37 protein-coding genes and 1 tRNA gene (1 of these 38 running past the window's edge) are annotated in these 48,646 nt (G+C 63.9%); 14 read left to right on the top strand and 24 right to left on the bottom strand.

Translation table 11 applies throughout. The annotated features are described in order from the left end of the window. Together QB898_RS04515 and QB898_RS04520 are read right to left on the bottom strand one after the other, a co-directional pair. Positions 1-607, bottom strand: the 5' portion of a protein-coding gene (locus QB898_RS04515) for a uracil-DNA glycosylase (protein WP_279523974.1). The gene continues 137 nt to the left of window position 1, outside the view; the window shows 607 of its 744 coding nt (coding positions 1-607); it begins with the start codon at positions 605-607; its stop codon lies off the left edge, out of view. 289 nt (positions 608-896) lie between these two features. Further along, positions 897-3,827 (bottom strand): DNA topoisomerase III, encoded by a 2,931-nt coding sequence (locus tag QB898_RS04520; RefSeq protein ID WP_279523975.1) that lies wholly within the window; start codon positions 3,825-3,827, stop codon positions 897-899. 149 nt (positions 3,828-3,976) lie between these two features. Between QB898_RS04520 and QB898_RS04525 the strand changes: the two genes are divergently transcribed. From QB898_RS04525 to QB898_RS04540, 4 genes are all read left to right on the top strand, one after another. Further along, complete coding sequence (locus QB898_RS04525; RefSeq protein WP_279523976.1) at positions 3,977-4,816, top strand: biotin--[acetyl-CoA-carboxylase] ligase; 840 nt, start codon at positions 3,977-3,979, stop codon at positions 4,814-4,816. Positions 4,817-4,820: 4 nt separating this feature from the next. Continuing rightward, positions 4,821-5,699 (top strand): SPOR domain-containing protein, encoded by an 879-nt coding sequence (locus tag QB898_RS04530; protein WP_279523977.1) that lies wholly within the window; start codon positions 4,821-4,823, stop codon positions 5,697-5,699. A 477-nt stretch (positions 5,700-6,176) separates the two neighbouring features. Continuing rightward, positions 6,177-8,672, top strand: coding sequence for a UvrD-helicase domain-containing protein (locus QB898_RS04535; protein WP_279523978.1), 2,496 nt, complete (start codon positions 6,177-6,179; stop codon positions 8,670-8,672). Positions 8,673-8,968: 296 nt separating this feature from the next. Beyond that, entirely contained in the window at positions 8,969-9,238 is a 270-nt protein-coding gene (locus QB898_RS04540; RefSeq protein WP_279523980.1) for a hypothetical protein, read from the top strand. Positions 9,239-9,456: 218 nt separating this feature from the next. Here the strand turns inward: QB898_RS04540 and QB898_RS04545 are convergent, their stop codons facing one another. Both QB898_RS04545 and QB898_RS04550 read right to left on the bottom strand, forming a co-directional pair. Continuing rightward, complete coding sequence (locus QB898_RS04545; protein WP_279523981.1) at positions 9,457-10,428, bottom strand: hypothetical protein; 972 nt, start codon at positions 10,426-10,428, stop codon at positions 9,457-9,459. Between the two features lie 99 nt (positions 10,429-10,527). After that, positions 10,528-11,052 (bottom strand): phenylacetic acid degradation protein, encoded by a 525-nt coding sequence (locus QB898_RS04550; protein WP_279523982.1) that lies wholly within the window; start codon positions 11,050-11,052, stop codon positions 10,528-10,530. A 34-nt stretch (positions 11,053-11,086) separates the two neighbouring features. Between QB898_RS04550 and QB898_RS04555 the strand changes: the two genes are divergently transcribed. From QB898_RS04555 to QB898_RS04575, 5 genes are all read left to right on the top strand, one after another. Beyond that, complete coding sequence (locus tag QB898_RS04555) at positions 11,087-11,599, top strand: NUDIX hydrolase (protein ID WP_279523983.1); 513 nt, start codon at positions 11,087-11,089, stop codon at positions 11,597-11,599. 32 nt (positions 11,600-11,631) lie between these two features. Next, positions 11,632-12,741 carry a tRNA 2-thiouridine(34) synthase MnmA gene (gene mnmA, locus QB898_RS04560; RefSeq protein ID WP_279523984.1) on the top strand — a complete coding sequence of 370 codons (1,110 nt, stop codon included), beginning with the start codon at positions 11,632-11,634 and terminating at the stop codon, positions 12,739-12,741. Positions 12,742-13,019: 278 nt separating this feature from the next. Next, complete coding sequence (locus QB898_RS04565; RefSeq protein WP_102283663.1) at positions 13,020-13,577, top strand: nitroreductase family protein; 558 nt, start codon at positions 13,020-13,022, stop codon at positions 13,575-13,577. Between the two features lie 124 nt (positions 13,578-13,701). After that, positions 13,702-14,895: a phosphoglycerate kinase gene (locus QB898_RS04570; RefSeq protein ID WP_279523985.1), complete on the top strand. Its 1,194-nt coding sequence runs from the start codon at positions 13,702-13,704 to the stop codon at positions 14,893-14,895. Between the two features lie 428 nt (positions 14,896-15,323). After that, entirely contained in the window at positions 15,324-15,551 is a 228-nt protein-coding gene (locus tag QB898_RS04575) for a hypothetical protein (protein ID WP_279523986.1), read from the top strand. 388 nt (positions 15,552-15,939) lie between these two features. On the opposite strand, the gene aroB is transcribed toward QB898_RS04575, so the two are convergent. From aroB to QB898_RS04615, 8 genes are all read right to left on the bottom strand, one after another. Beyond that, positions 15,940-17,055 (bottom strand): 3-dehydroquinate synthase, encoded by a 1,116-nt coding sequence (gene aroB / locus QB898_RS04580; RefSeq protein ID WP_279523987.1) that lies wholly within the window; start codon positions 17,053-17,055, stop codon positions 15,940-15,942. Between the two features lie 191 nt (positions 17,056-17,246). Next, positions 17,247-17,789 carry a shikimate kinase gene (locus QB898_RS04585; protein WP_428982729.1) on the bottom strand — a complete coding sequence of 181 codons (543 nt, stop codon included), beginning with the start codon at positions 17,787-17,789 and terminating at the stop codon, positions 17,247-17,249. Beyond that, complete coding sequence (locus QB898_RS04590; RefSeq protein WP_279523988.1) at positions 17,786-19,888, bottom strand: Ig-like domain-containing protein; 2,103 nt, start codon at positions 19,886-19,888, stop codon at positions 17,786-17,788. The genes QB898_RS04585 and QB898_RS04590 overlap by 4 nt, the downstream gene beginning before the upstream one ends. A 20-nt stretch (positions 19,889-19,908) precedes the next feature. Next, positions 19,909-22,053, bottom strand: coding sequence for a type IV pilus secretin PilQ (locus tag QB898_RS04595; protein WP_428982730.1), 2,145 nt, complete (start codon positions 22,051-22,053; stop codon positions 19,909-19,911). After that, positions 22,050-22,598: a pilus assembly protein PilP gene (locus QB898_RS04600; protein ID WP_050715048.1), complete on the bottom strand. Its 549-nt coding sequence runs from the start codon at positions 22,596-22,598 to the stop codon at positions 22,050-22,052. Before QB898_RS04600 ends, QB898_RS04595 begins: the two co-directional genes overlap by 4 nt. After that, positions 22,595-23,275, bottom strand: coding sequence for a type IV pilus inner membrane component PilO (locus tag QB898_RS04605; RefSeq protein WP_050715049.1), 681 nt, complete (start codon positions 23,273-23,275; stop codon positions 22,595-22,597). The genes QB898_RS04600 and QB898_RS04605 overlap by 4 nt, the downstream gene beginning before the upstream one ends. A 13-nt stretch (positions 23,276-23,288) precedes the next feature. Continuing rightward, on the bottom strand, positions 23,289-23,876 hold the full coding sequence (locus tag QB898_RS04610; RefSeq protein WP_050715050.1) for a PilN domain-containing protein: 588 nt from the start codon (positions 23,874-23,876) through the stop codon (positions 23,289-23,291). Further along, complete coding sequence (locus QB898_RS04615) at positions 23,873-24,952, bottom strand: type IV pilus assembly protein PilM (protein WP_279524005.1); 1,080 nt, start codon at positions 24,950-24,952, stop codon at positions 23,873-23,875. Before QB898_RS04615 ends, QB898_RS04610 begins: the two co-directional genes overlap by 4 nt. A gap of 362 nt (positions 24,953-25,314) precedes the next feature. Here QB898_RS04615 and QB898_RS04620 point away from each other — a divergent pair, with 362 nt between their 5' ends. Beyond that, positions 25,315-27,663 (top strand): penicillin-binding protein 1A, encoded by a 2,349-nt coding sequence (locus tag QB898_RS04620; RefSeq protein ID WP_428982733.1) that lies wholly within the window; start codon positions 25,315-25,317, stop codon positions 27,661-27,663. Positions 27,664-28,187: 524 nt separating this feature from the next. Here the strand turns inward: QB898_RS04620 and htpG are convergent. The 6 genes from htpG to fabD all read right to left on the bottom strand — a co-directional run bounded on the left by htpG (position 28,188) and on the right by fabD (position 34,616). After that, positions 28,188-30,185, bottom strand: a complete 1,998-nt coding sequence (gene htpG, locus QB898_RS04625; RefSeq protein ID WP_279523989.1) for a molecular chaperone HtpG — start codon at positions 30,183-30,185, stop codon at positions 28,188-28,190. 415 nt (positions 30,186-30,600) lie between these two features. Continuing rightward, the gene (pspE, locus tag QB898_RS04630) at positions 30,601-30,984 is read right to left on the bottom strand and encodes a thiosulfate sulfurtransferase PspE (RefSeq protein ID WP_279523990.1); all 384 of its coding nucleotides are present in this window, start codon (positions 30,982-30,984) and stop codon (positions 30,601-30,603) included. Positions 30,985-31,129: 145 nt separating this feature from the next. Beyond that, complete coding sequence (gene fabF, locus QB898_RS04635; protein WP_279523991.1) at positions 31,130-32,380, bottom strand: beta-ketoacyl-ACP synthase II; 1,251 nt, start codon at positions 32,378-32,380, stop codon at positions 31,130-31,132. 154 nt (positions 32,381-32,534) lie between these two features. Beyond that, positions 32,535-32,774: an acyl carrier protein gene (acpP, locus tag QB898_RS04640; RefSeq protein WP_279523992.1), complete on the bottom strand. Its 240-nt coding sequence runs from the start codon at positions 32,772-32,774 to the stop codon at positions 32,535-32,537. A gap of 88 nt (positions 32,775-32,862) precedes the next feature. Next, positions 32,863-33,606 carry a 3-oxoacyl-ACP reductase FabG gene (gene fabG, locus QB898_RS04645; protein ID WP_279523993.1) on the bottom strand — a complete coding sequence of 248 codons (744 nt, stop codon included), beginning with the start codon at positions 33,604-33,606 and terminating at the stop codon, positions 32,863-32,865. A 68-nt stretch (positions 33,607-33,674) separates the two neighbouring features. Then, positions 33,675-34,616 (bottom strand): ACP S-malonyltransferase, encoded by a 942-nt coding sequence (gene fabD, locus QB898_RS04650; protein WP_279523994.1) that lies wholly within the window; start codon positions 34,614-34,616, stop codon positions 33,675-33,677. A 279-nt stretch (positions 34,617-34,895) separates the two neighbouring features. Here fabD and QB898_RS04655 point away from each other — a divergent pair, with 279 nt between their 5' ends. Beyond that, complete coding sequence (locus QB898_RS04655) at positions 34,896-36,104, top strand: MFS transporter (RefSeq protein ID WP_050715057.1); 1,209 nt, start codon at positions 34,896-34,898, stop codon at positions 36,102-36,104. Positions 36,105-36,318: 214 nt separating this feature from the next. Here the strand turns inward: QB898_RS04655 and QB898_RS04660 are convergent, their stop codons facing one another. The 4 genes from QB898_RS04660 to QB898_RS04675 all read right to left on the bottom strand — a co-directional run bounded on the left by QB898_RS04660 (position 36,319) and on the right by QB898_RS04675 (position 43,145). Next, positions 36,319-37,956, bottom strand: a complete 1,638-nt coding sequence (locus tag QB898_RS04660; RefSeq protein WP_279523995.1) for a PepSY domain-containing protein — start codon at positions 37,954-37,956, stop codon at positions 36,319-36,321. Between the two features lie 21 nt (positions 37,957-37,977). Beyond that, complete coding sequence (locus tag QB898_RS04665; RefSeq protein ID WP_279523996.1) at positions 37,978-40,188, bottom strand: TonB-dependent receptor; 2,211 nt, start codon at positions 40,186-40,188, stop codon at positions 37,978-37,980. A 184-nt stretch (positions 40,189-40,372) separates the two neighbouring features. Beyond that, on the bottom strand, positions 40,373-42,595 hold the full coding sequence (locus tag QB898_RS04670; protein WP_279523997.1) for a TonB-dependent receptor: 2,223 nt from the start codon (positions 42,593-42,595) through the stop codon (positions 40,373-40,375). Positions 42,596-42,764: 169 nt separating this feature from the next. Beyond that, positions 42,765-43,145 carry a DUF2946 domain-containing protein gene (locus tag QB898_RS04675; RefSeq protein WP_279523998.1) on the bottom strand — a complete coding sequence of 127 codons (381 nt, stop codon included), beginning with the start codon at positions 43,143-43,145 and terminating at the stop codon, positions 42,765-42,767. A gap of 105 nt (positions 43,146-43,250) precedes the next feature. Between QB898_RS04675 and cobA the strand changes: the two genes are divergently transcribed. Next, entirely contained in the window at positions 43,251-44,093 is an 843-nt protein-coding gene (gene cobA, locus QB898_RS04680; RefSeq protein ID WP_279523999.1) for a uroporphyrinogen-III C-methyltransferase, read from the top strand. A gap of 171 nt (positions 44,094-44,264) precedes the next feature. Here cobA and QB898_RS04685 read toward each other — a convergent pair. Together QB898_RS04685 and hrcA are read right to left on the bottom strand one after the other, a co-directional pair. Beyond that, positions 44,265-44,341: transfer RNA gene (locus tag QB898_RS04685), tRNA-Ile, on the bottom strand. 42 nt (positions 44,342-44,383) lie between these two features. Next, the gene (gene hrcA / locus QB898_RS04690) at positions 44,384-45,565 is read right to left on the bottom strand and encodes a heat-inducible transcriptional repressor HrcA (protein WP_428982731.1); all 1,182 of its coding nucleotides are present in this window, start codon (positions 45,563-45,565) and stop codon (positions 44,384-44,386) included. A 55-nt stretch (positions 45,566-45,620) separates the two neighbouring features. Between hrcA and QB898_RS04695 the strand changes: the two genes are divergently transcribed. Next, complete coding sequence (locus QB898_RS04695) at positions 45,621-46,913, top strand: Y-family DNA polymerase (RefSeq protein WP_428982732.1); 1,293 nt, start codon at positions 45,621-45,623, stop codon at positions 46,911-46,913. Positions 46,914-47,479: 566 nt separating this feature from the next. Continuing rightward, positions 47,480-48,466 (top strand): hypothetical protein, encoded by a 987-nt coding sequence (locus QB898_RS04700; RefSeq protein ID WP_279524001.1) that lies wholly within the window; start codon positions 47,480-47,482, stop codon positions 48,464-48,466. Positions 48,467-48,646: the final 180 nt, after the last annotated feature.

Here is a 48,646-nt window from a genome sequence, read left to right on the forward strand (position 1 = left end):
GACTGTGATCGGGGCCACGATTCAGGCCGCTGTTGGCCGCAATCAGAGCCTGCTTGGACTGCGCGTGCGCGCCCCAGAGCATGAACACGATGGGGCGGCTGCCCCGGGCCACCTGGGCGATCAGCGCGTCGGTCAGCGGCTCCCAGCCTTGCCCGGCGTGGCTGCCCGCGCGGCCTTCTTCCACCGTCAGGCAGGTGTTGAGCAGCAGCACGCCTTGCCGCGCCCAGCCGGCCAGGCTGCCGCCGGGGCGCGGAAAGGCGGGCGCGGGCACGCCCAGGTCGCGCTCCAGTTCTTTGAAGATGTTGCGCAGCGAAGGCGGCAGGGGCACACCCGGGGGCACCGAAAAGGCCAGCCCTTCGGCCTGCCCGCGCCCGTGGTAGGGGTCTTGCCCAAGGATGACGACGCGCACGCGCTCGGGCGGCGTGAGTTCCAGCGCGCGCAGCGGCTGGGGCGGAAAGATGCTTGCGCCCGCGTCCAGGCGCGCCTGCAAAAAGCGCAAGAGCTTGTGCCCGGCGGCGCTGGCGAAAAACGCCTGTGTCGCGGCCCGCCAGCCCTCGGCCACGGGCCAGCAGGCGGGGTCTGCGCTGCAAAGCTGGTCAGGCTGCATGGCAAAACTCCTTGAAGTGGCGAAGAAGGCAGCGAGTCTAGGCTTCAGCCCCCCTTCAGACTGCGCCTGCGCGCGCAGGCAAGGCCCAAGCCATGCCACAGAGGCGCGCCAGTCCGGGGCAGCACGCTGGCCGCTTTATTTTTGAGAGCGGATTCAAGCCCTCAAAAACCGCCGCCATCGCACATTCCAGTAAGACCTGACGCTATTAGATAAATAGCAAAAAAACCAAGGGCTTTCGGAGCAGTGCAGCGGCTGGGGGCCTGCCCACGGCCAGATTGCGGGCAGGCGCTCAGGACAAGTGCTTGCCCGCGATGCCCGCGAGCTTGAACATGCCGATGCGGTCGGCTTCAAACAGGGGGCGCAGCTTTTCGTCGGCGATGAGGGTGCGCTTGTCTTGGGGGTCTTGCAGGTTGTGGGCCTTGATGTAGTCCCAGAGTTTTTGCATGACTTCGCCGCGCCCGAAGGGGCCGGGGCCGATGACGGCGGCCAGCGCCGCGCTGGGCTGGAGGCTGCCGGCGCGCGGGGTTTTTTTCTTTTCGGCGGCGGCTTTCGTGGTGGTTTTGGCAGCTGTTTTTGCAGCGGGTTTTGCCGCGCTGGCGGCGGGCGCGGCGCGGCTGTAGGCCGGGCGCGCGCGCGCGCCTTCGCGCGGCTCGAATTCAAAAATCACCTTGCCATCGCCGGCGCTCCAGGCCAGGCGGGCGGCAAAGGGGCGGCGGGTGCGGTTGCTGATGAATTTGTCGAGCAGGTCGGTTTTGCCCGTTTGCAGCAGCTTGCCCATTTGCTCGGCGCTGATGGGCTGCTGAAGGATGGTTTGGCCGCTTTTGAAGTCGCAACTGGCGGGGGCGGCGCTGGTGGCCACGGATTTTTCGCACACGTAGTTTTTGCCCAGCAGCTTGACGGCGCTGCCGCAGCGCGGACAGGGGCCCAGGCTGGGCTGGGCGGCCAGCTCTTGCGCGGCCTGGGGGGTTTCTTCGGCAGGGGCGCTGTCGCCAAAGTCGAATTCCAGCTTGTAGCGGCCGGGCGCTTCGGCGTCTTCGGCCAGCGTGAGTTCGGCGGTGAAGGGCCAGCCGGCCTTGCTGCGAAAGCCTTCGAGCGGGCCGATGCGCCTTTGGGCCAGCAGCGCCTCGGCTTCGGGCACGCTCAGGGTGCGGCCTGCGGGCGTTTTGGTGATGGAAAAGCCGCAGCCCTGGCCCGCTTGGCCGCCTGCGGCCTGGCCCGTGCAGGCGTAGCGGCGGTAGTTTTCCTTGATCTGGCCGCCGCAGTTGGGGCAGGCGGCGGTGAGCGTGGCGTAGTCGCCGGGCACGCTGTCGCGGTTGAATTCCTTGGCTTTGGCGACGATGCGGGCGGTCATGTCCGCGATTTCGCGCATGAAGTCGGCGCGGGCGAGCTGGCCGCGCTCCATGCGGGCGAGCTTGGCTTCCCATTCGCCGGTGAGCTGCGGGCGGCTGAGTTCTTCCACTTGCAGGCCGCGCAGCAGGGTCATGAGCTGGGTGGCCTTGGCGGTGGGCACGAGTTCGCGGCCTTCGCGCAGCATGTATTTTTCGGTGAGCAGGCCCTCGATGATGGCCGCGCGCGTGGCGGGCGTGCCCAGGCCTTTTTCCTGCATGGCGGCGCGCAGCTCTTCGTCGTCGATGAGCTTGCCCGCGCCTTCCATGGCGCCCAGCAGCGTGGCTTCGCTGTAGCGCGCGGGCGGGCGGGTTTGCAGCGCGCGGATGTCCACGGCTTCATTGCGCACCATCTCGCCAGCGGCCACGGGCACGAGCGATTTGGCGGCGGCTTCGCCTTTTTGGCCCGCTGCCTGGCTTTCGGCTTCGGCCTCTTTGCCGTAGATGGCCAGCCAGCCGGGCTTGACGAGCACTTTGCCGTCGCTGCGGAAGTGGTGATGCGCGCCCGCGTGCGTGGCGGTGGTGATGCGCGTGGTGATGAGGTATTCGGCGCTGGGGAAGAACACCGCCATGAAGCGGCGCGCCACCAGGTCGTAGAGCTTTTGCTCCGCTTCCGAGAGCGCGCCGGGCGCTTGCAGCGTGGGGATGATGGCGAAGTGGTCGCTCACCTTCGCGTTGTCAAAAATGCGCTTGCTGGCGCGCACCCAGCCTTGCGCCAGCGCCGTTTGCGCGTGCCCGGCCAGGTGAGGCATGGCGCTGGCGGCGAGCATCTCGAAAGTCTGGCGGGCCACGGGCAGATAGTCTTCGGGCAGCCAGCGCGAGTCGGTGCGGGGGTAGGTGAGCGCCTTGTGCTTTTCATAAAGCGACTGCGCCAGCGCCAGCGTGGTTTTGGCTGAAAAGCCGAAGCGCCCGTTGGCCTCGCGCTGAAGCGAAGTCAGGTCAAACAGCAGCGGGCTGGCTTGCGTGCTGGGCTTGCTTTCTTCGCGCACGCTGCACGCCTGCCCGCGCACGGCGGCGGCAATGCGGGCGGCTTCGTCGGCGCTCCAGAGGCGCTCGGGGCGCTTTTCGGCATCTTGCGGGTCTTTTTTCCAGTCGGGGTCAAACCAGCGGCCCTGGTAGCTGCCCGCCTGCGCCAGAAAAGTGGCGTGCACTTCCCAGTAGTCGCGCGGCACGTGCTTGCGGATTTGCTCCTCGCGATCGACCACGATGGCCAGCGTGGGCGTTTGCACGCGGCCCACGGTGGTGAGGAAAAAGCCGCCGCCTTGCGAGTTGAAGGCCGTCATGGCGCGCGTGCCGTTGATGCCCACCAGCCAGTCGGCCTCGCTGCGGCTGCGGGCGGCATCGGCCAGGCCCTGCATCTGCGCGTCGCTGCGCAGGCGGCCAAAGCCCTCGCGTATGGCCTGCGGCGTCATGCTTTGCAGCCACAGCCGCTCCACGGGCTTGGGCGCGTGCTTGCCGTCAAACGCATATTGCGCAATCAGGCGGAAGATGAGTTCGCCCTCGCGCCCCGCGTCGCAGGCGTTCACCAGGCGGCCCACGTCCTTGCGGCGCGCCTGTTTCACCACGGCGGCCAGGCGCGATTTGGTCTTTTCCACGGGCTTGAGGTCAAAGTGCGGCGGAATCACCGGCAGGTGCGCGAAGCTCCATTTGCCGCGCTTGACATCAAATGCTTCCGGCGCCTGGATTTCCAGCAAGTGGCCCACGGCGCTCGTGACCACGTACTGCTCGTTTTCAAAATGGTCTTCGTGCTTGTCGAAGCGGCCCGCCACGGGCGCAAGCGCCCGCACGATGTCTTGCGCCACAGAGGGCTTTTCGGCAATGACCAGGGTTTTCATGCTTTTACAATCCGTTGCTTCGCGTGCGCACGCCCTCGCGCGCACATGAGTTCAAGATAGCAAAAAACGCCCCGCCGCCCGCGCGGGCTGTGACGGGCGCCCTTCCTGCCCCGCTCTCTTTTTTCTCCATCCCGTTTTCCTCTGCGCGCATGACTGCCATCAGCCCCTTGCGCTGGCCTGCCGAAGCCTTGTGGCAGGCCATCGACCCCATCCTGCCCGGCTTCACGGTTGAAGTGCTGCCGCAAATCGACTCCACCAGCAGTGAACTCATGCGCCGCGCGCGCGCCGGGCTGGCCGCGCCCACGCTGCTGGTGGCCGAAGAGCAAACGGCGGGCCACGGCCGCATGGGGCGCGGCTGGCGCAGCAGCGGCCAGGCCTCGCTCACCTTCTCGCTGGGGCTGGCGCTCAATCCGGCCGACTGGCAGGGCCTGTCGCTGGCTGCCGGGCTGGCCGTGGCCGAAAGCCTGCACGAAGGCATTGCGCTGAAGTGGCCCAATGACTTGTGGCAGCAAGGCCGCAAGCTGGGCGGCATCCTCATCGAAACCACCGCGCTGCCGGGCGGAGCCGACGCGGGCGGGGCCGGGCGCTATGTGGTCATCGGCATCGGCCTGAACATCGCGCCTGCGCAGCAAGTCTTGCAGGCCCTGACTCACGAGCCGGATGCGCCAGACGCGCCCGCCGTCAGCGGCGTGCCGCCCGCCTGGCTGCAATCGCTTCTGCCCGGCATCACCGCCCCGGCTGCGCTGGAGCGCGTGGCGCTGCCGCTGGTGCGCGCCGTGCAAGCCTTTGCCCACGTGGGCTTTGCGCCCTTTGAGGCGCGCTTTGCGGCGCGCGACGCGCTGGCAGGCCAGACCGTGCGCCTGTCTGACGGCACGCAAGGCCAGGCCGAAGGCGTGGACGCCACGGGCGCCCTGCGCGTGCGCACGGCAGCGGGCGTGCAGCGCATCACCAGCGGCGAAATCAGCGTGCGGCTGGCCACGGGGGCCTGAAGCCATGCTGCGCTGGATCGTCGCCCTGCTGCTGGCTGCCAACCTGGCCTGGCTGGCCTGGGCGCAAGGCTGGCTGCGCCCCATTGGCTTTGGCCCCCAGCGCCAGGGCGAGCCGGAGCGCGTGGCCGGGCAATGGAAACCGGAAGCCCTGCGTGTGGATGGCGCTTCCCCCACGAATGCCAGCGCCGCGCCCGCTGCGCCTGCCGCCCCAGCCGCGCCAGAAGGCGGCGGCCAAACGGCCCCCGCGCCCGAAACCAGCAGCGGCCCTGACGCGCAAGCCTCGCATGCGCCCGCCGCGCCGGATGAAGCGGATGAAGCGCCGCCCGGGCATGCGCCCGCTGATGCCGCACCCGCAGATGCCGCGCCCGCTGCGGAGCCGCCCGGCGCGCCAGCGCCAGAAACGCCGCCCGCTCCCGCCGCCAAGGCCCCGCCGTCCGTTTGCCTGCAAGCGGGCGCTTTCACCGAAGCCCAGGCCGACGCCTTGCGCCGCGCCGCCGCTGCCTTGCCCGCCGGTTCATGGCAGCTGCACGCCGTGCAATTGCCCAGCCGCTGGATGGTCTATACCGGCAAGCTCGCCAGCGCCGAAGCCGCCGCCGCGCGCCGCCGCGAACTGAACGCCCGGGGCATCGACACCGACCGCCCCGGCGCGGCGCTGGAGCCGGGCCTGTCGCTGGGCCGCTTTTCCAGCGAAGACAGCGCCAACCGCGCCGTTGCCGATTTCGCCCGCCGGGGCATCAGCGGCCTGCGCGTGGTGCGCGAGCGGCGCGACACCCCGGCCTACCTGCTGCGCCTGCCGGCAGCCGATGCCGCCCTGCGCGAAAAACTGGCCCGGCCATCGCTGCGCCAGGCCCTGGCAGGCAAGCCGCTGCGTCCTTGCGACTGAGCCTGCCAGGCTCCGGCGGCCAGACGGCTTGGGCGCCCGCTCGAGAACCGCCCGGCAGAGGCCGCGCGCCGCGATGAACCAGGCGCAGGCCGCCCATGAACCCGTTTGAGCATGGAGAACGTGGTGCTTGCAGGGCGTTATTTAGCTCCTTTATCAATAGCGTTATGTCCTAGTGCAATCAGCGCAAGGCGGCTTTTTTGACCCTTGAATTAGCTCCTTTTTTTGATTTAAAAGAAGCTCCTGCCGCATCCGCCTTGGGCGGGGCTTGAGGCGCAGACGCGCCCGAATCCAGCGCCCGGGCCGCCTTCCCTGTCTCATGGGCTGGCTCCGTGAACAGCCCTTGGGAGCGGCATCCGGCAAGCCTGGCTTCATGTCCCAACCGGCGTTCGGGCCTGGCAGGGGCCGAACCAGTAGTCATGCCCGCTTGCCGTGTCTCTTCCCCCGCCTGCCAGAAGGCGATTTCTACAATTCGCGCCCATGCCTGCCGCCCCGGATTCCGAAGCCCCCGCCGCCCTTGCCGTTCTCACGCCCGCCGCCTTTGCCGCCGCGCGCGGGCAGGCGGCCCACGCGTTGCTGGAGGGGCTGAATGCCGAGCAGCGCGCCGCTGTCACTCTGCCGGCAGAACACGCGCTCATTCTGGCCGGGGCCGGTTCGGGCAAGACGCGGGTGCTGACCACGCGCATTGCCTGGCTGTTGCAGACGGGGCAGGTGTCGCCCGGCGGCGTGCTGGCCGTGACGTTTACCAACAAGGCTGCGCGCGAGATGCAGGCGCGTCTGGCGGCCATGCTGCCGCTGAATGCGCGGGGCATGTGGATGGGCACGTTTCACGGGCTGGCCAACCGGCTTTTGCGCACGCACTGGAAGGCGGCGGGGCTGCCGCAGTCGTTTCAGGTGCTGGATGTGCAGGATCAGCTTGCCGCCATCAAGCGCCTGTGCAAGCAGTTCAACGTGGATGAGGAGCGCTGGCCTGCCAGGCAGCTGCAATGGTTCATCAACGGCTGCAAGGAAGAGGGCTTGCGCCCGCCCGATGTGCCGGTGAAAGACGCCGACAGCCGCCGCAAGGTGGAGCTGTACGAGCTGTATGAGCAGCAGTGCCAGCGCGAGGGCGTGGCCGACTTTGGCGAGCTGATGCTGCGCAGCTACGAGCTGCTGCGCGACCATGCCGATTTGCGCGGGCATTACCGCCAGCGCTTTGCGCACATCCTGATTGACGAGTTTCAGGACACCAACCGGCTGCAATACGCGTGGATCAAGATGCTGGCGGGCCTGCCGCAAGCCGGCGCGCATCCGGGCGAGCCTTCGCCAGAGCGCACGGGCGGGACCATCATGGCCGTGGGCGATGACGACCAGAGCATCTACGCCTTTCGCGGCGCGCGCGTGGGCAACATGGCCGATTTCGTGCGCGAGTTCGGCGTGCGTCACCAAATCAAGCTGGAGCAGAACTACCGCAGCCACGGCCACATCCTGCACGCGGCCAATTTGCTCATCAGCCACAACCAGCGCCGCCTGGGCAAAAACCTGCGCACTGCGCTGGGCGCGGGCGAGCCGGTGCGCGTGCTGCAAGCGCCCAGCGACTTTGCCGAGGCCGAATGGGTGGTGGACGAAATCCGCCATCTCGTGCGCGAAGGCGGCCTGCCGCGCCAGCAAATCGCCGTGCTCTACCGCAGCAACGCGCAAAGCCGCGCCATCGAGTCGCAGCTGTTCAACGCGGGCGTGCCCTACCGCGTGTATGGCGGCCTGCGCTTTTTCGAGCGCGCCGAAATCAAGCACGCGCTGGCCTGGCTGCGCCTGCTGCTCAACCCGGCAGACGACACGAGCTTTTTGCGCGTGGTCAATTTCCCGCCGCGCGGCATTGGCGCGCGCACGCTGGAGCAGCTGCAAGACGCCGCGCGCGCCGCGCATGCCCCGCTGCATCAGGCTGTGCCCGCGCTGACGGGCCGCGCCCGGGCGAACCTGGCCGCCTTCACCGGCCTGATTGCCACGCTGCGCCAGCAGGCCCAGGGCCAAACGCTCGATCAAGTGGTGGAGCTGGTGGTGGAAGGCAGCGGCCTGGCCGATCACTACCGCGCCGAAAAAGACGGCCAGGAGCGCCTGGAAAACCTGCAAGAGCTGGCCAGCGCCGCCCAGGCCTTCGCCCAGCAGGAGGGCTTTGGCCGCGACGCCGTGGCGCTGCCCCCTGCCGCGCCGCAGATGGATGCAGGCATGGAAGCGGGACTGCCAGCGGAAATGGATGCGCAAGCCGCGCCCGCCAGCGAACCGGCGGCAGGCGAGCCGCCGCTGGCCGCCTTTCTCACCCACGCCGCGCTGGAAGCGGGCGACAACCAGGCGCAGGCCGGGCAAGACGCCGTGCAGCTGATGACCGTGCACGCCAGCAAGGGGCTGGAGTTCGAGGCCGTGTTCATCACCGGCCTGGAAGAAGGCATCTTCCCGCACGACAACGCGCAAGCCAGCCCCGACGGGCTGGAAGAAGAGCGCCGCCTGATGTACGTGGCCATCACCCGCGCGCGCCAGCGCCTGTATCTCAGCCACGCGCAAGTGCGCATGCTCCACGGGCAAACCCGCTACAACGTGCGCAGCCGCTTTCTGGACGAAATGCCCGATGAAGCGCTCAAGTGGCTCACACCCAAAAACCCGGGCCGCAGCCTGGCCGAAGACGAAACCTTCGGCAGCGCAGGCCGCCGCTTTGGCCTGAATGCCGGCCCGAATGCAGGCCTGAACGCCGGTTTGGGCGAACGCGCCTGGCGGCCCATGCCTGACGCCGCCCGCGCCGCCGCCCTGCCCTCTGCCACCGCCAACACGCGCGAAGGCGCGCCCATCCGCGCGGGCATGCAGGTGTTTCACAACAAATTCGGTGAAGGCGCCGTGCTTGAAATTCAGGGCACGGCAGACGACGCCAAGGCCCGCATTGAATTCAAGCGCCACGGCGTGAAGCTGCTGGCCCTGGCGGTGGCCCAGCTCACGCCCCTGCCCTGAAGGGCCTGTTCAGCGCCTGGCCCGGAGCAACAGCGTGGCAGCAGCGCCTTTCGCGCTTGCGCCCGGCAAGGGCCTGCCGCAGCCCTGAAGACCGCTAAAAAGCATCAAAAACAAGAGCAAAAATAAAGAGTAGAAATACCTTTTCGCGCAGTTTTTACTAGGACATACTGCTATTGATAAAAGAGCGAAATAAGGCTTTCGATTCGGCCTGCTTGGCCTGCGCGCATGGGGTTTGCGCCGCTTGGCGGGCTGCGCATGGCCTGCATGCGTTTCATCGAACGGGAGGAAAACGCATCATGAAAAACGCCGATTGGCCCTCCCGGCTGTTTGATGCCGCCCTGGCCGCCTTTTTCGGCGCGCTGCCGGGGCTGCTGTGCTTCTGGCTTTATGGCTTGCGCATGTCTCACGCGCTGCTCTTGCGCGCGGCGGACTCTGTGGGCATGCTGATTTCGGCCCTGCAGGACATTGAGCGCCTGCGCCTGCCTGGCGGCCGGTCAGGTTTGGGGTGGACGCTGCTTGCGCTGGCCGTGTGGACCGGCGCGCTCTGGCTTGCCGCGCCAAGTTGAGGCAGGCCGCCCGAGGCCGGGCTTTTCGCGCCTGCGCGCAGATTTTGGGCAGGCGATTTAAAAAAGAGGAGCGAATCCAGAAGATCAAAAACGGCTTTCGCGCCCTTTTCACTAGGACATCCTGCTATTGTTTGTGGAGCAAGAAAAGCCGGTCGATCGGTTGCCGCTTTTAGTTTCTCCCGGCCCCTTGCCGCCGCCTGGCCGGTTGCGGCGGTTGGTCAGCAATTGCAGCGGCGGGCGGCGTTTTTGCGTTTGGCGCGGCGCGGCGGCTTGCTGGCTTTGGGCGGCAAGACTTGCTCGGCCTGGGCAGGCTCTGCGGCGCGGGGCGCTTCAATGCGCTCTTTGCGCTCGATCACCTGTTGCGCTTGCTGCGGCTCGGGCGCAGGCTCTTCCTTCTTGGCAGGCGCTTGCGCGGCGTCTGCCTCCGGGGCCGGACGGGCGGGTTCGGCGGGCGGCGGCGCAGGTTCAGTCACGCGCGGGGCGGGCGCGTAGGGGAAGGGGGGCACGGCCAGTGCGCCGCTGGCGGCGGCGGCCTGGGCGGCGCGGGCCAGCTGGCGCGACCATTCCACGCCGGCATGGCCCGCGTTCAGAAAGTCGTCGTTGGAGCGCGTGACGGCTTCCAGCAGCGAAGGCTCCAGCAATGCGTGCACTTCGAGCAGTTGCTGGCCGTCGGGCACGCGCGCGGCCACCCAGGCGGCGGGCGGCGGGGTGAGGCCGCGCTGGCCCAGCCAGGCCCACAGCGCCGGGTTTTGGCGCTCCAGGTAGTGGTCAAACAGGGCGTCGCGCCGCATGCGCAGGCAGTTTTTGCTGGCCCGGCCTGACGCGCCGCCGGGCACGCGCAGGCTTTCCAGCGCGGTGCAGCCCGCGCTTTGCGCCGGGGCCGCTTGCACGATGACCAGCGCCAGCCAGCGCCCTTCGGCGTCGCGCAGCCCCACGGCGCGCGTGGCGGCGCGGGCCACGGGCACGGGCATTTCGCCTGCCAGCCACGGGGCGTTTTCAGCACCCAGATCGCGCCACTGCCCCACGCTGGCGGGGTAAACGGTGATGCGCGGCGCGGCGCTGGCGGCGGAGCTGGCGCTGCCTTGCGCCGTGGCGGGCGTGGCGTGGCTGGCCGCGCGGTGGGCGCATCCGGCAGCGGCCAGGGCGGCAATGAGTGACAGGCCAAGGCAGAGGCGGTGGACGTGTTTCATGGAGTCGGGAGCCTTTTCAGGAAGGGAGGTGGGAGAAGCGGCAGCTTCAAAAAAGAGAGCGGGTTGCGCTGATTGGGCGGGGGCTTGCGGGCGATTTCATCATGAACGCTGCTGCTGGAAAAAGCGCTCCACGGCTTCGATCAGCGCCTGCTGGTTCACATTGGCCTGGCCGCCCGCCGTGCGCGCGGCCACGTCTTGCATGAGCGCCAGCAGCGTCTGGCGGTGGTAGGCGGTGAATTTGCCGCTGCTTTTTTGCAGCACGGCGGGCACTTCCGGCGTGGCCAGCGGGTGTGCGCGCAGCAGGTGGGCGCTGGCCAGCCACAAGTCTTGCGCGTCTTTTTCCTGCATGCCCAGGTGCTGCGCCAGCAGCGCTTGCGTGGCGGCGCGGCGCTCTTCGGTCTGCGGCCCGGCGCATTCGGCCACGGCCAGCGCCAGCACGCCGGCCACGTCCACGGGGTGCTCCAGCGCGTAAAGGGGCGAGAGGCTGACTTTCTTTTTCCAGGCGCGGCGGCGAAAGAAGGTGAGCGGGTTGAGCCAGCCTACGTCGATGCCCAGGCGTTTGAGTCCCTCGGCCACAAAAATCAGGGCCGTCAAAAGGCCCAGCAGCTGCATCAGCAATCCCATGAAAACTCCCTGAAAAAAGATAATCGGCGGCCTGATGAATACCCACGACACCCAGCCCCACGATGCCCGCGCGCCGCGCTGGAAGCCCAGCGTCACCGTGGCCGCCGTGATCGAACGCGAAGGCCGCTACTTGCTGGTGGAGGAGCATACCCGCGCGGGTCTGCGCCTGAACACGCCCGCCGGCCATCTGGAGCCAGGCGAAACGCCCCAGCAAGGCGCCGTGCGCGAGGCGCTGGAAGAAACCGGCCACCTTTTTGCGCCGCAGGCGCTGCTGGGCATTTACCTGGCCGCCTCGCCGGATGCGCAAGGCGTGCCCACCACCTGGGTGCGCCTGGCTTTTTGCGGCACGGCGCAGGCGCTGGATCCGCTGCCCGCGCTGGACGAAGGCATCGTGCGCGCCTTGTGGATGACGCCTGATGAAATCGCCGCCACGCAGCAGCGCCACCGCAGCCCGCTGGTGTGGCGCTGCGTGCGGGACCACTTGCGCGGCCAGCGCCTGCCGCTGGATGCCATTTACACCGACGCCACTGCGCTGCGCCTGCCTTGAAGCGCCGTTTCAGCCGCTATTCGATTTCTGTCATGTCCCGCACCCATCACCGTGTTGTCGTCGGCCTTTCCGGCGGCGTGGATTCCGCCGTCACCGCCTGGCTGCTCAAGCAGGCCGGGCACGAAGTCATTGGCATCTTCATGAAAAACTGGGAAGACGACGATGACAGCGAGCACTGCACCAGCCGCCAGGACTTTCTGGACGCCGCCGCCGTGGCCGACGTGATCGGCATCGACATCGAGCACGTCAATTTCGCTGCCGAATACAAAGACCGCGTTTTTGCCGAATTCCTGCGCGAATACCAGGCCGGCCGCACGCCCAACCCTGACGTGCTGTGCAACGCCGAAATCAAGTTCAAGGCCTTTCTGGACCACGCCATGCGCCTGGGCGCCGAAAAAATCGCCACCGGCCACTATGCCCGCCAGCGCCTGAACCCCGCCACGGGCCGCCACGAGCTGCTCAAGGGCGCCGATCCGGCCAAAGACCAAAGCTACTTTCTGCACCGCCTCACGCAAGCGCAGCTTTCCCGCGCGCTCTTTCCCGTGGGCGATTTGCGCAAAAGCGACGTGCGCCGCATCGCCGCCGAAGCCGGGCTGCCCAACGCCAAAAAGAAAGACTCCACCGGCATTTGCTTCATCGGCGAGCGGCCCTTTCGCGAATTTCTGGGCCGCTACCTGCAAACACGCCCCGGCCCCATCAAGACGAGCCAGGGCCGCACCATCGGCCAGCACATGGGCCTGAGCTTCTACACCCTGGGCCAGCGGCAGGGCCTGGGCATCGGCGGCATCAAGGAAAAAGGCGCGCCGCGCGGCGGCGGCGACCACGCCCCCTGGTTTGTCGCCCGCAAGGACATGGCCGCCAACACCCTCTACGCCGTGCAGGGCCACGACCACCCCTGGCTGCTTTCCGAAAGCCTGACGTTCGGCGACGCTTCATGGATCGCTGGCGAGCCGCCCCCTTTGGCCGCTTTCTCTGCCAAAACCCGCTACCGCCAGCAAGACGCCGCCTGCACGCTGCAAGCGGGCAGCGCGCCAGACACCTTTTGCCTGCGCTTTGCCCAGCCCCAATGGGCCGTCACGCCCGGCCAAAGCGCCGTGCTGTATGACGGCCCGGTGTGCCTGGGCGGCGGCATCATCTTGTGAAGGGCCTTGCGGGCCGCCTCTCGCCTGCCAGATTTCATCAAAAAGAAGAGCAAATTCAAAGGGTGTGAAATACCGCTTTGCGCAATTTCCACTAGGACATATTGCTATTGATACAAGAGCGAAATAACGGCGCGCCAGCCGCCTTGCGCCGCCCCATGGCGGCTCGCTGCGGCCCCTGCTTCTTCCCCCTTTGCGGCCAGCCGCTTTTGCTGACGCCGCTGACACAATAAGCGGCCCATTCCCCAAACCCCAAAGCGTTTTTTCCAGGAGGCTTTCACATGACCCCCATTGAACTGCTGACCACCCGCCGCTCCGTCAAGAAACTGGGGCTGCCCGCGCCCAGCGCCGCGCACATTGAAAACATGCTGCAAGCGGCCACGCAAGTGCCTGACCACGGGCTGCTCACGCCCTGGCGCTTTGTGGTCATGGCTGGCGAAGCGGCGCAGGCGCGGCTGGAGCGCGCGCTGCTGCAAGCCGCGCAAACGCTGGGGCTGGGCGAGGAAGGCGAAGCCAAGGCCCGCCAGATCAGCCACATGGCCCCGCTGATGATTGGCGTGGTGGCCGCCCCGCGCCTGGAAAGCAGCCGCCCCAAGCCGGAGTGGGAGCAGCACCTGAGCGCGGCCTGCGCGGCCTATGCCATCCAGCTGGCGGCCAAGGCGCAAGGTTTTGACAACGCCTGGATCACCGGCCCCTGGGTGGGCAGCTCTCCGCTGCGCCAAGCCTTTGGCTGCGCCGCCACCGACAAGATCATTGCCCTGCTGGCCATTGGCACGGCCGCTGATCCGCTGGCCGGGCCGAAAAACACCGATCTGACCCGCTTCGTGCAGCACTGGTGAAAGCCCGCCCGCGCGCCTCTGCCATCGGCGTATCAGACATCAAAAAGACTGCCAGCGCCCGTGAACTGGGCGCTGGCAGCGATCATTTTCAAAGCGAACCGCCTCTTTTAAAGGACTCCATCCCATGCCAGTGCTGCGTTTTTCCGACCTCTGCGCCCAAGGCCGCGTCAAGGGCAAGCGCGTGTTCATCCGCTGCGACCTGAACGCGCCGCTGAACGAGGCGCGCGAAATCACCGAAGACACCCGCATCCGCGCCAGCGTGCCCGCCATCCGCATGGCGCTGGAGGCGGGTGCGGCCGTCATGGTCACTTCGCACCTGGGCCGCCCCAAGGAGGGCGAACTCACCGCCGCCGATTCGCTGGCCCCCATCGCCCGGCGGCTGGGCGAGCTGCTGGGCCGCGATGTGCCGCTGATCAGCAACTGGACCGATGGCGTGCAAGTGCAGCCCGGCCAGCTCGTGCTGCTGGAAAACTGCCGCGTGAACAAAGGCGAGAAAAAAAACGACGAAGCGCTGGCCCGCAAGATGGCCGCGCTGTGCGACATCTACGTGAATGACGCCTTCGGCACCGCCCACCGCGCCGAGGCCACCACCTACGGCATCGCGCAATTTGCCCCCGTGGCCTGCGCCGGGCCGCTGCTGGCCGCCGAGATGGATGCCATTGCCCGCGCGCTGGCCCAGCCGCGCCGCCCGCTGGCGGCCATCGTGGGCGGCAGCAAAGTCAGCACCAAGCTCACCATCCTCAAGGCGCTGGCGCAAAAGGTGGATCAGCTCATCGTCGGCGGCGGCATTGCCAACACGTTCATGCTGGCAGCGGGCCTGCCCATTGGCAAAAGCCTGGCCGAGCCAGACCTGGCAGACGAAGCCCGCGCCGTCATGGCCGAGATGAAGGCGCGCGGCGCCGAAGTGCCCATTCCCGCCGATGTCGTCACCGCCAAAACCTTCAGCGCCGACGCCCAGGCTGAAACCAAGCGCGCGCAGGATGTGGCTGAAGACGATTTGATTCTGGACATTGGCCCCGAGACCGCACAAAAACTGGCCGCGCAGCTCAAGGCCGCCGGCACCATTGTGTGGAACGGCCCCGTGGGCGTGTTCGAGCTGCCCGCGTTTGAAAACGGCACCCGCTGCATTGCCCAGGCCATCGCCAGCAGCAGCGCTTTCAGCATTGCCGGCGGCGGCGACACGCTGGCGGCCATCGCCAAATACGGCATAGCGCCAGACGTGGGCTACATCTCCACAGGCGGCGGCGCCTTTCTGGAAATGCTGGAAGGCAAAACCCTGCCCGCCATCGAAATCCTGCAAAAGCGTGCCACGGCCTGAAAACCCGCTCACGAAAACCTGATCGCAGTCTGGTCAGCAGGACGGAAGGCAAGGCAGCGTGCTTCCGCACCACCGGCAAGCGGCTTATTTCGCTTCTCTATTCATAGCATGAGGTCCTGCTGGAAACTGCGGGAAACGACATTTCCGCCCCTTGAATTTGCTCCTGTTTTTGATGCAATCTGCGCCCGAGACGGCGCAAGCCAGAGGGTTTCAGCCTTGGCGCAGTTTCCGGCATTTGTCCAGGACGCCGCCAATGAGCAGGCGCTGATTGATTCGCCATCGTGCGTACACACCTGCAACAGTGCCGGGATGAAAACAAGGCGCCCAGAGCATCGGGCACTGCCTGAATGAGCGCCAGATTCACGCTTGCGCCTCAGGAAGCTCCGCTCCCCGCTGGCTTTCACCTTACGCCAGGGCAGACGCACAACTTGGAGAGCGCCGACGCATTCCGACCGGGCGAGCAGGGCAAAACGGTTATTGCCGACAAGGCTTGTGACGTGCGCAGCAGAGTCATTGGAACCTTGCTGACTACAGGCACGGAAGTGGTTCCATCGTGCGGCAAAGAGCAGCGTGAAGACGACGTGGATCTTTACAAGGCACACCACGCCATCGAGAACTTCTTTGAACCTGTTCAGAGTCTGCCCGTGAGGGGGTGAACGTGCGGATCAGGATGGGCCGAAAGGCGCAAACCGCAGATGGGCCTCGCAGCCCGCCAAGGATTTGCAACGCTACAGGCTGCCCAGGTCTGCGCTTTCCGCTCCCACAGGCAAACCTCTTGAACAGGCTCTTTGCACGCCTGAAGCAGCGGCGGATCACTGTCACTCGCTACGACAAAGCATCTCGCAACCAACTGCCTCGGCGTTATTCATCTCGTTTCCGCCATCAGTTGGATGATGTGATGGAACGATTCAGGGCATTCCGCCATGAATAAAACAGCAAGATGCCGTATGTGGCGGTGTGTTCGCATGCAACCTTCACTGCCCACGCCTTGCGCGCCTGATGCGCTCCTGCCGCCTCTTTCGGGCGGGCTTTGAACAGAGCCATTCAAGCTGGCGCAGCGCAACAGCGGTCAATGACCCGCCTCACCAGCGCGTCTGGCGCACCGCGCACGATGGCTTGGCCGAGGCCATCGACCAACACAAAGCGGATTTCGCCCGCCAACGTTTTCTTGTCCAGCCGCATCAACTCCAGATAGCGGCCTGCGTTATCGGCGGCATTCAGCACGGGGCCGTGCACGGGCAGGCTCGCTGCCGCGATGATCGCTGTCAGGCGCTGAACAAAGGCTGCATCCGCCAAGCCCAGCTCCTGCGAAAGCATGGCCGCCATGACCATGCCCGCGCCCACGGCCTCGCCATGCAGCCACGCGCCGTAGCCCATGCCAGCCTCAATGGCATGGCCAAAGGTATGTCCGAAATTGAGAATGGCGCGCAAACCCGCCTCCCGCTCGTCAGCGCCCACCACTTGCGCCTTGATTTCACAGCTGCGCCTGACAGCATGGGCCAGCGCCTGCGGCTCGCAGGCGCGCAATGCGGGCAGATGCGCCTCGACCCAATCAAGGAAAGCCATGTCGGCAATCGGGCCATATTTGATGACTTCAGCCAGACCAGCGGAAAGCTCGCGCGCAGGCAGGGTCTTGATTGCATCCAGATCGCACACAACCCTTTGCGGCTGATAGAACGCGCCAATCATGTTTTTGCCCAGCGGGTGGTTGATGGCCGTTTTCCCACCCACAGACGAGTCCACCTGCGCCAGCAGCGTAGTTGGCACCTGCACGAAAGGCACGCCACGCATATAGCAGGCTGCGGCAAAGCCTGTGATGTCGCCTACCACGCCGCCGCCCAAAGCGTAAAGCGTAGTTTTGCGGTCTGCCCCTTGTTGAAGCAAGGCGTCAAAAATCAGGTTCAGCGTTTGCCAATTCTTGTAAGCCTCGCCATCAGGCAGCGCCAGGATTTGCACACTGGCATGGCGGCCAGATAGCGTCTGCGCCAGCCTGCGGGCATACAGTGGCGCTACTGTTTCATTACTCACGATCAGCGCGCGCCCATTGCCTGCCGCTTCTGGCGCCGCGCCAAATGCATCAGCGCAATCAAGCAGCCCTGCGCCAATCAGAATGGAATAACTGCGCTCACCCAGCGCAATAGAAACATGCTGCGTATTCATGCCAAGTCTTCTTCATAAAGGCAGGCACAGAAATTCCGGCTTGCCAATAAACTGCTGCAACAATACAAGGTCAAAATAATGGATAAATAGAATTTATATTATTTGAAAATCAATGACGGTCACGTATTCGGGGCCAGTAGTCTGGCTTCCATTTTCACGATAATTATTGCGTGGCATGTAAATAAATCGCTTCAGCCAGTCTCACTGCCTGGCAATGATTTACACGTCAAATCCAGTTGCATCATCACCCGGCTCACCAGCAAAGCTGGCGAAGAGCCGCAAGCGTCAAACGTGAAATCAGCCACTTCCTTGTACAGCGGCTCGCGCTCTTCATATAAATCCTGCAAGCGCGCCATGGGATCTGCCACTTGTAGCAGAGGCCGCTTTGTGTCGTTTCGCAATCGCCTCATCAACTGTTCCGGTGAAGCGCGCAAATACACCACCACTCCTCGTTCGCGCATTCGCTGGCGGTTTTCGCTTCGAAGCACTGCGCCGCCTCCCGTGGCCAACACGCAGCTCCCCTGCATGGTCAATTCATCAATCACTCGTTCTTCAAAATCTCTGAACGTTTTTTCTCCTTCACGTGCAAAAAATGCTCTGATCGTCTCACCCAGGCGGGACTCAATAACCTGATCAGAATCAAAAAAAGGCAACTCACGCCTTCGCGCAAGTTGCCTCCCAATCGTTGACTTGCCAGAACCTGGCAAGCCAACGAGTATCACTCGCTCCATCATGGAGTTGGAGTTGGAGTTGGAGTTGGAGTTGGAGTTGGAGTTGGAGTTGGAGTTGGAGTTGGAGTTGGAGTTGGAGTTGGAGTCGGAGTTGGTGTCGGAGTTGGTGTCGGAGTCGGACACGAGGCACCTTCGCGGCCATATGGACTAATCATGCCTGGAGCTGATTTGTCTTTGCTATTCACATCAGACGCTGCCGCTGGCAAGAACTGCCCTGGCGTCGCATTGCGGGTTTCAGACCCTCCTACCTGCGCCGAAGCAACGACTCGCATGCTTGCCCAATGCGCATAGCGCTTTGCATATTGCATATAGAAATAGGCGAATCCATTTTCATCAGTCGTTACTGTTATGGTATTGCCACCATTGGCTGTTGTTGTTCCATCGGCTTTGGCCGGGATCAAACTGACTACAAAACCTGGCTTCAAGCCAGCAGGATCCGACACCAGGTTTGCTTCTCCGGGATCCCTGATTCCATTGAAGTTAATGTCTTCATTGGGATGATAATTGGGTGGGTAAGGTGCCCAAACGCTTCCATTCCAACAGCGCACGCCTGTCGCATATTCAAATGGTTCAGCGCGCAACGTGACGGGCAATGACGATTGAGCGGCACCCGCCGAGTTCGTGACATAAACAGTATGCAGCTTACGATATTGGGTATCTCCATTGGTGGACTCAATGACTGTGCTTTCACCCAAAGCAATAGAAAGACCATCACCGCCAACTGTCAGTGTTGCATCACCTTTTACGGTATTCGCGCCATCTCCACCCAAAGCAGCGCGAATTTTTACTTGATCAGATCCCGTGCTACGAGGGCCAGCATAAAAAGTATTTTTCGCACGGCCTTGCTCATTGGTTTTAACCGAAGTCGCCGCCAAACGTCCACCGCTCAAATCTGCCAGTATGGTGAAATACACTGGCATATTAGCCACCGGATTTCCCTGATCATCCAGCAGTAATGCATCAATAACGGCTGAATTGCCAGAAGTTGCTGCACTTGTTTGAATGGCATTAGGATTAGCCTGAACAATCAAACGAGTAGGCGAGAGGGCCATAAATTGAGCAGACAAGGTTCCAATACCTTGGAGGCTGCCAGAAGTCACTTCTGCTTTAATGCTCGTCGTACCCGCATCAGTTGAAAGCACGTACCCTTCCGCATAACCAGCGGCATTGGTTGTAATTACCTTTGATGAAACAACAGGGACAGTATTAGGGTCAGGTGTGCAAACAGTGGCGCCCGCATCAACAATACATCCTCGCGTCGTACTGAAAAGTACCTTTGTTCCCGCTGCAACGGGCGACTGGTTGCCATCCATCACACGAACGACAACCCGGTTGGCCTGGTTCAAGTGCCAATAAGGCGACTCCGTGGTCAATTGAATAACAGCGCTACCAACAGATATATCCAGATAACGCGATGTATTTTCGGCATTCAGGCCGTCCGCAACCAGGCGAACACTTCCTGCAGCCGTGGGCTTGTATTTGAACGTCGCAATGCCGTTGCTTCCTGTCTGAACGGAAGCCACTTGGGCCTGCGATCCGCCTTGCTGGGCGGTGATGGTTACGCCAGCATTGGATACAGTTTCTCCGGCCGCGTCACGAACATTGACTGTGTATTCACCTTCCTGATTGACACCCAATGAGGTATCACCACTCAAAGCCACCGTCGTGCCTTCGACTTTGAGATCGATTTTCTTACTGGCGCCTTTGGCCGCCACCGTCACGCCAAATGAACGATTCAAGGCGTTATCTGTCTTGGGCGGAGTCAGTTCCGCCGTCGCGACCCCTTTATCGTTTGTCGTTGTCACGGGACTCAATGAGCCATATTCCGTCTTGAACGCCACAGGAAAATTGGGAATGGCAACGTTACCGGAATCTTTGACAATGGCCGTAATCGTAATGGCTGCGCCTGCCCCTCCCGTCGGGATCGACGCTGCGCTGGAATACACATCCACGCTGCTGGCCGAACGGGCAGTCGTACCACCGCCAGAATTGTTGTCCCGCGGATTGGTTCCAGGATCCCCCCCGCCGCCGCCACAGGCCGCAACCAGCATGGCTACGCCAGCGCATGCGATCGCATGCCTCAGAAAATGCAAATGCTTCATCTCATGTTGCTCCAAAAAAATTATCGAAGGGCAGTTTGATCAGAAATAATCTTTGGCGTTATAAACACCAGTATCTCTTCCTTCCGCGAGGAACGAGTGCGATTCTTGAACAGATTACCAACCACCGGAATATCACCCAGCAAAGGAACTTTGGCAACACTGTCCTTTTCCGTCAATTCAAATATACCGCCAATCACAACGGTGCCGCCATTCTCAACCAGCACCTGTGTTTTAACGCGTTTTGTATCAATTGACATTGCGCCTGCCACAACAGTTCCCGGGCTATCTTTATTAACAGCCAGATCCAGAATGATGCTGCCTTCTGGAGTAATTTGAGGAGTGACCTCCAGACTCAAGACGGCTTTCTTGAATTGAACGGATGTCGCACCATTCTGCGCAGACTCCTGATACGCGAATTCAGTACCTTGCTCAATAATCGCCTTTACCTGATTGGCGGTCACCACCCTCGGGCTTGAAACGACTTTGCCTTGCCCATCCGCTTCCATGGCCGACAGCTCAAGGTTCAGGAAGCGGTTAGCAGCCGCACTGAAAAGAGACAAGGCAAACGTAGCAGGAGCACTGCCATCAACAGCGCTGGCTGGCAAATTCAGGAATTGCGTTGTCGAAGTATTCAACATACTCGACTCCCCTTCCCCCGTCGTCGCGGAAACCGCGTTGTAGGAGCCTCCCAAAGCAACACGATTGCTGCCGCGCACCCTATAACCGGGATCGCCGCCGCGTACCCCTCGCAAATCGGACCCGCCCAATTTAACGCCAAGCGAACGGCCAAATGAATCGCTGGCTTCGACAATCCGGGCTTCAATCAACACCTGCCGCACCGCCACATCGAGCTTGGTGATCATTTCCTGAACTTGGGCCAAGCGCGACGGTATGTCAGAGACAAAAATCTGGTTGGTTCGAGGTTCAGCAATAACACTTCCTCGGTTACTCAAAATCCTTGATGTATTACCACCTTGAGTTCCGCTGCTTCGCGTCAACTGCTCAGCTATATCCGCAGCTTTTGCGTAATTCAATTGAAAAGATTGTGTGCGAAGCGGTTCCAAATCCTGTATGGCTGCTTGCGCTTCAAGCTCCGCTTTTTCTTTTGCGGCCAGCTCATCTTTCGGTGCAATCTGAAGCACGTTGCCGTTTTTCTTCATTCCCAGGCCCTTGGCCTGCAGAATAATGTCAAGCGCTTGATCCCATGGTACATCCTTCAGACGCAGCGTCACGTTGCCAGTCACGGAATCGGACGTCACCACATTGAAATTCGTAAAATCCGCAATAACTTGAAGCAGCGAACGAACTTCAATGTTTTGGAAATTCAGAGAAAGCTTTTCTCCGCGATAGCCCCCCCCCTGGGCCAATTTTCCATCATCAGTTTTCTGCTGACGAATTTCTACAACCAACTGATTATCGCTTTGATAGGCTGAATGTTCCCATTGTCCCTTAGGCTCAATTGTCATGCGCACGCGGTCTCCGCTCTGAACCGCGCTAATCATCTGAACCGGAGTACCAAAATCAGACACATCCAGCTTTCGGCGCAATCCTTCAGGAAGGCTGGTTTTCAGGAACTCCACAACCAGCTTGTCTCCCTGCTGACGAATATCGACCCCAACCTGATTGCTATCCAAATCAATAACAACCCTTCCCGCATTCTCCACGCCGCGTCTAAAGTCAATATTTTTCAGTGGAGCTACACTTGTATTTCTGCTTTCAGAAAAAACCGTGCTTCCTCCTTTCTCCGAAGACGCCGCTTCAGAAGCGGGTGCTAGCGACACCAGCAAAGAATTCCCATCAATCACAGACTTATAAGGTGTTGCCCGTTTAAGATTCAGAACAACGCGGGTTCGGTCATTTGCCTGAACAACATTGACTCCCTTTACATTGCCTTGATTGATGCCAACATTTGTATGTCCCATGCCATTACGAACGCCGGGGAAATCCAAGGCGATCCGTGCTGGCGATTGCACTGCAAAGCCATCGGGCACAGCCTTCAATGGTTCAGAGAAATCGATGCGAACCACATCAACCCCCCCTTGGATGGAGCTGGAAACCGCTTCAATTTGGGGATCGGCATATACCGCCGAGAAAAATCCCACCATTACGCTTGCAACAATTGCATCGCGCGCCGAATTTCTAATATACCGCATGACCTTGATCATTTATCGCTCTCCTGCAATTGCATTACTGTAATCTTCTCTATCCATTCGCCCAGAGAATCCTGGACAATTTCACGCAAAGTAATCTGCCCTTCATCAATAGCCATGATCTTTCCATAATCCTGACCAAGATGATTCCCCGGAACAACCTGATAAAGAAGATTGTCCACCTTTACCAACCCAACAATACGACCGCCTTTTGTCAAACTACCTACCATGACAATGGTGTCGAGAGGATAATTTTCTAAAGGTTCTTTAGCTCTCTTTTCTTCTGCCGCAATCAAAAGCGCTCCCGCATTCTGCGCTTTGTCTTTTTGCAAAGCCACCGTTAACCGACTCATATTGAATGGGTCTGCCGCTTCACTTTCCTTGTACTTGGCCGCCACAAACTGTTTAGGCTCGCTAATCGGCGTGACCTTTGGAACAACAGACCGTCGCTCCTGGTCCATCCATTGCCTCAACTCTTCCTGGTAGGAGGCTGCACATCCGACGACGCCCAGCACACACAAGGACAACAGACCAATAATTTCAGATTTTCTGACAATCATTTCTTGTCCTTCTTCTGTTTTGCCTGACGCTGAGCCTCTATTTCCTTTTCATCCAGATAACGGAAAGTCTTTGCAGTGGCCTCAAGCATCAATTCTCCCGTCCCGGAACCATTGTCTTTCGCAGGATTCATGGTTATATTATTAAGGGTAACGATTCGGGACAAATTCGCTACATCCGCAGCAAAGTTAGCTACATCATGGAATTTCCCCGACCCCTTGATAGAAATAGGCAGCTCCGCATAATAATCCTGAACCACGACTTGATTTGGACGAAACAAATTGACCTGCAATCCCCTGGCATACCCCGCCTGACTGATATCAGAGAGCAATGCATCCATTTCAGCCTCGCTTGGAAGCTGCCGCTCCAATAAGGCAACGTACTGTTGAACTTCTTCCAGCTGCTGCTTCAGCGCATCCAAGTTCACTGCCTTTGCAACTTTCGTTTTGTATTCTTGCCGCAGTGTTTCTTCTTTTTGACGCGCCTCATCAAGCTCCGCCATGACCTTCTGCACAAAGAAGAACCATACCACCGCCGCCGTCAGCACTACCACCAGCAGACACAACGCATATCGGGGAATTGCTGGCCATAGCCCCGGATCCCGCATGTCAAGATTCTGGAACTGGTCACCGATTCGTCCAATTGATTCATTGAGATTTTTTTTATCTTTCGCAGCCACTTGCTCACCTCAATCATTTGCCATTGGTTTCTGCCTTGCTTTCAGCGCTACCCAGCTGCGCACGGACCGTAAAGTTATAGACCCTGCGCTTGTCCGTCTTGCTCAATGACAAATCACCGGCCACCACTTCGATCAACTCAGGCTGCCTGACCCATTCTGTATTGCGCGTGAGGTTCCTCAGCAGTTCGGAAACGCGCTCACTCGATTGGGCAGCCCCCCCTATCAGCACGCTACGCCCCTCCTGTTTGATGGATTTAAGGTACATGCCTTCTGGCAGTTGCTGGACCAATTCATTGAACAAATGAACAGGGAGATTGCGATCCGCCTGCAAGGTCTCGACTGCCCGCTGCCTTGCCTTCAGCGCATCAATTTCATTTTGCAGATTGGCGATTTCCTTGATCTCGGCGTCCAGTTTCTGGTTTTCGCTAATCAGAAACTGATTTCGGCCCTCCTGCATTTCAATCTGGCCTTGATACCACATATAAATGACACCACCGATCGCTGCGCCAACGGCTGCTGAAACAAGCAGAGCCACATTAAAAGCCTGACGCGCCTTCTTGCGTGCAATTTCGCGGTGCGGAAGCAGGTTAATCAAAATCATGACGCAAGCCCCCTCAGCGCAAGCCCGCATGCCGTCAGATACGACGCAGCTTCTCTTGCCATTTTTCCTTTGTTGACGCTCCGGCTGATATTCATTCCATCAAATGGATTGACCACCTGACATTGAACAGAGGCGTGTTGCGCAATAGTTTCAGCCAAACCGGGCAACGATGCCGTTCCTCCCGCAAGAAAAATTGCATCCACACGGTTATGCGGCGTGCTGGTGAAAAAGAATTTCAGCGCTCGTTCAACTTCGATTGCCAGCGTTTCGACAAAAGGCTGCAACACGGCGCTTGCATAATCTTCAGGCAATTCGCCACTGCGCTTCTTGGCTTCTGCCTCTTCAAAAGTGAAACCGTATTGACGGACCAGCATTTGAGTCAGCTGTGCACCGCCAAAAACCTGATCACGCTCATAAATCAGCTCATCGTTGCGCAACACCTGCATCGACGCCAAGGTGGCGCCAATTTCAAATAAGGCAACCAGTGAGTCCCTGCCGCGACCGGGCAACCTCTCGATCAGACGATTGACCGCTATTCGCGACGCGTTGGTTTCCACGTCAATCACGATAGGTTCAAGCCCCGCAGCCTCCGCCAAGCCTCGGCAGTCTTCCACTTTTTCCTTGCGGGCGGCTGCGATCATGACGTCCACGTCGCCAGCCGAAGCCTGGCTAGGCCCTATGACGCAGAAGTCCAGGCTCACTTCATCCAGGGAGAAAGGGATGTACTGATTGGCTTCTGACTCAACATAGACCTCCAGCTCCCGCTCGCCCAGCCCTGCCGGAAGAACAATTTTCTTGGTGATGACCACCGAAGCAGGGAGGGCCATGGAAACGCGCTTGGCTTTGGTGCCGCTTTTGCGCACCACGCGCCGGACGGCCTCGACCACTTCATCGAATTTCTCGATGTTGCCGTCGGTGATCCAGCCGCGCTCAAGCGGCTCAATGGCGCAGTGCTCCAAAGAGAAAGAACCCGGGCGGCCTTGCGTCAGCTCAACCAGCTTGACGCTGGACGCACTGATGTCCAAGCCCGCCACCGGCGCAGACTTTGTGCTGATCAGGGAATCAAAAAAACTCAAGAGGACACCTCGTTGCTTTGTATTTCTGAAGGTGAAATTCCTTACGAATTCGCTCAAATCCTAGCAGCAAACCCATCGCCAAGGAAAGAAAAGCCGCCTGTTCGCCCCTACAAAGTGTTGCCAAGAACTAACAAATGCAACCTTCGCTCACGCTCTGTTCTCGGCAGCTCACGCACGGCTACAGATCGCGCCAAAAGGGCGTTGCGCAGGTTGATAGACTGGCAGGCTTGCTGCGCAAGGCCGTGCGCTGATGGTCGCATGAAACCTTGCTTTTCCCAGACAGGGGCGGCGTCAAACGTTAAAAAAACCCGCAATTTGTGAACAAAACCACACCTTCCCGTGCTGGCGACGCCACGCCGCCGATGACGCGCCGCGTTCTGAAATTCTGTGCTGGCATTCTGATCACGCTGGCAGCCATGGCGGCCAGCGCGGCTTTTGTGCTCGGCATCGCCTTTGCCTTGGCCTACTCCAATCTGCCAGACATCTCCGAGCTGCTGAACTATTACCCCAAGCAGCCCTTGCGCGTGTACAGCGCCGATGGCGATCTGATCGGCGAGTTCGGCGAAGAGCGCCGCAGCATGGTGCCCGTCAATGACATTCCCAAAGTGATGCGCGATGCCGTGGTGGCCATTGAAGACGCGCGCTTTTACCAGCATGGCGGTGTGGACTACATCGGCGTTTTGCGCGCCGCTCTCGCCAACTTGCGCCGCGTCAAAAGCCAAGGCGCCTCCACCATCACCATGCAGGTGGCGCGCAACGCCTACCTCAGCCCGGAAAAGTCCTACACCCGCAAGCTCTACGAGATGCTGCTCACCTACAAGCTCGAGCAGCAGCTCACCAAAGACCAGATTCTTGAGATCTATATGAACCAGATCTATCTGGGCAACCGCTCCTACGGCTTTGCGGCAGCGGCCGAAACCTACTTCGGCAAGCCCCTGCAAGACATCTCGCTGGCTGAAGCGGCCATGCTGGCCGGGCTGCCGCAAGCGCCTTCGGCCAACAACCCCATCAGCAATCTGCCGCGTGCGCGCATCCGCCAGCATTACATCCTGGACCGCATGGCCGCCCACCATTTCATCACGCAGGCCGAAGCGGATGAAGCCAAAAAAGAGCCGCTGAACATCCGCCCCCCCGTCAAGCCCACCACGATACCTGCCGAGTACGCCGCCGAAATGGCCCGCCAGCTCATCTACGCCCAGTACGGCGATGAAACCTACACGCGCGGGCTGAACGTGTACACCACCATCCAGAGCCGCGAGCAAAGCGCCGCCTACACCGCCGTACGCGACGGCATCATGAACTACGAGCGCCGGCAGGTGTACCGGGGGCCTGAAAAATTCATCGACTTGCCGCAAGACGCCCAGGGCATCATGGACGCCGTGGACGACGCGCTTGACAGCCACCCCGACAACGGCGACCTGCTGGCCGCCGTCGTGCTGGAAGCCTCGCCCAAAAAAGTCATCGTTCTGCCCCGCAGCGGCAGCCTCATCGAAATCACTGGCAACGGCCTGCGCCCGGCGCAATCGGGCCTTTCGCCCAAGGCGCGGCCCGCCGTGCGCATCCGTCCTGGCGCCATCATCCGCATCATGCAGGTGGGCAAGGAATGGCACATCACGCAGCAGCCTGAAGTGGAAAGCGCGCTGGTGGCGCTTGATCCGCGCACCGGCGCCATCGAGGCCATGGTGGGCGGCTTCGACTTCGCCAAAAACAAGTTCAACCACGCCACGCAAGCCTGGCGCCAGCCCGGCTCCAGCTTCAAGCCCTTCATCTACTCCGCCGGGCTGGAAGCGGGCATGTCGCCGGCCACTGTCATCAATGACACCCCGTTGTATTTCGACGCCAGCGTCACCGGCGGCAAGCCCTGGGAGCCCAAAAACTACGACGGCTCCTTTGAAGGCCCGATGACCATGCGCCGCGCGTTGATGCGCTCCAAGAACATGGTCTCCATCCGCATCCTGCAAGCCGTCACCCCGCAAGTGGGGCAAGAGTGGGTCACGCGCTTTGGCTTTGACGCCGACAAGCAGCCGCCCTATCTGCCCATGGCGCTCGGCTCCGGCTCCGTCACCCCGCTGCAAATGGCCGCCGCTTTTGCCGTCTTTGCCAATGGCGGGCATCTCGTGCAGCCCTACCTCATCACCCGCATCACCGACAGCAATGGCCGCACTCTCGTCGAAACGCCTGCGCCCGAGCTGACGGAAGAAAACCGCGTCATCAGCGCCCGCAACGCCTTCATCACCGGCACCATGCTGCAAGACGTGGCCCGCGCCGGCACCGCCGCCCGCGCCCAAAGCACGCTCAAACGCAGCGATCTCTACGGCAAAACCGGCACCACCAATGACGCCGTGGACGCCTGGTTCGTCGGCTACCAGCCCACCCTCGTGGCCGCCGTGTGGATGGGCTACGACCAGCCGCGCAACCTGGGCAGCCGCGAAACCGGCGGCGGCCTGAGCCTGCCCATCTGGATTGACTTCATGCGCACCGCCCTCAGCGGCGTGCCCGTGGCGCAAGTCAAGCCGCCCGAAGGCGTGACCCGCTCCAGCGGCGACTGGACCTACACCGAATACGCCAACGGCTCCGGCATCACCCACCTGGACGGCGCAGGGCAGGAAAGCGACTCCTTCCTGGACGATGACGACGGCAGCGCCAGCCAGCCCGCCACAGGCGCGCCCCGGACTGAGCGCAACCGCATCCTCGATCTGTTCCAGAACTGAGCTTGGCGCGAAGGCAGGCGCAAGAAAACGAAGGAAAGAGCGGCTCCCGCGTCCTCCTGCTGGCTGGCCGCACGGCGGCATCCCGACCGGCAATCGCCATGCGCGGCCACGGCGCATGCGCTGCATCGGCCCGCCTCACGCCTGTTTCAGGCTGGCCGCGCTTCCTCGCCGGCACATTTCCAGCACATTTCTGGCGTGCTCCCGGCGCACTCGCCGCTGCCCTGAATCAGCTCCTCTATTCATAGCATGAGGTCCTAGTGAAAACTGCGCAAATGCCGTTTTAGACCTGTTGAATTTGCTCCTCTTTTAATAAACCTGCCGCCCCCGCAGAGACATCGCCCCGCCCCTCAAACCGCCGATTTCCCTGCCGCCATGAAACAGAAAAGGGCGCTCCAAGCGCCCTTTGCCTTTGCGGAAAGCAGCTCACAGTCTGCCCGCGAGGAGCAGCAGATCAGAACGGCTGCAAGGAGCGAACCGCCCGGGTCCGCGCTTTTGCCCCCACGCAGCAGACTGCGAACGGAGCCTCACGGCTGCAGCCAGGCATTCACCCGCCGCACGTAGGCGGCAGGGTCGGCGGGCATTTGCCCTTCGGCCAGCAGGGCCTGGTCAAAGAGGATGTGCGCCAGATCGCCAAAGCGCGCATCGCCGCTTTCCAGGCCCGCCAGCCGCTGGACCAGCGGATGGGCGGGGTTGATTTCCAGCACGGGCTTGACATCGGGCACGCTCTGGCCGGCCTGGCGCAGCAGGCGCGCCATTTGCAGGCTCATGCCGCCGTCTTCAGCCACCAGGCAGGCGGGCGAATCCACCAGGCGGGCCGTGGCGCGCACGTCGGCGGTTTCGTCCTTGAGGGCTTCTTTCAGGCGGGCAATCAGCGGGGCGGCGGCGGCATGGGCTTGGTCGGCGGCTTTCTTTTCGGCCTCGTTTTGCAAATCGCCCAAATCCACCGCGCCGCGCGCCACAGACTGCATGGGCGTGCCGTCAAACGCCTGCACAAAGTTCATGGCCCATTCGTCCACGCGGTCGCTCATGAGCAGCACTTCGATGCCTTTTTGGCGGAACAGCTCCAGCTGCGGGCTGCTTTGCGCGGCAGCGGGCGTTTCGGCGGTGAGGTAGTAAATGGCCTTCTGGCCCTCTTTCATGCGCGCCTTGTAATCGGCCAGGCTGGTGCTGGCGTGCGTGGTGGAGGCGTAGCGCGCCAGGCCCAGCAGGCGCTCGCGCTGGGCAGCGTCTTCGCCCAGCCCTTCCTTGAGCACGGCGCCAAAAGCGCGCCAGAAAACGGCGTATTTGCCGCCTTCGGGCTGCGGGTTTTCCGGCTGGCCTGCTTCTTTGGCATCTTCTGCCTTGGCGTCCGCCGGGCTTGGTTCCGCGCTTTTCGCTTCGCTTTGCTTGGCCAGCTCTTCCAGCATGGACAGCACGCGGCGCGTGTTGCCTTCGCGGATGGCTTTGACGTCGCGGCTTTGCTGGAGCAGCTCGCGGCTGACGTTCAGCGGCAAATCGGCCGAATCGACCACGCCTTTGACAAAGCGCAGATAGCGCGGCAGCAGCTGCTCGGCGTCGTCCATGATGAACACGCGCCGCACGTAGAGCTTGATGCCGGTTTTCTGCGTGCGGTCCCACAAGTCTTGCGTGGCGTGCTGCGGGATGTAGAGCAGCTGCGTGTATTCGGCGTTGCCTTCCACGCGGTTGTGGCTCCAGGCCAGCGGCGGCTGCCAGTCGTGCGCCAGGTGTTTGTAGAAGTCTTCGTATTGCGCGTCGGTGATGTCTTTGCGCGGGCGCGCCCACAAGGCCGTGGCCTGGTTCACGGTTTCCCACTCGCCGGTTTTCACCATGCGGCCGGGCTGGCCTTCTTGCGGGCTGTCTTCCCACTTTTCGCCTTCCATCTGAATGGGCAGGTCGATGTGGTCGGCGTACTTGGCAATCAGCTCGCGCAAGCGCCAGCCGTCGGCAAATTCCAGCGCGTCTTCGCGCAAGTGCAGCGTCACGCTCGTGCCGCGCTCTTCGCGGGTGATGGGGGCCACTTCAAAGTCGCCCGCGCCTTCGCTGCTCCAGCGCACGCCTTGCTCGGGCGGCAGGCCCGCGCGGCGCGATTCAACCGTGATGCGATCGGCCACGATGAAGCCCGCGTAAAAGCCCACGCCAAACTGGCCGATCAGCTGCGCGTCCTGCTTTTGGTCGCCCGAGAGGCGGCTCATGAATTCGCGCGTGCCGCTTTTGGCGATGGTGCCCAGATTGGCCACGGCCTCTTGCCCGCTCATGCCGATGCCGGTGTCGGCCACCGTGAGCGTGCGCGCGGCCTTGTCAAAGCTGATGCGCACGCGCAAATCAGGCTGGCCGCCATACAGGCTGGCGTCCGACAGCGCCTCAAAGCGCAGCTTATCGCACGCGTCCGAAGCGTTGGAAATCAGCTCGCGCAAGAAGATTTCGCGGTTGGAGTAAAGCGAGTGGGTGACTAGATGCAGCAGCTGCGCCACTTCGGCCTGAAAAGCGTGCTTCTGGGGATTTAAGGAATCTGCGGTGCTCATGCGTTCTTTCTCATCAAAAAAACAATGCCGCCGCACATAAGGCCGCCACTGGCAGCTTCAAGGCTGAACAGCCGCACGCAAGACCCGCGCAGCTGATGCTTGCAAAGCTGCCCTCAGAACAGGTTCTCTGGCTGGTATTTCAGCCTAGCAGCATCAAAAACAAGAGCAAATTCAAGGCATCGAAATACGGCTTTGCGCACATTCCACTAGGACATCACGCTATGAATAAAGAAGCGAAATACAGCCATCTATCCAGTGCCCGTACCCACATCCTGCTCTTTCCGCCCTCTCAGCCAGGCTTTGGACAGGTCCCCGGCGCGCGCGACCGTCAAAGCAGAAAGCAGCAGGCGCAAAAAAAGCGCACCGCAAGCAGTGCGCCTTGCCGTGGCCGGGGTTGTCCGGGCAACCGCGCCAATCAGCTCAGGCCCTGGGCCTTCAGGTCTTCGTAGCCGCCCTGGTTGGTTACGTTCTTGTAGCCCAGCTCGCGCATGATTTGCTCGGCTTGGCCGGAGCGGCGGCCGCTGCGGCAATACAAATGCACGGCGGCATTTTTGTCGGGCACGGCGGACTGAATGCGCTCGGCAAACTCCTGCAAGGGAATGTTGGCCGCGTCTTTCAGGTGGCCTTGGCCGTACTCTTCGGGCGTGCGTACGTCAATCCAGATGCCGGGGGCTTTGGTGACGGCGGGTGAAGCCTGGGCGGCAGAAGCAGTCATGTGTGCAGCGGTGGAAGAAGGGGTTTGCGCGCAGGCGGTCAGCGAAGCGAAGGCGGCCAGCGCGGCCAGAAGCAGTTTTTGCATGTGAATGGAAAACAAGGCTGAAAAAAGGCGCGAGTCTAGAAGCGCCTGGCCTTGCCGGCTGACAGGGCCGGCTGATATGCCAGTGTTTTTCAGGGGGATTCCAAGCAGGCCTTGCCAAAACACGGATCAGTGGCATGCAGCCGCTTCACACGCGCGTGAACACCAAAGAGCCATTGGTGCCGCCAAAGCCGAAGTTGTTTTTCAGGGCGGCTTGCAGCCTGACATCGCGCGCGGTATTGGCGCAGTAGTCCAGGTCGCACTCGGGATCGGGCGTGTGCAGATTGATGGTGGGCGGCACTTTCTGGTGGTGCAGGGCCAGCACGGTGAAGATGCTTTCAATGCCGCCCGCGCCGCCCAGCAGGTGCCCGGTCATGGACTTGGTGGAGCTGATCACGAGCCTGCGCGCCTGTTCGCCAAAAGCGGCCTTGATGGCGTTGGTTTCATTGATGTCGCCCAGCGGCGTGGAGGTGCCGTGGGCGTTGATGTAGTCCAGCTCGTCAGCGTTCAGCCCCGCATCGCGCAGGGCCGCCTGCATGGCGCGGCGGGGGCCGTCCACATTGGGGGCGGTGATGTGGCTGGCGTCGCCGCTCATGCCAAAGCCAGCCAGCTCGGCGTAAATCTTCGCGCCGCGCGCCTTGGCGCGTTCGTACTCTTCCAGCACCAGAATGCCCGCGCCTTCGCCCAGCACGAAACCATCGCGCTCCTTGTCCCACGGACGGGAAGCGGCGGCAGGGTCGTCGTTGCGGGTGGAGAGGGCGCGCATGGCGGCAAAGCCGCCCACGCCCAGCGGCGAAACCGTGGATTCAGCGCCGCCGGCCACCACCACATCGGCATCGCCATACTGGATGAGGCGCGCGCCCTGGCCGATGCAGTGCAGCCCCGTTGAGCAGGCCGTGGCCAGCGTGAGATTGGGGCCTTTGAAGCCGAATTTGATGGAAACATGCCCTGCCAGCAAATTGACGATGGAGGCGGGCACGAAAAAGGGCGAAATGCGGCGCGGGCCGCGCTGGGCGTAATCGGCGCAGGTTTCCTCGATCATGGGCAGGCCGCCGATACCGGAGCCGATGACGCAGGCAATGCGCTCGGCCTGCGCCCCATCCAGCGCCTCGCCCGTGGGCAGGCCCGCATCGGCCACGGCTTCGGCGGCGGCGACCAGGCCGTACTTGATGAAGGTGTCCATCGTTTTGGCTTCCTTGGTGGAAACCACGGCGGACACATCCAGCCCCTTGACTTCGCCCGCAATGCGGCAGGCAAAAGCCGATGTATCAAAACGGGTGATGGCGGTGATGCCGCTCTGGCCTGCCAGCAGGCTGGCCCAGCTCTGGCTGACGTCGTTGCCGACGGGGCTGACGCAGCCCAGGCCGGTGACGACAACGCGGCGACGGTGTTGGCTCATCTTGTCTTGCTCCACAAAATCAAAGGGCCAACAGCAAAACTCCCGCAGACGGGAGCGGGCCTGTCGGCGGGAGTGGCCTTGCAAGCGGCGGCCTGGACCGGGCGATCATGGAGCGCCAGGCAGCGCGCCTGCTGACGGCATGCGCGTGGGCCGGTCAGGCTGCCTTCTTGGTGTTGGCGTAGTCGATGGCCGCCTGAACCGTGGTGATTTTTTCGGCGTCTTCGTCCGGAATTTCGATGCCAAACTCGTCTTCCAGGGCCATCACCAGTTCCACATTGTCCAGAGAATCAGCGCCCAGATCGGCCACGAATGCTTTTTCGTTGGTGACCTGGGACTCTTCCACGCCAAGCTGCTCGGCGATGATTTTCTTGACACGTGCTTCGATATCGCTCATGGATTCCCTCTAAGGGTTGTGAAAAACAGGGGATTCTAGCCGCGCTTGCAGAGAGCGCTGGCGCGGCCTGCCGCAGCATCGGCGGCCTTCAGTCCATGAACATGCCGCCATTGACGTGCAGCTGCTGCCCGGTCACATACGCCGCGCCGGGGCTGGCCAGCCAGGCCACGGCATGGGCCACTTCTTCAGCCGTGCCCATGCGGCCCAGCGGAATTTGCGCGGCCAGCGCCTTTTGCTGCTCTTCGGGCAGCACGGCCGTCATGTCGGTGGCAATAAAGCCCGGGGCCACGCAATTGACCGTCACGCCCCGGCTGGCCAGCTCGCGCGCCAGCGCGCGCGTCATGCCCGCCACGCCCGCCTTGGCCGCCGCGTAGTTGGCCTGGCCGGGGTTGCCCGTGGCGCCCACCACGCTGGTGATATTGACGATGCGCCCATAGCGCTGCTTCATCATGGGCCGCATCACGGCGCGGCTCATGCGAAAGACGGCCGTGAGATTGGTTTCCAGCACTGCGTTCCAGTCTTCGTCTTTCATGCGCATGGCCAGCGTGTCGCGCGTGATGCCGGCGTTGTTCACCAGCACATGCAGCGCGCCGTGCTCCTTGACGATGGACTCCGCCAGCGCTTCGCACGCCGCGCCATCGCGCACGTCCAGCGTCACGCCCTTGCAGCCCGGCCAGGCGGCCAGCGCCGCCGAAATCTTCTGCGCGCCTTCATCTGACGTGGCCGTGCCAATCACGGCCATGCCGCCAGCCGCCAGCGTCTGGGCAATGGCTGCGCCAATGCCGCGCGTGGCGCCCGTGACCAGGGCGATTTGTTGGGTTGAACCGGTCATGAAAACTTCACTCCTTCCATTGATGAAACTTGAAATGGCGGCCAGCAAACGCCTCGCCGGGCCGCGAATTACAGCGCCTTGACCTGCGCCAGCGTCGCCGGGTCATACAGGGCGGCGCTCGCCAGGCTGTCGTCAATCCGCTTGGTCATGCCTGCCAGCGCCTTGCCGGGGCCGCATTCGACGATGGCCGCAGCGCCCAGCGCCTTGAGCTTTTGCACGCATTCCACCCAGCGCACAGGGCTGAAAGCCTGGCGGTAGAGCGCGTCGCGGATGCGGGCCGGGTCGCTTTCCACCGCCACGTCCACGTTGTTCACCACGGGAATTTGCGGCGCGGCCAGTGTCACGCCCTCCAGCGCGGCTTTGAGTTTTTCAGCGGCGGGCTTCATCAGGCTGGAGTGAAACGGGGCCGAAACCGGCAGCGGCAGCGCACGCCGCGCGCCCATTTCCTTGAGAACGCCGCAGGCCTTGTCCACCGCCGCTTTCGTGCCGGCAATCACGGTTTGCGTCAGGTCGTTGAAGTTCACGGCTTCCACCACTTCTGCCGGGTTGTTCATGGCCCGCGTGGCTTCGGCGCAGCCCTGGCGCACCTGGGCCGCATCCAGCCCCAGAATGGCCGCCATCGCCCCGGCGCCCACGGGCACGGCTTGCTGCATGGCCGTGGCGCGCAGGCGCACCAGCGGCGCGGCTTGCGCCAGCGTGAGCGCGCCAGCGGCCACCAGCGCCGAATACTCGCCCAGCGAATGCCCGGCCACGGCCACCGGCAGGCCGCCGCCCTCGGCGCGCCAGGCGCGCCAGCAGGCCACGCCCGCCGCCAGCATCACGGGCTGGGTGTTGGCAGTCAGTTGCAGCGCTTCTTTCGGGCCTTCGTGAATCAGGCGGGCCAGGTCTTCGCCCAGCGCGTCGCTGGCTTCGCTCAGCGTCTCGCGCACGGCGGGGTGTTCGCCCCAGGCATCCAGCATGCCGGCCGATTGGGATCCCTGCCCGGGAAAAACGAAGGCGAAAGCAGTCATGACGTGTATTTCCTTTGCAATATTGAAGTGTGTGAACGGCCTGTGCGCGGCCTGCAAGCGCGATTTTCAGCGGTATCCGCCCGCCGCCTTCGAAACGCGCTGGATTTTTCGGGGCCTGCTTGCAAGTTGCCCGTCAAGGGCCAAAACCCGGGAGCCGGGTTGGGCTGCAAGGGGCAAATCGCCCGCAAGTCTTGGTGAAACGGGCGCGAGCCACTATGCTTTTTGCAGCAACCCGAACCGGCTCCGGGCGGCACAATCCGCGGTCTTTTTTTCTCTCCTATGTCTTCTCCTTCTTGCGAGGCTGCGGCCCCACTGGCGCGTCCGGAGCGCTTTCCCGTTGCAGCCATGCTGGCCATGGCCGTGGGCGGCTTTGGCATCGGCACGGGCGAGTTCGTCATCATGGGTTTGCTGCCCGAGGTGGCCAAGGGCCTGCAAGTGAACATTGCGCAGGCGGGGCGCGCCATCAGCGCGTATGCGGCGGGCGTGATGGTGGGCGCGCCGGTGCTGGCGGTGCTGACGGCCCAATGGCAGCGGCGCTGGCTGCTGGTGGCGATGATGCTGGCGTACGCGCTGGGCAATTTCGCCAGTGCGCTCGCGCCGGGGTATCCGTCCCTGATAGCGCTGCGCTTTGTGGCCGGGCTGCCGCACGGCACGTACTTTGGCGCGGCGGCTCTGGTGGCGGCCGCGCTGGCGCCGCCGGGGCGGCGGGCCACGTCCGTGGCGCTGGTGATGACGGGGCTGACGGCGGCCACCGTGGTTGGCGTGCCGCTGGCCACCTGGGCGGGCGAGTTTTTCGGCTGGCGCGCCGCTTTCGCGCTGGTGGGCTGCAATGCGCTGGCGGCTGCGTGGCTGATCCAGCGCCACGTGCCCGCGCAGTCCGCTCCGGCGCAAGGCAGCGTGCTGGATGAACTCTCGGCGCTGCGGCTGCCGCAGGTGTGGCTCACGCTGGGCGTGGCGGCCATTGGCTTTGGCGGGCTGTTCGCGGTGTTCAGCTACATCAAGCCGACGCTGCTGCATGTCAGCCACATGCCGCAGTCCTGGGTGCCGCTGACGCTTTCGCTGTTTGGCATGGGCATGGTGGCGGGCAATCTGGCAGGCGCGCGGCTGGCGGACCGGTGGCTGATGCCTTCAATCGCGGGCGTTCTGGTCTGGGCGCTGGCCGTGATGGCGCTGTTTTACTGGGCGGCGCTGTGGCCGGTGACGGCGGCTGCGGGCCTGTTTCTGGTGGGCACCATTGGCGCGCTGGGCGTGGGCACGCAGATGCGGCTGATGGATGTGGCGGGCAAGGCGCAGTCGCTGGCTTCGGCGCTGAATCAGTCGGCTTTCAATCTGGCCAACGCGCTGGGCGCGTGGCTGGGCGGCGCGGCCATTGAGGCAGGCTGGGGCTGGCGTTCCACCAGCTGGGTGGGCGCGGCGCTGGCGCTGGGCGGCCTGGGCATGTTCGCGGCCTGCCTGTGGACGGCGCGGCGCGAGAGCCTGCGCGCCTGAGAACCTGTTCATGGCCTGGCCCAGACAGGAGCGCGAAGCAAAGCGGAGCAGGCTGGGCACAGCCAGCAGGCCGCATGACGCTATTTCGCTCTCTTATTCATAGCATGACGTCCTAGTGGAAACTGCGCAAGAGGCATTTTTAACCCTCTTGAATTTGCTCCTGTTTCTGGTGATGCCTGGCAGGCGAGAAACCGCCTGGGAGCGCCGTTTCCAATTAGCTGCCCGCCCTGCGCGCCTTGCGGTTCAAGGCGCGCGCCTGCCGCGCTTTCAGCGCCAGGCGGCGCGCGCCGATGACCACGCCCGTCAGGCTCAGGGCCGCGCCGCCCAGGCTCAGAGCCAGCATGAAGGCGTCCCACAAGGGGCGGCGCTCCAGCAGGGGCAGCCAGTCCCAGCTGTGCAGCAGGGTGAAAAGCCAGCGGCTGGCGCGGCGGGCGCGGTCGGTGCGCTCCAGCACTTGCGCCGTGCGGGGATCGACGTAAACCCAGCTGGCGTGTTCGTCGTCAAAAACCAGGCGCAGCACGGGCAGCGGGCGGTTGGCGTGGCCGCCGGTCATGGTGTGGTCGGCGCGGGGGTAGTAGTAGAAGTCGTAGGCCGTGAGCATTTGCGCCTGGGCCACGGGGGCGGGCAGCAGGCGGGCGGCGGCTTGCTGCACTTCGCTGGCGGGCAGATCCAGCGGGGCGGCATCGCGCGCGTCCAGCACGCGGGGCGCGCCGGGCCGCTGGCTGTCAAAGGCCAGCGCGAGCGTGCGGCCCAGGGCGGGCTGCCAGCGCAGTTCGCGGACAGGGGCCGCGCGGGAATCGGCAGGCGAAGCGGCCGCCAGCAGCGCCTGCGGCGCGGCCCATTCGCTGGCGCGCCCGGGCAGCAGGGGGCCGCCTTGCAGCGCCTTGATTTGCAACGGTTCGGCCTGGCTGCTGAACACGCCCAGCGGGTTCATGGACATCAGCCCGCTGAAAACCCAGGCGCAAGCCGCCAGCGCAAACAGCATGCCGCTGGCATGGTGCCAGCGCATCATGGGCTGCGGGAAGGGCGTGCGCCTGCCGGTGCGGTAGGGCTGCCCGAAGCGCCAGCGCCAGATGCCCACCGCCGCGCCGGTCAGGACGGCCACGCAGCCGAGCGCGGCCAGGGTGTCGATGATGAGCGCCCACCACGCATCCCACGCGCCGCCCCGGAACATGTAGAGCCAATGCAGCCAGGAGCCCAGGTAGTTCCAGCCGCGCTCGCTGCGCGTGGCGTCGCGCACGACCTCGCCTGTGCGGCTGGAGACATACAGCTGCGTGCCCGCCGCGTCATGCAGCTGCACGTGGTGCAGCGGGCGGTGCGCGTCCAGCGCGGCGGAATGGGTGTGGGCGTCTTCTTCCACCAGGCCCAGATAGGAGACGGCAGCGGGCGGCGCTTGCGTTGATTCGGCGGCGGCCTCTTCAGCTGCCCACGCAGCGGCGCTGGCCAGGGCGTGGCGGGTGTCGAACGGCTGCGAATCCAGCCGCTGGCCGGTGTGCGCGTCGATCAGAATGGGCGGCACAGACTGCGGTCTGCGGCCCGCCATGCGGCCGTCTGCGCCAGACATGTCAGGCGTGGCGAAATACACCGCCTGCGCGCTGCTGCTGACGGCCAGCCGCAACGCAGCCAGCGGCTGATGCACGCCCGCCGCCTCCAGCGCCTGCTGCGGCGCCAGCAGCCCGGCCTGCCCTTGCAGCGGCGGCAGGTGCGCCAGCCGCTCGGCTTCGGTGAGCTTGGGGTGGCCCACATACATCATGACCATGCCGGAGACAAACCAGCACACAAACAGCCAGCTCAGGACAATGCCCAGCCAGCGGTGAACGAGGAACGGCCAGCGTTTGGGGTGAAAGTTCATGAGGGCCTTGGCAGACGTTATTCAGAAACGCCATTTCACGCCGATTTCATAGCTGCGCGGCGGCGCCAGCATGGCCTGTGTTCCGCTGTAGTGCACGGCGTGGGCATACAGGGCGTTGGTGGCGTTGCGCACGCGAAAGGTGATTTCGGTTTGCGGGCTAGCTTGCCAGGCGGCTGACAGATCAAGCGTGGCGTAGGCGGGCAAGGTGGCGGTGTTGGCGTCGTTCACGTACACGCGCGAGAGGCGGCGCAGCCAGGCGTCGAACTGCCAGGCGGGAGCGGGCCGCCAGCCTAGGCCAAGGTTGAGGGCGAGGGCGGGCGTCATGGGCGGGCGATGGCCGTTGTAGGAGACGGGCGGGTTGCCGCTTTGGTAGTCGTCATAGCGCGCCCGCACCCAGGCAGCGTTGGCCTGTAGCTGCCACTGTGGCGCGGGCCGCCAGGCGGCAGTGAGTTCCAGTCCGCGCGAAGACTGCTGGCCAATGGCGATGCGGTCGGCGGGGCGCTGCGGGTCAGGCACGAAAACGTTGCGCTTGCGGATGTCGTAGAGCGCCACCGTCCACTCGCCTCTGCCTTCCCAGAGCGATTGCTTGACGCCTATTTCCGCTTGCCGGGCCGTGGTCAGACGCAGCTGGCTTTGCTGGGGGTTGGCCAGCAGCAGGGTGCTGCCCGGCTCGGCAGCAGTGGACAGCGATGCGTAAAGGTGCAGGTCCGGCACAGCCTCATACACCACGCCTGCGCGCCAGGCGGTGTAGCGGTGCGTTTTGCGCGCCTGCGGGTGGCCGCTGCGGTCCAGCCAGAGCCAGCGGCCCTGAATGCGTTCGTGCCGCAGACCGGTCATGAGCTTGAGTTGCGGGGTGATTTCCAGCAGGTCTTCCAGATAAAGACTGGCCTGGCGCACGGTGGTTTCTCGTGCGGGCGTCTTGGCGCGGCCCACGCTGCCGAAGCGGGTGACGACAGGAGGCTGCCAGGCGCTGACTTCATCGCGCCCGCCGTAATCGTTGCGCCAGGAGGCAAATTGCAGGCGGCTGAGGTCCACGCCCGCCAGCAGGCGGTTGGGGCGGCCCGCGATCTGGTTGCGGCGCAGCACGTCAAGCCGACCGCCGATGAGGTCGCGGTGGTGGTCCAGATTCACCCATGAAGAGCGCTGCACGCGCTGGCTGGCCGGAGCGGCGCCGCCCAGCCAGACGAATTTTTCGATATTGCGCCAGTCGCTGAAGCCCTTGAGCGCGTAGAGGCGCCCGTCCACTTGCCAGCCGGGGGCGGCGTCCCATTGCAGGTGGACGCGCAGCCAAGTGTTGCGCGCCTTGAAGATGCCATCTTCAAGCTGGTTGTAGTTGATGTGGCGCAGCGCTCCGGCCAGGCGGCCATTGATCAGAGGCGTGCCGTAATAGACGTTGCGGGTGTTGTCGCTGGCGTGATCCAGTGCCAGCGTCAGGCGCAGGCGTGCGCTGAAGCGGGCCAGCAGCGAGGCGTTGAGCTGGTTTTTGACCGTGCGCACAGCCTGCACGGGGCTGTGGGCATGAGCGCCCGCGTAGTCCAGCCGCCAGGCCAGCGTGTCCGCCTTGAGCGCGCCGCCCGCGCCTAAGTGCAGGCGGTGGGCGCGGTGACTGCCCAGGCTGTAATCCAGCTCCGGACGCTGGCGCTCGAAGCTGGCTTCGCGCGTGATGAGGTTCACCACCGCGCCCGTGCCCCAGGCCCCATGCAGCACGGAAGAGGGGCCGCGCAGCACTTCGATGCGGGCGAGGTTGCCGGTGTCAAGCACGCGGCTGGACGTGACCGCGCCGCCCGGAATAGGCAGGCCGTTGTAGAGCAAGCTCACGCCGCCAGCGAAGCCGCGCGCCGAAAAGGAGGCGGGCGAACCGGGGGTATGGCTGGCGCTCAGGCCCGCCGCCTTTTCGGCTGCTTCGAGTACGGTGCGGTCGCCGCGCGACTGCATGGCGGCCCGGCCCAGCACTTCAACGCTGGCGGGAATGTCCTTGATGGGAGCCTCCAGCCGCGAGGCGGTGGCCGCCGCCGACTCCAGCGGCACGGTGCGGCGGGCCAGGGCATCGCCATCGTCTGCGCCGTCCTCCACACCACTGGCCGCAACGGTGACGGCGGGCAGGCTGGCCTCGGCATAGGAAGAAGCATTTGAGAAGGGGCGCTGCGGGTGTTTTTGCGGAAGGTTCTGTGCGGCGGCAGGCAGCGCCAACAGGGCGGCGCTCAGGGCGCAGGAGGCGGGGTGAACTCGCATGGCAATTCCTTCGCGGCGCGTAGGCCGCTCATGCTCATTGAAAAAAGGAGCGGATTTAGCGGGGTCAAAAACGGCTCTTGCGCCCTTTCCACTAGGACCTCATGCTCCAATTAGAGGAGCAAAATCAAAGGGCGGAGCAAGACGCGAGCGGAATGAACGCCCGCGTCTGGGCGCTTTGGCCGGGTCAGAAGGACAGGTGCAGCGTCAGATCAAACGCACGGGGCGCGCCGAGGTAGGCCATGTTTTTGCCTGAACCCATTTCGGTGGCGTAGACCTTGTCGGTGGCGTTGCGCACGCGAAAGTCCAGCGTGGCGCCGGGGCGCATCTGCCAGCTCAGGCCCAGGTCAAGCAGGGTGTAGGCGGGCCAGTGCAGGGTGTTGGCCGCGTCGGCATAAATCTTGCTGACGTGGCGCAGGCCTGCGCTGGCTTTGAGCGCGGGGGTGATGCCGTAGGTGACCCAGAGGTTGGCGATGGTGTCGGGCGAGTTGGTGGGGCGTTTGCCTGCCATGGAGACGCCGTTGATGTAGAAGCTGTCGTACTTGGCGCGTGAATGGCCTATGTTGCCTTCCAGCAGCCACCTGGGCGTGGGGCGCAGGCTGATGGCCGCTTCCACGCCGCGCGAGGACTGCTGGCCCACGAGCAGGGTCAGCCGCCGGTTGTTGGGGTCTTGCGTGGCAAGGTTTTTGCGCGTGATGTGGTAGGCGGCGAGGGTGGCCGCGCCTTGCCCGTTCCAGAAGCTGAACTTGGCGCCGGCCTCGAACTGGCGGCCCTTGGTGAGGTCGGTGTAGTTGAGCAGGGCGTCGGCGGAGGCAGTGGTGAGAATGCCTGCTGGCGGATCGGCGGCCGTGGCGTATTGGGCGTAGAAGGTCATGCCGGGCGAGGCGTCCCACACCAGGCCCAGCCGCCCGGTGGTGGGGTGGTAGTTGCGGCTGAGGGTTGCAGGGTTGCTGGCGGTGACGCGGCCGTGGTTGGTCAGGTGCAGCCGCAGGCGCTCATGCCGCAGGGCCGTGACGAGATGCAGGCCGTGGACGAGCGCAGTGCGGTTTTCGGCATACAGCGCCAGGGTTTTGACGCGGTTGGTGCGCAGCGGCACGAGCATGGGGGAGAGGCCCGGAATGGTGAAGAAGCGCTCGGTCTGGAAGTTCCAGGGATCGACGATGCTCACGTAGTCATCGTCGTATTTCGGATAGCGCGTCTGGCGGTTGTGGCTGATGTCCAGGCCAAAAGCCCAGTCGCTGGCGCGGCCCGCGATGGCGCTTTTCCACACGCCGTCAATACGGTTGCCCACCAGGCGCTGCTCATGGCGCTGCAAGAGAGCGTCCACGCGGCGCACGGCAGTGTTGGTGCTGTTGAACGAATAAACCTCCACGTTGCGGTAGTCGCGCCGCGCGTCATAGGCATAGAAGGTGTTTTTCAGGCTGAAGGCGCTGCTGGCCTGCCATTCGGTCACGGAGCGCAGCCACTGCACGCGCTGGGCATAGACGCCGTCGATGCTGTTGTAGTTCTTGAAGCGCGTGGAGCGGTCAATGCGGCCCACTGCGCCCACGGGCTGGAGCAGCGGAGTGCCCCAGTAGGGGCGGTCCACGTGCTCGGTCTGGTATTCATACGCCAGCAGATGCGAGAGGGCGGGCGTGAGGTCGCTCAGCAGCGAAGTGGCGATTTGCGTGGCGCGCGACTGCATGCCTTCCACATGGCTGTGCGCGCGGCGGTGGTTCACGTCCAGCCGCAGGTGGTGGTCGCCGTGGCGTGCGCCCTCGCCTGCGATGCGGCGGTTCAGGCCCACGCTGGCTTCGCCCAAGCGGTGGCTGCCCAGGCGCAGGCGGCCTTCGGTGATGGGGGTGCGCTCGGCGGTTTTGGTGACGTAGTTCACCGTGCCGCCCACGCCGCCCGCGCCATACAGAAAGCTGGAAGCGCCGCCGATGGCTTCGGCGCGGTCGTAAATCCAGCTGTCCACCGGGCGGGCGGCAATGCTGTATTGCACGTTGATGCCGTTGAAGAGGTGATTGACGGAAGCGCCCGTGAAGCCCCGGTAGCTGGAGCGGATGGCGCCGGGCGAATCGCTGGCGGTGGCGCCCGGAACGCCTTGCAGCATTTCCTGCGTGGTGCGCGCGCCGCGCGCCTCGATGCTGGCGCGGTTCACCACGGTGACGACGGCGGGCGTCTGCCGCGCTGTCAGCCCCAGGCGGCTGCCGGTGTAGGAAGGCGTATCAAGCAGGACCTTGGCGGGTTGCTCCTGCGTGGAGTCGTCCACGACGACTTCTGGCAGGGCGGCCTGGGCTTCGGATTTCTTGCCGTCGCGCGGGGCGCGGGCATCTTCAGAGGACTGGGCCAGGGCAGGCGCGCACAGCAGCGCCAGAGCCGCACCCATCGCCACAGGGTGGAGGCGAAAAACAGAGAGGTTGAACATGAAAAAAGGAAAAGACGCGTTGCAGGGCAAAAAAAATGGCCTCGAAAGGCGGGCCATGTGTGCTTGGCTGCAAGGCGGCCGGGCGGGCGAGCGCATCCACAGAAACGAAAGAGAGATACGCCTGTGCGCCAGGGGTCGGAAAGCGCGGCAGGCGTATAGAAAGCCTGCGCTAACCCGCCACGGACGCCTCGCCTGCAGGAGGCCCCCGCGCAGGCAGTGGCGGTCCCGCCAGAGCGGCGGTCCGTGGCGCTGGCTTCAGCGCAATGAGCTGCCCCTGGGGCACGGGGCTTGGCTCGAAAACGTGCGCAAATGGCGTGGGCAGCATGACTGCCAGGCACATGGCGCAATCCAGTGTGTGGTGATGCAGGCTTTCGCCAAATTTCTCGCCGTTTTCAGTGACGAAATACGCCCCATCGGCGGCGCACACCAGCTGCATGGGCTTGGGGTGGACGATGGGCGAAAGCCCCGCCACCGCCAGCGTCAGCGCGAACCACGCCAGCGCCAACCGGGCTAGCCGGTTCATGCGGGTGAGTGCGCGCAAGGTCTGCATACTGGAAAAGGAATAAGGGCGCTTAGATTCTAGGGGGAGAGTTTGCATATCATCGCGCGCCGCCTGATGATCGGTCTTCAAAATTGACTTGTGTCAAGTTACAAAATGATGATTTCCCACGATGGCGGGTCAGCCATTTCTGGCGATCTGCTTTTGCGCCTGCACGCCAGCGCCCCCCTGCCGCCGGGTGGCGTGGCGCTCATTGGCGCGGGGCCGGGCGACCCCGAGCTGCTCACCTTGCGCGCGCTGCGGCGGCTGCAACAGGCCGACGTGGTGCTGCACGACAACCTGGTGTCGCCCGCCATTCTTGACTTCGTGCCGCCGCGCGCAGAGCGTATCAACGTGGGCAAGCGGCCCGGCCATCACTCCTGGACGCAGCAGGCCATTTGCCAGTGTCTGGCTGACAAGGCCCTGTCGGGTCTGCGCGTGGCGCGCCTGAAAGGGGGCGATCCCTTCGTGTTTGGCCGGGGCGGGGAAGAAATGCAGGCGCTGCTGCCGCTGGGCATCAGCGTGGAAGTGGTGCCGGGCATCACCACCGCGCTGGGCGCAGCGGCCGCGCTGGGCTTTCCGCTCACGCACCGCGACTTCGCGCAAAGCTGCGTGTTCGTTACCGGCCATCTCAAGGATCACAGCGTGCGGCTGAACTGGCCCGCGCTGGCCCAGCCCCAGCAGACCGTGGCCATCTACATGGGCGTGACGGGGCTGGAGGCCATTGCCCGCGAATTGCAGGCCGCCGGCCTTGCCGCCGCCACGCCAGCGGCGCTCGTTCACCGTGTGACCTGTCCGCAGCAGCAGGTGTGGTTCAGCACCCTCGCCGATCTGCCCGAAACGGCGCGCCGCCACGCCGTCAAGCCGCCTGCCTTGCTGGTGATTGGCGAAGTGGTGCGTCTGGCGGCGCAATGGCCCGCTGAACAGCATCAGAAAGAGGAGCAAATTCAAAGGGCATAAAAAGCCGTTTTGCGCAGGTTCCACTAGGATTCAATGCTATGAATCAAGGAGCTGGGCCGTGCCCGCCTGCCCGGCTCTGCCCATTTGAGGCGCAGGCAAAAGGGGCGCATTGGATTCATGCCGCGCCGCAAAAGAAAAGGGGTTGCGAAAGCCGCAACCCCTTGATTTGACTGGTAGGGCGTGTTGGACTTGAACCAACGACCAAGGGATTATGAGTCCCCTGCTCTGACCAACTGAGCTAACGCCCCCTTTTGAGAATCTGTTCCGAGAACGGATGAAGGGCGCGAATTCTAGCGACAGCCCTGCGTGTTCAAGGCATTGCTGACCAGGCGGGCCGTGATGTCCACGATGTCAATGACTTTTTCGTAAGGCATGCGCGTGGGGCCGATGACGGCCAGGGTGCCCACCACCTGCCCGTCGGCCTCGTAAGGGGCGCTGACCACGGAGAGGTCTTCCACCGGCACGGTCTGGCTTTCGCCACCGATGAAGATGCGCACGCCGGCGGCGCGGCTGGAGGTGTCCAGCAGGCGCATGAGCTGGGTTTTCTGCTCGAACAGATCGAACGCGCGGCGCAGCTGGTTCATGTCGCTGGAAAAGTCGCTCACGGCCAGCAGGTTGCGCTCGCCGGCAATCACCACGTCGCCTTGCGCCTGGTGCATGGCTTCGCTGCCGGCTTGCACAGCGGCATGCATGAGCTGGGCGACTTCGCCGCGCAGCGTTTCCACTTCCTGCTGAAGGCGCTCGCGCACTTGCTCGATGGCCATGCCGCCGTAGTGCGCGTTCAGGTAGTTGGCCGCTTCGGCCAGTTGGGCCTGCGTGTGCCCGGCTTCGGTAAAGAGCACGCGGTTTTGCACGTCGCCATCGGGCGTGACGATGATGAGCAGCACGCGCCGCTCGGAAAGGCGCACGAATTCGATGTGGCGGAAAACGGATGAACGCCTGGGCGCCTGCACCACGCCCACGAATTGCGACAGGCTGGAGAGCAGCTGCGCGGCGCTGGCAATCACCTGCCGGGGCTGGCCGGCGGGCAGCTCCGTGGGGCATTCAGCCGGCCATTCGGCAAGCCGCTCGGCGGGCGCGTCATCGGGCGCGGCCTTGGCGGGGCGCGCGGTGAGCATGGTGTCCACAAACAGCCGGTAGCCGCGCGCCGTGGGCACGCGCCCGGCGGAGGTGTGCGGACTGGCAATCAGGCCCAGCGCTTCCAGATCGCTCATCACGTTGCGAATGGTGGCGGGCGACAAGTCCAGCCCCGCCGCGCGCGAAAGCGTGCGCGAGCCAACGGGCTGCCCCTCGGCGATGTAGCGCTCAATCAGCGCCTTCAGCAGCACACGGGAGCGGTCGTCAAGCATGGGCGGCGATTTTAGGAAGCTGTCCACAATCTGCCCGTGGGCGCGAAAAGCGCGGAATCGGGCGCTCTGCGGCGCTGCAAATTCTTGATGGACCACAAGGCCCATCTGCGCCTTGCAGCTCATTCCGTTTGCGCACTTTCAGCCCTCACGGCCAGAACATGAACAGTCTCTGAAAGTCATGCCCTCCGCGCTCCCTGATGCCGCTTTTGATGCCGCTTTTGACGCCGCTTTTGACGCCGCCCCGGCGGGCGAGGCCCTGCCGCGCCGCATCGCCCATCTGGACATGGACGCCTTTTATGCCAGCGTCGAATGGCTGCGCTACCCGCAGCTCAAGGGCCTGCCCGTGGTCATCGGCGGCGGGCGGCGCAACGAAGCGCGCATGCTGCAAGAGCTGAATGCGCGCTACCCCGAAAGGCGCTGGACGGGCGCTGACATGGCCGCCGTGCCCGTGGACTTCTTTCCCCGCCTGGCCAGCTACGCGGGCCGGGGCGTCATCACCACCGCCAGCTACGCGGCGCGGCAGTTCGGCGTGGGATCGGCCATGGGCCTGATGAAAGCCGCGCGCCTGTGCCCGCAAGCCCTTTTGCTGCCGGCGGACTTTGACGAATACCGCCGCTGCTCGCGCGCCTTCAAGGCCGTCATCCTTGAAATCGCCCCCGTCATGCAAGACCGTGGCATCGACGAAGTGTTCATCGACTTCACCCACGTGCCCGGCGGCCAGCGCGAAGGCGGGCGCGTGCTCGCGCGGCTGCTGCAAAAAAGCATCTTCGAGGCCACGGGCCTGACTTGCTCCATCGGCGTGGCCCCCAACAAACTGCTGGCCAAAATGGCCAGCGAATTCAACAAGCCCAACGGCATCAGCATCGTGCGCGAAGCCGACTTGCAGCCGCTCATCTGGCCGCTGCCATGCCGCAAGATCAACGGCATCGGCCCCAAGCTCGATGCGCGCCTGCAAGCGCTGGGCATCCGCACCATTGGCGAGCTGGCCGCGCGCGAGCGCCTGTGGCTGATGCGCCATTTCGGCCCCACCCACGGCGCCTGGCTGCACGACGCCGCCTGGGGGCGTGACGACCGCCCCGTCACCACCCACAGCGAACCCGTCAGCATGAGCCGCGAAACCACCTTCGAGCGCGATTTGCACGCCGTGGCCGACCGCGCCGAGCTGGGCGCCATCTTCACCCGCCTGTGCGAGCAAGTCGCCAGCGACCTGGCCCGCAAAGGCTACGAAGGCCGCACCATCGGCATCAAACTGCGCTACGCCAACTTCAAAACCGCCACGCGCGACACCACCGTGGAAAGCTACACGCAAGACGCCCGCCGCATCCGCCAGGTGGCCGGCCAATGCCTCAAGCGCGTGGACCTCACGGCGCGCCTGCGCCTGCTGGGCGTGCGCGTGGGCACGCTGCGCAAGGCCGGCACGCCCGCCAGCGCCCCGGCCGCCGCGCCAGCCGAAACCGGCTGGCTTTTCTGAACAGGCTCTGCCGCCTGCGAACAGGCGCTCAAGCCCGCAACGCCTCTGCACTTGGCCGAAGCACATCAAAAAAAGGAGCTAATTCAAGGGCGGAAAAAACCGTTTTGCGCTCTTTCCACTAGGACATCATGCTATGGATAGAGGAGCTGAATTGAGGCGCTCTCCGCATCCATCTCCTGCCTGCCGCCCAAGCCAGCGTGGCCAGCGCCACGCGCCCGGCAGGCCGCCCGAGGCCGGGCTTGGGCGCCCATGCCCATAGACAGGCGTTGCAGGCATTGGACAGATTCTGAAGAGCGGCCATCAAAGGCCACGGCATCGCCCCGGCCCCGCAGCGCCTTGGCGGCAGACGGCTTGGCCGCTGGCCGCCTGCCTGCCTGCCTTCCGCCCAAGGCCGCTGAAACAGGCCGCTCGTGCGCCGGCAACCGCCCGCAAACCCAGGCGCAGCGGGCGCAGGCCGCTCTTTTTTTCGGCAGCAGCGCGCGGCCCGCCCGCCCTGCGCCGCGCCCCTCTTGCGGCTGCCTTGCGCCCGCTGCACGCCAGATTCCATGCCCGAAAATCGCCCGCCGATGAACCCCGTTGTGCACATTCCCCTGCCTTTCGCCGCCACCGCCGTGGCGGTAGACGCGCACTGCGCCCGTGCCGCACTGGCCTCGCCCGGCGGCGGCGGGCTGCACGTGGTGGATCTGGAAAACGTCACCGCGCAGGCCGTTCCCTCCTCGGCGCAGGCCGACACGCACCCGGCCGCCCTGCGCTGGCATGGCCGCTGGCTGTGCGCGGCGGGCGAAACCGGCGCGCGGCTCGACGTGTGGGACGCCGAAAACGGCCTGGCGCTGGCGCACTCGCTGGGCATGGGCGGCATGGCCATCCGCAGCATGGACGTGGACCCCGCCACGGGCCGCGCCGTGCTGCTGCTCAAGCCGCAAGCGGCGGCGCAGGGCGGCAGCCATGCAGGGCATACAGGCCAGCCCGGCTGCCTGGCCGAAGTGGACCTGGCCAGCGGCCAGCTGCTGGACGAAGCCCCGCTGCCCGAAGGCATGTGGCCCTGCGTCGCCTACGGCAGCGCGGGCGGCATTTGCGTGGCAGGCGTGGCGCGTGCGGAACATGCGGAACGTGGCAAGGGAGGCAGGCAGGGCCGCGCGCTGGCGCTGCTCAGCGGCAGCGCATGCAGCCGCCTGCGCAGCCTGGAAATTGCCGCGCTGCCCGGCACCGACATGCTCATACCCGCCTTCATCGCCCTGGCGGGCGGCGCGTGCGTGGTGGCGGCGGCGTCATTCCAGCGGCAGGCGTTCTACGTGAAAGAAGGCGGGCTGGACGGCGGCGCGCCCTGGCAGGAACTGCGCTTTGCGGACGAGCGCTGCCTGGCGCTGGCCGCCGCCACCCGCGCCAGCGTGCTGGCCCTGACCGAAGCCGGCGACGCCCCCGGCTCGCTATGGCTGACCAACCTGCTCCAGCCCGCGCAGCGCCTGCGCCTGCACGGCACGCCCCTGTGCATGGACGCACAAGCGGGCCGCGTGCTCGTCAGCGCCGACCAGAGCCTGACGCTGCTGGCCTGAGCGCGTCAAAATTTGTTGCAAAATCGGCTCCGCCACGCGCCGAAATGGAATTTCTCCTTTTAAATCAACGAGTTATGAGTTATAATATGAACAGCCAACAGCCAACAGCCAACAGCCAACAGCCAACAGCCAACAGCCAACAGCCAACAGCCAACAGCCAACAGCCAACAGCCAACAGCC

The sequence above is a fragment of the Ottowia cancrivicina genome (assembly GCF_029813755.1).
GTDB lineage: Bacteria > Pseudomonadota > Gammaproteobacteria > Burkholderiales > Burkholderiaceae_C > Ottowia > Ottowia massiliensis.

Coding starts and splice junctions, on each gene's coding strand:
- QB898_RS04530 (WP_279523977.1), top strand. CDS start 4,821: ATGCTGCGCTGGATCGTCGCCCTGCTGCTGGCTGCCAACCTGGCCTGG.
- QB898_RS04660 (WP_279523995.1), bottom strand. CDS start 37,956: ATGAACTTTCACCCCAAACGCTGGCCGTTCCTCGTTCACCGCTGGCTG.
- aroB (WP_279523987.1), bottom strand. CDS start 17,055: ATGAATACGCAGCATGTTTCTATTGCGCTGGGTGAGCGCAGTTATTCC.
- QB898_RS04555 (WP_279523983.1), top strand. CDS start 11,087: ATGAATACCCACGACACCCAGCCCCACGATGCCCGCGCGCCGCGCTGG.
- QB898_RS04595 (WP_428982730.1), bottom strand. CDS start 22,053: ATGATCAAGGTCATGCGGTATATTAGAAATTCGGCGCGCGATGCAATT.
- QB898_RS04655 (WP_050715057.1), top strand. CDS start 34,896: ATGTCTTCTCCTTCTTGCGAGGCTGCGGCCCCACTGGCGCGTCCGGAG.
- fabG (WP_279523993.1), bottom strand. CDS start 33,606: ATGACCGGTTCAACCCAACAAATCGCCCTGGTCACGGGCGCCACGCGC.
- hrcA (WP_428982731.1), bottom strand. CDS start 45,565: ATGAGCTGCAAGGCGCAGATGGGCCTTGTGGTCCATCAAGAATTTGCA.
- QB898_RS04585 (WP_428982729.1), bottom strand. CDS start 17,789: ATGATGGAGCGAGTGATACTCGTTGGCTTGCCAGGTTCTGGCAAGTCA.
- QB898_RS04565 (WP_102283663.1), top strand. CDS start 13,020: ATGACCCCCATTGAACTGCTGACCACCCGCCGCTCCGTCAAGAAACTG.
- QB898_RS04535 (WP_279523978.1), top strand. CDS start 6,177: ATGCCTGCCGCCCCGGATTCCGAAGCCCCCGCCGCCCTTGCCGTTCTC.
- QB898_RS04610 (WP_050715050.1), bottom strand. CDS start 23,876: ATGATTTTGATTAACCTGCTTCCGCACCGCGAAATTGCACGCAAGAAG.
- pspE (WP_279523990.1), bottom strand. CDS start 30,984: ATGCAAAAACTGCTTCTGGCCGCGCTGGCCGCCTTCGCTTCGCTGACC.
- cobA (WP_279523999.1), top strand. CDS start 43,251: ATGATGATTTCCCACGATGGCGGGTCAGCCATTTCTGGCGATCTGCTT.
- QB898_RS04540 (WP_279523980.1), top strand. CDS start 8,969: ATGAAAAACGCCGATTGGCCCTCCCGGCTGTTTGATGCCGCCCTGGCC.
- QB898_RS04675 (WP_279523998.1), bottom strand. CDS start 43,145: ATGCAGACCTTGCGCGCACTCACCCGCATGAACCGGCTAGCCCGGTTG.
- QB898_RS04525 (WP_279523976.1), top strand. CDS start 3,977: ATGACTGCCATCAGCCCCTTGCGCTGGCCTGCCGAAGCCTTGTGGCAG.
- QB898_RS04570 (WP_279523985.1), top strand. CDS start 13,702: ATGCCAGTGCTGCGTTTTTCCGACCTCTGCGCCCAAGGCCGCGTCAAG.
- fabD (WP_279523994.1), bottom strand. CDS start 34,616: ATGACTGCTTTCGCCTTCGTTTTTCCCGGGCAGGGATCCCAATCGGCC.
- QB898_RS04700 (WP_279524001.1), top strand. CDS start 47,480: ATGAACCCCGTTGTGCACATTCCCCTGCCTTTCGCCGCCACCGCCGTG.
- QB898_RS04545 (WP_279523981.1), bottom strand. CDS start 10,428: ATGAAACACGTCCACCGCCTCTGCCTTGGCCTGTCACTCATTGCCGCC.
- QB898_RS04600 (WP_050715048.1), bottom strand. CDS start 22,598: ATGATTGTCAGAAAATCTGAAATTATTGGTCTGTTGTCCTTGTGTGTG.
- QB898_RS04665 (WP_279523996.1), bottom strand. CDS start 40,188: ATGCGAGTTCACCCCGCCTCCTGCGCCCTGAGCGCCGCCCTGTTGGCG.
- QB898_RS04550 (WP_279523982.1), bottom strand. CDS start 11,052: ATGGGATTGCTGATGCAGCTGCTGGGCCTTTTGACGGCCCTGATTTTT.
- mnmA (WP_279523984.1), top strand. CDS start 11,632: ATGTCCCGCACCCATCACCGTGTTGTCGTCGGCCTTTCCGGCGGCGTG.
- fabF (WP_279523991.1), bottom strand. CDS start 32,380: ATGAGCCAACACCGTCGCCGCGTTGTCGTCACCGGCCTGGGCTGCGTC.
- acpP (WP_279523992.1), bottom strand. CDS start 32,774: ATGAGCGATATCGAAGCACGTGTCAAGAAAATCATCGCCGAGCAGCTT.
- QB898_RS04520 (WP_279523975.1), bottom strand. CDS start 3,827: ATGAAAACCCTGGTCATTGCCGAAAAGCCCTCTGTGGCGCAAGACATC.
- QB898_RS04695 (WP_428982732.1), top strand. CDS start 45,621: ATGCCCTCCGCGCTCCCTGATGCCGCTTTTGATGCCGCTTTTGACGCC.
- QB898_RS04670 (WP_279523997.1), bottom strand. CDS start 42,595: ATGTTCAACCTCTCTGTTTTTCGCCTCCACCCTGTGGCGATGGGTGCG.
- QB898_RS04590 (WP_279523988.1), bottom strand. CDS start 19,888: ATGAAGCATTTGCATTTTCTGAGGCATGCGATCGCATGCGCTGGCGTA.
- QB898_RS04620 (WP_428982733.1), top strand. CDS start 25,315: ATGACGCGCCGCGTTCTGAAATTCTGTGCTGGCATTCTGATCACGCTG.
- htpG (WP_279523989.1), bottom strand. CDS start 30,185: ATGAGCACCGCAGATTCCTTAAATCCCCAGAAGCACGCTTTTCAGGCC.